We start from the raw sequence: 56,567 nt of genomic DNA on the forward strand, positions 1-56,567 counted from the left end.
ACGGCGGTCATGGCGAAAGGGAAACGCCCGGTCTCATTCCGAACCCGGAAGCTAAGCCTTTCAGCGCCGATGGTACTGCCCCGGGGACGGGGTGGGAGAGTAGGACGCCGCCGGACACAACTCCCAGGAACGGGGTCACAGCATCAGCTGTGGCCCCGTTCCTGCATTCCCGGACAGGACGGCTCGTCCGGTCATGCGCTGCGGTCAGCGAGCGGAGCAGACCGCTGGCGCGGCCGGCGCGAGGTGCTCGGGAAGTCGGTCGAACGGCGTCTCGGTCGAGCCGCACGGGCTGGCGAAAACCGAGTTGCGTCACGACGCAACTGCTCGGCTGTCCAGGCAGCGGTGACCATTCGGCTCCGGTCGGGACACGGGTCGCCGCTTCATGACGCACGCGTGGCATCGGGGGCTCGCTGCGCAACAGGACTGACACACGCAGCGGTTAGGTTGCTGGCTCTGCCGCTGACCGCTCTGTCAGGAGGACGTCGACCGTGCTGCTGTCCCCGCACGAGCAGGAACGGCTGATGCTCAGCTACGCCGCCGAGCTCGCCCGTCGCCGTCAGGCCCGAGGTCTGAAGCTCAACCTCCCGGAGGCGACGGCGATCGTCACCGACCACGTCCTCGAGGGCGCCCGGGACGGCGAGCTGGTCACCGACCTCATGCAGTCCGGCCGCACCGTGCTGACCCGGGATGACGTCATGGACGGCGTCCCCGAGCTGCTGGAGGAGGTGCAGGTGGAGGCGACCTTCCCGGACGGGACGAAGCTGGTGACCGTCCACCACCCGATCCCGTGAGCGCCGGCGAGCGGGACCAACGAGCGGAGCCCGTGATCCGGGACGGCGTCACGCCCGGGGTGGTCCCCGGCGAGGTGATCCCGGCCGAGGGCGTCATCGAGACCCTCCCCGGCGTCCCGCGGGTCGAGCTGGCGGTGCACAACGCCGGCGACCGCCCGGTGCAGGTGGGCTCCCACTACCACTTCGCGCAGGCCAACGCCGCGCTGGAGTTCGACCGGGCCGCCGCGCACGGTCACCGGCTCGACATCGCCGCCGGCACCGCCGTCCGGTTCGAGCCGGGCATCCAGCGCACCGTCTCACTCGTCCCCCTGGCCGGCGCGCGCGTCGTCCCGGGGCTGACCGCGGAAGGTGGGCTGGGCTGATGGTGCAGCTGTCCCGCGAGCGCTACGCCCAGCTCTACGGTCCCACGGTGGGCGACCGGATCCGGCTGGCCGACACCGACCTGCTCATCGAGGTCACCGAGGACCGCTGCGGCGGCCCCGGGCTGGCCGGCGAGGAGGCGGTGTTCGGCGGCGGCAAGGTGATCCGCGAGTCGATGGGCCAGGGCCGGGCCACCCGCGCCGAGGGTGCCCCCGACCTGGTGATCACCGGGGCCGTCGTGCTCGACCACTGGGGCATCGTCAAGGCCGACGTCGGCATCCGCGACGGACGCATCGTGGCGCTGGGGAAGGCCGGCAACCCCGACACCATGGACGGCGTCCACCCCGACCTGGTCATCGGTCCGGGCACCGAGGTCATGGCCAGCAACGGCAAGATCCTCACCGCCGGCGGCATCGACTGCCACGTGCACTTCATCTGCCCGCAGATCGTCCCGACGGCGCTCGGCTCGGGGATGACCACGCTCATCGGCGGCGGCACCGGCCCGGCCGAGGGCTCCAAGGCCACCACCATCACCCCCGGCGACTGGTACCTGGCCCGGATGCTCGAGGCGATGGACGGCATGCCGGTCAACGTCGCGCTGCTCGGCAAGGGCAACACCGTGTCCACCGAGTCGCTGGAGGAGCAGCTGCGGGCCGGCGCGAGCGGGTTCAAGCTGCACGAGGACTGGGGGTCCACGCCGGCGGCGATCGACGCCGCGCTCACCGTCGCCGGGCGCAACGGCGTCCCGGTGGCGCTGCACTCCGACACCCTCAACGAGGCCGGCTTCGTCGAGGACACCCTGGCCGCGATCGCCGGCCGGAGCATCCACGCGTACCACACCGAGGGCGCCGGGGGCGGGCACGCGCCCGACATCATCACCGTCGCCGGGCACCCCAACGTGCTGCCCAGCAGCACGAACCCGACCCGGCCGCACACGGTGAACACCCTCGACGAGCACCTCGACATGCTCATGGTCTGCCACCACCTGGACAGCTCCGTGCCCGAGGACCTCGCCTTCGCCGAGAGCCGGATCCGGCCCACCACGATCGCCGCCGAGGACCTGCTGCACGACCTCGGCGCCATCTCGATGATCGGCTCGGACGCCCAGGCGATGGGCCGGGTCGGCGAGGTGGTCATGCGCACCTGGCAGACGGCGCACGTGATGAAGCGCCGCCGCGGGTCGCTGGCCGGTGACGGCGCCGCCGACAACCTGCGCGCCCGCCGGTACGTCGCCAAGTACACGATCTGCCCGGCGGTGGCCCACGGCATCGACGGCGAGGTGGGCTCGGTCGAGCCGGGCAAGCTCGCCGACCTGGTGCTGTGGGACCCCAAGACCTTCGGGGTGCGGCCGCACGCCGTCCTCAAGGGCGGGATGATCGCCTGGGCGCAGATGGGCGATGCGAACGCCTCGATCCCGACCCCGCAGCCGGTGCTGCCGCGGCCGATGTTCGGCGCCTACGGCAGGGTCCCGGCGCAGACCTCGGTGCACTTCGTCGCCCCCGCGGCGCTGGAGGCGGGCCTGGGCGACCGGCTGGCCATCGACCGGCGGCTGGTCGCGGTCGCCGACACCACCCGGCTGGGCAAGGCCGACATGCCGGAGAACACCGCGCTGCCGGAGATCCGCGTCGACCCCGACACCTTCACCGTCTCCGTGGACGGTGACGTCTGGGAGCCCGAGCCGGTGCGCGAGCTGCCGATGGCCCAGCGCTACTTCCTGTTCTGATGACGGCCGCACTGCTGGCGCTGGCCGACTCCCGGCTGCCGGCCGGGGGGCACGCCCACTCCGGGGGGATCGAGCAGGCGATCACGGCCGGGGTGCTCACCGACCCGGGGTCGCTGGCGGCCTTCCTCCGCCGGCGGCTGAGCACCACCGGCGCGGTGGCGGCCGGGCTCGCCGCGGCCGCCTGCCGGTCCGCCGACGACGCGGCCACGCTCGCCGTCCTGGACGACGAGGCCGATGCCCGGACGCCGTCCCCCGCGCAGCGCGCCGCCTCGCGGCAGCAGGGGCGCGGCCTGGTGCGGGTGGCGAGCCGGGCCTGGCCGGACCCGGCCTGGGCGTCGCTGCCCGCGCAGCCGCACCACCCGCTGGCCCTCGGTGTGGCTGCGGCGACCGCCGGGCTCACCCCCCGGGACGCCGCGCACGTGGCCGCCTACCTGGCGGTGAGCGGTCCGGCCACGGCCGCCCAGCGGCTGCTGGCCATGGACCCGATCACCGTCGCCGCGGTCACCGCCCGGCTGTCGCCGGACATCGACCGGGTGGCCGACTCCGCGGCCGATGCACCGACCGACGACCTGCCTGCCGGCACCGACCCGCTGCTGGACCTGCTCACCGAGGTCCACGCCGCACGCAACGACCGGTTCTTCGCCTCATGAGAACGAAGGAGAGCTCCCATGCCGCCTGACCACAACCTGGACGACTACGTCGACCCCTACAGCCCCGGCCACCGCCACGGCGGACCGCTGCGGGTCGGGCTCGGCGGCCCGGTCGGCTCGGGCAAGACGGCGCTGGCCGCCGCCCTGTGCCGCACGCTGGGCGCCGAGTACGACCTCGCCGTCGTCACCAACGACATCTACACGACCGAGGACGCCGACTTCCTGCGCCGCAACGCCGTCCTGCCCGACGACCGGATCGAGGCGGTGCAGACCGGCTGCTGCCCGCACACCGCGATCCGCGACGACATCACCGCCAACCTCGACGCCGTCGAGCTGCTGGAGTCCCGGCACCCGGGGCTGGAGCTGGTGCTGGTCGAGTCCGGCGGCGACAACCTGACCGCGTCGTTCAGCTACGGGCTGGTCGACGTGCAGATCTTCGTGATCGACGTGGCCGGTGGGGACAAGGTGCCGCGCAAGGGTGGGCCGGGCGTCACGGCCTCGGACCTGCTGGTGGTCAACAAGACCGACCTCGCGCCGCTCGTGGGTGCCTCCCTCGACGTGATGCGCCGGGACTCCGCGACGGTCCGCGGGGAGAAGCCGACCCTGCTGATCTCGCTGCGGGAGGACCCGGCCGCGACCGAGGTGGCCGAGTGGGTGCGCCAGCAGGTGCGGACCCGGGCGCTGCAGGAGGCGTGAGGACCCTCGTCGAGGTGGTGGCACGGTGCGACGCGCGTGGTCGCACCGTGTTGCCGCTGGTCCGGGCCAGCGGCCAGCTGGCGGTCCGCCGCACCGGCCCCACCACCGTGCACCTGGTCGGCACCGCGTTCGGCCCGCTCGGCGGGGACGACGCGCGGATCCGGCTGGTCGTCGAAGAGGGGGCGCGCCTCGCCGTGCGCTCGGTGGCCGCGGCCGTCGTGCTGCCCGCGCGGGGCGAGTCGCCGCCGTCCCGGCAGGTGGTGCGGGCCGAGGTCGCCGGGGTCCTGGACCTGGCCCCGGAACCCACGGTGGTCACCGCCCGCGCCGACCACCGGGCCGAGGTGCGCGCCCAGCTGGGCGAGGGGGCGGGGCTGACCGTCACCGAGCAGGTGCTGCTCGGCCGGCGCGGCGAGGAGCCCGGCCGCTGGACCGGGACCACCCGGGTCGAGGTCGCCGGGCGCCCGGTGCTGCACACCACGGTCGGGCTGGGGCCCGGCGCACCGGCTTGGCTGCCGCCGGCCGCGCCGCGGGCCTACGTCTCCACCGTCCGGATCGGTGACCCCAGGGCCGCGGTGTGCACGGGCGTGGACGCCGTCCGGCTGCCGCTGCCCGGCGGCTGGGTGGGCACCGCGTGGGCCGGGGAGCTGCACGACGCCGTCGCCGCGCTGGCGTCGGTGACCGGGGACGCCGAGCTGGTGGAGGTGGCCCGGTGAGCGGGTCGGTGGTGGTCCGGGCGCGCCGGGTGGTGCTGCCCGAGGGTGAGCGGCCCGCGGCCGTGCACGTCACCGACGGCGTGGTCACCGCCGTCACCGGCTTCGACGACGCCGGCGGCGACCCGGTCACCCTGGCCGACGACGAGGTGCTGCTGCCCGGCCTGGTCGACAGCCACGTGCACGTCAACGAGCCCGGCCGCACCGAGTGGGAGGGCTTCGCCTCCGCGACCCGCGCCGCGGCGGCCGGCGGGGTCACCACGATCGTCGACATGCCGCTGAACTCGATCCCGCCGACGGTCAACGTCAAGGCGCTGCAGGTGAAGCGCCAGGCGGCCGAGGGTCAGGTCAGCGTGGACGTCGCGTTCTGGGGCGGTGCGGTGCCGGGCAACGCCAGCCAGCTGACCCGGCTGCTCGCCGACGGCGCGGTCGGGGTGAAGTGCTTCCTGCTCGACTCCGGGGTGCCGGAGTTCCCGCCGCTGGACGACGCCGGCCTGCGGGCCGCGCTCGCCGCGCTGGCCACCGTCGACGGGCTGCTCATCGCCCACTGCGAGGACGACGACGAGATCGCCGCGGCCCCCGACCCGGCGGGCACGAGCTACCCGGCGTTCCTGGCCTCCCGCCCGGTCGCGGCGGAGGAGACCGCGATCGGCCGGCTCATCGCCGCCGCCCGCGACACCGGCGCCCGGGTGCACGCCGTCCACCTGGCCGACGCCGGGGCGCTGCCGATGCTGCGGGCGGCGCGGGCCGAGGGCGTGCGGATCACCGTCGAGACCTGCCCGCACTACCTGACCTTCGCCGCCGAGGACGTGCCCGACGGCGACACCGCGTTCAAGTGCTGCCCGCCGATCCGGGAGGCCAGCCACCGCGAGGCGCTGTGGGCCGCGCTGGCGGCCGGCGACATCGACCTGGTGGTCAGCGACCACTCACCGTGCACCCCGGAGCTCAAGCGGCTCGACGTGGGCGACTTCGGGCTGGCCTGGGGCGGGATCGCCGGGCTGCAGGTGGCGCTGCCGGCGGTGTGGACCGGCGCGCGGGCGCGGGGACTGTCGCTCGCCGACGTCGTCCGGTGGATGGCGGAGGCGCCCGCCCGGCTCACCGGGCTGACCGGCAAGGGCGGCATCGCCGTGGGCCGGGACGCCGACCTGGTGGCCTTCGCCCCCGACGAGCAGTGGCGGGTCGGGGCGCTGCACCACCGCAACCCGGTGACGCCCTACGCCGGCCGCGAGCTGGCCGGGGTGGTGCGGGCGGCGTGGCTGCGCGGCCGACTGCTCCAGGAGGGTGGTGCGCCCCTCGGCCGTCTGCTCAGCAGAGGAGGCACCTTCCCGGCCCCCTCGTAGGGCCCCGCCGCGAGCGTGCGAGTGGTGGGGGCGAGGGGTCCTTCGACTACTGCTGGGGTTCCTCGCGGGCGGCCTCGTCGAGGACCTTCGGGTCGTCGTCCACGCCGCCGGCGGGGTCGGCGTTGCCCAGGGCGGTCTCGGCAGGGAGCTGCTCGACGTGCTGCTTCGCGCGGGCCTTCAGGTCGTCGTCAGGGCTGGTCATGCGGTGCCTCCCACGGCTCGATGGTGTGTGCCGACCGTCCCCTACCCTCGCTCCCCAGGTGAACCCATGAACTCGACGTACGGATGTGGAGAGCGATGAGACACGCTGAGGTCAGCCCCGCGTTCGTGCACCTGCCCGACCTCGCCCGCCGGGACCTCGGCGGCGCCGTGGTCGCCGCCAACGACGAGTTCTTCGCCGCCCGGGAGAACCTGGTGCTGCCGCACCCGGCCGTCGCGCGCACCGAGTTCGGCCACAAGGGCAAGGAGTACGACGGCTGGGAGACCCGCCGCCGGCGCACTCCCGGGCACGACTGGGCGTTCGTCCGGCTCGGCGCCCCGGGGATCGTGGCCGGCGTCGTCGTCGACACCGCCTTCTTCACCGGCAACTTCCCGGCCCAGGCGTCGGTCGAGGGCGCCGCGGTCGAGGGCCACCCCTCGGCCGAGGAGCTCACCCGCGCCGACTGGCAGCCGCTGGTGCCGCTGTCGGACCTGGCCGGTGACACCGCCAACACCTTCGCCGTCGACTCCGACCGGCGGGTGACGCACGTGCGGCTGACCATCCACCCCGACGGCGGGGTGGCCCGGCTGCGGGTGCACGGCACCGTCGTCCCCGACCCGCGGCTGCTCGACGCCGGCCCGTTCGACCTGGCGGCGCTGGAGAACGGCGGGCAGGTCACCGGGGTCAGCAACGCCCACTACGGCAGCCCGCTGCAGCTCATCGGCCGCGGCCTGGCCCGCTCGATGGGCGAGGGCTGGGAGAACGCCCGCCGCCGCGGCCCGGGCAACGACTGGGTCGACGTCGCGCTGGCCTGCGAGGGCGTGGTCACCCTCGCCGAGCTGGACACCTCGTACTTCCTGGGCAACGCGCCGGGCACCGCCTCGCTCACCGGCCGCACCGCCGACGGCGCCGAGGTCGAGCTGCTGCCGCGCACCCGCCTGCAGCCGGACACCCGGCACCGGTTCGTCCTCGACGGGTCGACGGGCGTGACCTCGGTGCGGCTGGACGTCTTCCCCGACGGCGGGATGGCCCGGCTGCGCCTGTGGGGCCGGCCCACCACCGCCGGCCGCGCCGCGCTGGGACGGCGCTGGTTCGACGCGCTGCCCGACGTCCAGGCGCTCGAGGTGCTGGGCACGCTCGGCGTCGACCCCTCCGAGGCCGGCCGCCTCCTCGGCGCCCGCCCGCTGGGCACCGACGTCCCCGACGCCGTCCGCACCCTCCTCGACGGCTGACCCCAGCGGCGGCGAGCCCGCGCCCCCTCGGGGGGGCCAAAGTCGCGACTTTGGCCCCCCGCACGGCCGGCCGAAGTCGAGACTTCGGCCGGCCCGGGGCCGGTCAGTCGGTAGGGGGGCGCTGCCGGTGGTGAGGTCCGTGTACAGGCCCAGGCGGTTCGCCCACGGGTCGTCGAAGTCGCACCAGGCCACCACCCCGGGCATCCGACTCGGTCGGCCGAAGTCGCGACTTCGGCCGACCGGCGGCCATGGTCGCGACTTCGGCCGCCGGGGGTCAAGGCCCGGGCGGGGCGCCTTCCTCGGCCATGGTGCCGGGCGCGTCGTGCGGCTCCTCGTCGATGACGGCGCCGCGTGTGCGACCGGGGTCGGCGGGCCGCGGCGTCGTCCAGGTGACGGTCGGAGCCGCGCCGATGCCCAGGGCGATGTGCTCGGGCTTGATCGGCACCGCCGGCAGCGGCAGCCCGGTGGCGGCCCGGACGGCGGCCGCGACCACCGGCACCGCGGTGACCAGCGGCGGCTCCCCGACGCCCTTCCAGCCGTGCGGCATGCCCGGTTCGGGGTCGGTGACGTAGGTCGAGACGATCTCGGGGGCGTCGACGATCGTCGGGATCAGGTAGTCCTGGAAGTCCGGGTTGGTGATCAGCCCGTCGGCGACCACCACCTCCTCCATGAGCGCCAGGCCCATGCCCTGCACGATGCCGCCCTCGATCTGGCCGAGCAGCTGGGTGGGGTTCACGACCGTGCCGACGTCCTGGCAGGAGGCGATCTGGACGACGCTGACCAGCCCGAGCTCGACGTCGACGTCGACCACCGCCCGTTGCGCGGAGAAGCCGAACGCCACGTACATGCCGCCCTCGGGCGAGCCGAGCGGGTGCGTTGCGGGGTGCTGGAAGTGCTCGGTGGCCCGGAACGTCTGCCCCGGTGCAGCCGTCGCGACGGGCCCGAGCGGGCGGCCCGCGGCGCAGACCACGCCGTCGGCCACCGTCAGCGTGGCGGCGTCCAGGCCGTGCGCGCGGGCCACCCGGGCGAGCAGCCGGTCGCGGACGGCGAGGCAGGCGCGGTGCACGGCCGTCCCGGAGGCCATGGTCTGCCGGGACGCGCTGGTCGAGCCCGCGGAGGCGACCAGGGTGTCGGGCTGCACGACGTCGACGGTCGTGGCGCCGAGCACCGTGCGGGCGACCTGCTCGGCGACGGTGACGAACCCCTGCCCGACCTCGGCGCAGGCGGTGTGCACGGTGGCGTGCCCGTCGCGCAGGCTCACCTCGGCGGTGGACTCGTCGACGTGGCCCTCGCTGAAGGCCAGGTTCTTCATCGTGACCGCGTACCCCACCCCGCGGCGGACGGTGCCCCCGGCGTTGCCCACCCCACCCGGGATCTTTGCCGGCCCTGTGGGCAGCGGGACGGCCTGCAGCCCCTCGATGACCTCGCGGACCGGGGTGGGGGCGTCGAACCGCTGGCCGAAGGTCGCGACGTCGCCGCGCTGCAGGGCGTTGGTCAGCCGGATCTCGACCGGGTCGAGGTCCAGGGCGGCGGCGAGCGCGTCGAGCTGCGCCTCGTGCGCGAACGCCGCCTGCGGGACGCCGAACCCGCGCATCGCGCCGCAGGACGGGTTGTTGGTGCGCACCGACCAGCCCTCGAACCGGCCGTTGTCGACGCGGTAGGGGCCCTGCAGCAGGGTGACGGTGTTGGTGATGACCACCGGCGAGGTGCTGGCGTACGCGCCGCCGTCGAGCAGCACCCGGCCCTCGACGCTGACGATCCGCCCGTCGGCGTCCGCGGAGTGCCGCAGCCAGATGCTGCCCGGGTGCCGCTGGCGGTGGGCGAGGAAGGACTCCTCGCGGGTGTACTCGATCTTCACCGGGCGGCCGGTGGCCAGCGCGAGCAGGCAGGCGTGGGTCTGGAGCGTGACGTCCTCGCGGCCGCCGAACGCGCCGCCGACCCCGGCCAGGCGCACGTGCACCTTCTCCGGCGGCAGGCCGGTGGCCCAGCCGATCTGCTTCTGGTCCGAGTGCAGCCACTGGGTGGCCACCTCGATCGCCACCCCGCCGTCCGGGGTGGGCCAGGCGAGCCCGGCCTCCGGGGCGAGGAAGGCGGGGTCCTGCATGCCGATCCGGTAGGTGTTCTCCACGGTGACGACGCCCCGGGCGTCGGGGTCGCCGCAGCTGTAGGAGACGTGCCGGTAGACGTTGCCGTCGGGGTGCACGGACGCCGCCGTCAGTGACGCCTGCGGGTCGGTGAGCGGCGGCAGCACCTCGTAGGTGACCGCGACCGCGCGGGCGGCCCGGCGCGCGGTGGCGGCGTCGACCGCGGCCACGACCGCCACCGGCTCCCCGGCGTACCGGACGACGCCGTCGGCGAGCACCGGCTCGTCGCGCAGGACCAGCCCGAAGTGGAGGTCGCCGGGGACGTCGTCGCAGGTGAGGACGGCGTGCACGCCGGGGATCGCCCGGGCGGCGGTGGTGTCGAGCCCGAGGACCCGGGCATGCGGGTGCGGTGAGCGCACGGTGACCCCGACGAGCATGCCCTCGGCGGTCAGGTCGCCGGCGTAGGAGAACTCGCCGCGCACCTTCGCCGGCCCGTCCGGCCGCCGGACCGACGTCCCGATCCCCGGAGCGGCCGACGTCGCCGCGTCCTGGGCGGCCGAAGTCGCGACTTTGGCCGCGGAGTCGGGCTCGGGAAGGGCCAAAGTCGCGACTTTGGCCGGCGGGGTGGCCGGGTGGGGGGTCACGGGGTGGCCGCCCGGCGGGTGCGGGCGGCGGTCTCGACGGCGGCGACGATCCGGCCGTAGCCGGTGCAGCGGCAGAGGTTGCCGTAGAGGGCCGCCTCGATCTCGGTGCGCGTCGGGTCGGGGTTGGTCTCCAGCAGCTCGGTGGCGGCGGTGACGAACCCGGCGGTGCAGATGCCGCACTGCACGGCGCCCTCGGCGAGGAAGGCCTCCTGGACGTCGGACAGCGCGCCGTCCGGGCCGCCGATCGAGGCGATCGTCTCCACGGTGCCGCCGGCGGCGGTCGCGGCGGGGACCAGGCAGGCGCAGAGCACGTGCCCGCCGTCGCCGAGGTCCGCGCGCACCGCGCAGGCGCCGCACCGGCCGTGCGCGCAGCCGGTCTTGGGCCCGCGGACGCCCAGCCGGTCGCGCAGCACGGTCAGCAGCGACTCGTTCCAGCGGGCGGTGACCTCGTGCGCCGTCCCGTCCACGGTGAGGGGGAAGGTGACGGACCCGTCCACCTCCTCGGCGACCGCGGGCCGCGGGTCCTCGACGGCGCTCACGAGCCCAGCCCCGCGTCGACGGCGGCGCGGGTGACCAGCCGGACGGCGAGGACACCGAGCGCGTGCCGGCGGTACTCGGCCGAGGCGACGGCGTCCTCGGGCGGGTCGACGGCGGCGGCGACGGTGGCCCGCAGGTCCTCGGGCGTCGCCTGCCCGTCGAGCAGGGCGGTCGCGGCGGTGTCGACGGCGTCCGAGCGCAGCGGGGTGGGGCCGGCGTTGCCGAAGGCCAGCCGCGCGACGCCGTCCCGGGAGACGACGGCGGCGCTGACCGTGGCCACGAACTGGGCGTTGCGCCGGCCGACCTTCGCGTAGTCGGCGAACCCGGCGTGCACCGGCAGCCGGACGGCGGTGAGCAGCTCGCCCTCGCGCAGCCCGGTGCGGCCCGGGGCGGTGACGAAGCCGTCGAACGGGACGACGCGGGTGCCGGTGGCCGAGGTGAGCTCGAGCGTGGCGCCGCCGGCCAGCAGGGTGGGCAGCAGGTTGCGGTAGGGGAGCGCGCTGACCACGTTGCCGCCGATGGTCGCCTCGGTGCGCACCAGTGGCGTGCCCAGCGACGAGGCGGCCGCACGCAGACCGCCGTCCGGCGCGGTGGTGAGCGCGGCGACCGGGGTGCCGGCGCCGATGACCAGCTCGCCGCCGTCGGTCGCCGTCCCGCGCAGGGCCGCGACCCGGCGCAGGGACAGGAAGCCGGCCGCCGTCCGGTTCCGCCAGAGCAGGTCGGGCATGACCTCGGTGCCGCCGGCGACGACGACCGCCTCCGGGCGCTCGGCGCGTGCGGCCAGCGCCTCGCCGAGGGTCTCGGGCAGGGCGAAACGGGGCGCTTCCAGCAGCACGTACGACCTCGACTTCCGACCGGGGACGGCCACGGTAGCTGCGGAGTGTCACGGGCAGATGACATCCCCGTGCGACCGTTGGACACATCCGGTCGGCAGGATGCGCCCGTGACCGCTGACCTCCTCGTGCACGATGCCGAGCTGATCGCCACCGTCGACGACGCCCGCCGGGAGATCGCCGGGGGGTGGGTCGCCGTCACCGACGGGGTGGTGAGCGCGATCGGCGGACCCGGCGACCCGCAGCCGGAGACCGCCCGGCGCATCGACGCCCGCGGCTGCCTGGTCACGCCGGGGCTGGTGAACACCCATCACCACCTGTACCAGAACCTCACCCGCGCCTACGCGCCCGCGCTGACCGGCGGGCTGTTCGAGTGGCTGGTGACGCTCTACCCGCTGTGGGCCCGGCTGGACGAGGAGGCCGCGTACGTCAGCGCCTACGTCGGGCTGGCCGAGCTGGCGCTGTCGGGCTGCACGACCTCGACCGACCACTCCTACGTGCACCCGCGTGGCGCCGGTGACCTGATCAGCGCCGAGGTGGCCGCGGCCCGCGAGCTCGGCGTCCGTTTCCACCCGACGCGGGGGTCGATGTCGCTGTCGGTCAAGGACGGCGGCTTGCCGCCGGACTCCGTCGTCCAGGACGACGACGAGATCCTGGCCGACTCGCAGTGCCTGGTCGAGCTGCACCACGACCGGACGTCGACGGCGATGACCCGGATCGCGCTGGCCCCGTGCTCGCCGTTCAGCGTCTCGACGTCGCTGATGGCCCGCACCGCCGAGCTGGCCGAGTCCCTCGACGTGCGGCTGCACACCCACCTGGCCGAGACCCAGGACGAGGACGCGTTCTGCCTGGCCACCTTCGGCCGGCGGCCGGTCGACTACCTGGCCGACGTGGGCTGGATGACCGACCGCACCTGGCTGGCGCACGTCGTCTGGCCGAACGCCGACGAGGTCGTGCGGCTGGGTGCCGCCGGGGTGGGGGCGGCGCACTGCCCGTCGTCGAACATGATCCTGGGCAGCGGGCTGGCCCCGGTCGCCGAGCTGCGCGCCGCCGGTGCCCCGGTCGGGCTGGGCGTGGACGGCTCGGCGTCCGCGGACTCCGCCTCGCTGTGGCTGGAGGCCCGGACGGCGATGCTGCAGGGCAAGCTGCGGCACGGCGCGGCCGCGATGTCGGCCCGGGACGCGCTCGAGATCGCCACCCGCGGCGGGGCGGCCTGCCTCGGGCGGGCGGGCGAGATCGGGCAGCTGTCGGTCGGGGCGTGCGGTGACCTGGCGGTGTGGTCGCTGGAGGGCGTGCGGTTCGCCGGCGCGCTCTCGGACCCGGTCGAGGCGTGGCTGCGCTGCGGGCCGGTGTCGGCGCGGGAGACCGTCGTCGGTGGGCGGGTGGTGGTCGAGGGTGGCGCCGTCACGCACCCGCGGCTCGACGAGCAGCTGGCCGTCCACCGCCGGGTGTCCCAGCGCATGCAGGCCGCGCTGGACTGACTCAGTGGGCGGTGAGCCGGTCCGCGGCTGACGTGAGGGTCGCGAGGACGGTCCGCACCGAGCTGCGCAGCGCGCGTTCCGGGCGGACGAGGACGTCGATGTGGCGGGCGAGCTCCATCCCGCGCACCGGGCGGAGCACGAGGCCGGGTGCCGCCGGCGCGGTGTGCCGGGGCATCAGCGCCAGCCCGGCACCGGCGGTGACCAGGGCGGCGGCGACCGTCAGGTCGTTGATGCGGTGGGCGATCGTCAGCGGCCGCCCTGCCGCGGCGCCGATCGCCTCGAGCGGGGCGAGCAGCGGGAAGCCCTCGTGCACGGCGATCCACGGTTCCGCGACGACCTCGGCGGCGGTCACGGTCTCCTGCTGCGCGAGGGGGTGACCGACCGGGACGGCGACGTCGAGCGGCTCGTGCAGCAGCGGCGTGACCGCGATGGTCGCCGGCCACGGGGGACTGGAGTCCAGCCGGTGTGCCAGGACGACGTCGTGGTCGGCGCACAGGGCCGGGAACCGGGACTGGGAGACGTCGTGCTCGGCGCACTCGACCACCGGCCCCCCGGCCTGCAGCAACGCCGGGAAGAAGGCCGCCGCCGCGCTGGAGAAGGCGGCCACGCGCACGGTGCCGCGCGGGTCGTCCAGGAACGCGTCGACGGCCACCTCGGCACGGGCCAGGGCGGTGGCCACGTCGGTGGCGGCGTCGGCCAGCGCCCGGCCGGCGTCGGTGAGCACGAGGCTGCGGCCGCGGCGCTGGGTGAGCGCGACCGGCACGCCTCGCTGCAGGGCGGCCAGTTGCTGGGAGACCGCCGACGGCGTGATGAACAACGCCTGGGCCACCGCGGTGACGCTGCCGCGGTCGCCGAGCTCCCGGAGGACCGACAGCTGGCGCACGTCCATGAAGCAACGCTACATCGGCAGTTGAGCGACTGGTCGTTGTTCTTCACCGATCCCGGCCGCAGGGTCGAGGCGTGCGAACGACAGGGCGGGACCGGGCGACGGATGCCGTGCTCATGGGCGTGGCCCTGGTCTGGGGCAGCAGCTACCTGGTGGCCAAGGACCTCACCGTCGTGGCGCCCGTGCTGGTGGTGCTCACGCTGCGCTACGCCCTCTCCGCGGCCGCGCTGGGGGTCGTGTGCCGACGCGCCGGTGAGCGGACACCGCGCGGGCGGGAGCTGGCCGTGGGCGTCCTGCTCGGGTGCACCCAGGCGGCCGTCCTCACGCTGGAGACCTTCGGCGTCGCCGGCACCTCAGCCACGAACGCCGGCCTGATCATCAGCCTGACCGTGGTCTTCACCCCGCTGCTCGACGGCGCGTGGAGCCGCACCCCGCTGCCGGCGCCCTTCTTCGCGGCCACCGCGGTCGCCGTGGTGGGCGTCGGGTTGCTGGTCTCCGGCGACGGCGTCCGGGCGCCCGGCTGGGGCGACGGGCTGATGCTGGCTGCCGCCGCGGTGCGTGCGGTGCACGTCAGCCTCATCGGCCGGCTCACCGCCCACCGTCCGTACAGCTCGCTGGTGCTCACGACGGTCCAGGCGACGGTCGGCGCCGTCCTGCTGTCCGCCGCCGCCGCACCGCAGCTGGGATCGGTGACGCGCCTGCCCCTGACCGCATGGGCGCAGCTCGCGTACCTGGCGCTGGCCTGCACGGTCTTCGCCTTCCTCGCCCAGACGTGGGCCATCCGGCGCACCTCGCCCAGCCGCGCGAGCCTGCTCATGGGCACCGAGCCGCTGTGGGCCGTCGCCGTCGGGATCAGCATCGGCGGCGAGCGGCTGACCGCCGTTGCAGCCGTCGGCGCCGTCCTCGTCCTCGCCGCCACCTGGTACGGCCAGCGCGTGGAGACCGCCCACCGTCAGGTCCGGCCGGGCCTACCGGTCCGAGCCGGCCGGGACGGGGTCGACGGTGGCGGCGGGCTCGACGGCCGGGCGCTCGCCCAGCCGGACGAGCACGATCCCGCCCAGGACGACGATCCCGCCGACGAGCTGCACCGGCCCCGGCCGCTGCCCGAGCGCCAGCCAGGCGGCCAGCACGGCGAACAGCACCTCGCTGAGGCCGACGAAGGAGCTGGTCCGCGAGCCCAGGCGCCGGACGGCGGCGATCCCCGTCGCGTAGGCGATCGCGGCCGCGAGCAGGCCCAGGCCGAGGATCGGCACCAGCCAGCTGGTCGACCACCCGGCGAACTCGACGTCGGTGGTCGCCGTCCGCCACGGGACGAGCCCGACGAGCGCGGCCGCTCCGAGCACCAGTGCCCCGGCCGCCAGCCCGGCCCACGCGCTGGCCAGGGGCGGGAGGCCGTCCTCGGTGGCGGCGGACAGGATGAAGTAGGAGGCCAGTCCCACGGCGGCCAGCAGGCCCCACAGCACGCCGACCGGGTCGATCCGGGCGCCGCTGACGACGTCGAGCACCAGCACCAGGCCGACGACCGCGACGACCATCCCGGCACCGGTGACCCGGCTGGGCCGCTGGCCGAGCCGCGCCCACGTCCAGAGCACGACGAGCAGGACGCCGCAGTACTCGAGCAGCAGCGCCACCCCGACCGAGAGCCGCGTGACGGCGACGAAGTACGCGAGCTGGGGCAGCGCGACCGCGAGGGCCCCGAACGCCGCGACGACGCGGAGGTTGGACCGCAGCAGGTGCCAGCGTCCGCGCAACTGCAGCACGGCGGGCACGGTCAGGGCCAGTGCGGCGACGGCCATGCGCACCGTCACGGCGGCTCCGGCGCTCCAGCCGGCGCCCAGCAGGCCGCTGGCGAAGACGCCGGCGGTGCCGAACGACGCGGCCGAGAGCACGGCCAGCAGCAGTCCGACCAGTGCGGTCCGGCGGTCGAGCACGGCAGCCACCTCCTCGTCAGGAGTCATCGGACGTACGCTCCTGATGGCGGGACGTTAACAGAGTCAGGAGTCACATGCTCTTTGCCCATGACACCGAGGTCGCGCTGGCGGCTGCGACCGCTCTGGTCAACACCGCGGCGGACGGCCAGGAGCGGCTGCCCGACCCGTCGGCGCTCGCCGACTTCCTGGACACCTGGGAGTTCACCGGCAGTCGCACCGGCACCGCCGACGAGCTGGCCGAGGTGCACCGGCTGCGCGCGGCGCTGGCCGGCATCTGGGACGCCGACGAGGACGGCGTGGTCACCGTCGTGAACCGGCTGCTCCGGGACGGGCACGCCCTGCCGCAGCTGGTCCGGCACGACGGCTGGGGCTACCACGTGCACGCCACCGAGCCGACCGCCTCGGTGGCCGACCGGATGGGCGTCGAGGCCGCGATGGCCCTCGCCGACGTCGTCCGCGCCGGTGCCCTCGACCGGCTGCACCGCTGCGCGGCCAGCGGGTGCGACGACGTCCTGGTCGACCTGACCAAGAACGCCAGCCGCCGGTTCTGCGACACCACCTGCGCCAACCGCGAGCACGCGGCCGCCTACCGCGCCCGCCGCGCCGCCGGCTGACGCCGGCGCTGGGCTCAGGCCTCGGGCGCCCGGACGGCGAGGACCGGGCAGGGGGACTCGAGCAGGATCCGCTGGGCGGTGCTGCCCAGCAGCAACTTCCCGACCGGTGAGCGCCGGTGGATGCCCACCACGATCAGCTCGGCGGAGACCTCCTGGGCCACCGCGAGGATGACCTCGGCGGCCCGCGCGGTGCCGACGTCCAGGTGCCGGATCTCGTGCTGCACGCCCTCGGCCACCAGCCGGGCGTCCAGGGCGTCGAGGTCGCGCTCGTCGGCGGCGGTGGGGCGCACGTAGCCGCTGTCGTCGATGGCGTTGACCACCACGACGTCCGTCCCGCGCCACCGCGCCTGCCGTGCGGCCTCGGTGACGGCCAGCAGGCCCGTCGCATCGGGCACGTACCCCACGACCACGCTCACGCCGGCGACCTCTTCCTGATCGGTGGACCGGCGACGGTGCCGGCGACCCGCGTCATCGTAGGGTCCAGCAGCGGTCGGCGGCGCGCCGTCCGTGCCGGTGGACGCAGGTCCGCCGGCACCTCGACGACGGCGGTGTGTCGTGACCGACCTGTTCGACATCAGCGGCTCGACCGCCCTGGTCACCGGCTCCAGCCGGGGGATCGGCCGCGCCCTGGCCACCGGTCTGCTGGAGGCCGGCTGCACCGTGGTGCTCAACGGCCGGGACGCCGACCGGCTGGAGCGCACCCGCGCCGAGCTGGCCGGGGCGGGACCGGGCCGGGTGGTCGCCGTCCCGTTCGACGTCACCGACCCGGCGGCCGTGCGCGCCGGGGTGGCCCGGATCGAGGACGAGGTCGGGCCGCTCGACGTCCTGGTCAACAACACCGGGGTGCAGTCGCGGGCGACGTTCACCGAGGTGACCGACGAGGACTGGTACCGCCTCCTCGACACCAATCTGACCAGCGCGTTCCTCGTGGGCCGCGAGGTCGCCCGGCGGATGGTGCCGCGCGGCCGGGGCCGGATCGTGAACATCGCCTCGCTGCAGAGCGAGGTCACCCGCCCGGGCATCACGCCCTACGCCGCCACCAAGGGCGCGGTCAAGATGCTCACCAAGGGCATGTGCGCCGACCTGGCCGGCAGCGGGATCGGCGTCAACGCCATCGGACCCGGCTACGTCGAGACGGAGCTGACCGCGCCGCTGGTGGCCGACGAGCAGTTCAGTGCCTGGGTGCGCGCCCACACGCCGGCCGGCCGATGGGGGCGGGTGGAGGACCTGGTCGGCGCGCTGGTGTTCCTGGTCAGCCCGGCGTCGGCCTTCGTCCACGGCCAGGTGCTCTACGTGGACGGCGGGATGTCCTCGGTGCTCTGAGCGGAGGCGCCCCGGACCACGCTGTGCGCTGGGTGCCCGTCCCGGCGCCGGAGTGGGCACCCAGCGCACCGTGCCCGGGCGTCCGCTCAGGAGAGCGAGCCGCGGGCGACCGAGACGCCGGAGTGCGAGGGGTCGCCGTCCAGCGGTTCGACCGAGACGTCGACGACCGGGTAGTCGCCCAGGTCGAGGCCGTCGGGCAGCGGTACCACGTTCGTGCCCTGGTGGACGACGCCCAGCGGCACCAGCCCGGACACGTCGGGCTTCAGCAGCCACACCTCGTAGTAGCCGTCGCCCGGCGACGGGGCGTCGAGGTCCACCTCCAGCGAGCGGACGCCGTCGCGGTCGCGCACCTCGGCCCGGCCGGAGGACTCGTCGGCGTCCAGCGGGTCCAGCGTCGTCGCGGCGACGACCTGGCCACCGCCGTCGCGGGTCAGCGCGACCGCCCCGCCGACGCCGCCCACCAGCACGGCGGCGGCGGCCGCAGCGATCCAGCGGTTCCGCCGCGGCCGCAGCGGGGTGACCGTCGCGAGCGGTCCGGCCTCCGGCTCCGGGTGGGACGCGGGCGAGGCGGAGACGCCGGTGGCCGCCGCGATCGCGTCCCACACCCGCGGCGGCGGGGTCATCTGGGTCGTCGGTGCCGCCAGCGCCGGGACGGCGAGGGCGTCCACGCTGCGCTGCAGGGCGGCGACCTCGGCGCGGCAGGCGGCGCAGCCGGCCAGGTGCGCGGCGTCGGCGGAGGGCAGCGGCTCGCGGAGCGCGGCGAGCGCGAGCTGCTCAGGGCTGCAGTGCTGCACCGTCCACCTCCAACCGGGTCCGCAGGCGCTCCAGGGTGCGCCGGATGTGGCTCTTGACCGTGCCCAGCGGGATGCCGGTCCGGGCCGCGATCTGCTGGTGCGTGAGGTCCTCGAAGAACGCGAGCTCGATGATCCCCCGTTGTGGTTGCCCGATGCGGTCCAGCTCGCCGAGGAGCAGCACCCGGTCGGCCACCCGGGCGTCGACGCCGTCCTGCTCGCCGGGTCGGGCGGCCACGTCGGCGGCCACGGCCTCGGACTGGCGGCGTTGCCGGTCCCGCTTGGCCCAGACGTCGGCGATCTTGTGCCGGCAGATGCCCACCAGCCAGGCCGGCAGGGGGCCGGAGCCGGCGCTGTACCCGCTGCGGCCGGTCCAGGCGGCGATGAAGGTCTGCTGGGTGACGTCCTCGGCGTCCGGGCCGGGCCCGAAGGCGCGCACCGCCATGCCGTACAGCTGCCCGCCCCACCGCTCGTAGGCCAGCGCGAGCGCCTGCTCGTCGCCCTCGCGGAACCGCCGGGCGACCTCGTCGTCGTCCGGTTCCGTGACCCGCCGCAGCGACGTCCGGTCGGTCTGCACGTCCTGACCGTAGAGGTCGATGCGGTCCTCCAGCGCGGTCACGGCCTCGGCTCGGCGACGACCACGACGTTGTCGCGGTAACTGCGCAGGTCCTCGTCGAACGGACCGCCGCAGGTGATGAGCACCAGGCGCGGCGCGCCGGTGCGCGCGAACAGCTCGCCCAGCGGGACGCCGGGCTTGTCGATGGTCTCCCGGCTGGCGACCGTCCAGCGGGTGGTGCTGCCGTCGGCGGCCTCGACGACGACCTCGTCGCCGGGCTCGGCCTCCCGCAGCGGGGCCAGCGCGCCCAGTCCCTGCTCGGCGTCGTCCACGTGCCCGGCCACGACGGCCGCGCCCTCGGCGGCACCGGGGACCGGGCCGAACCGGTACCAGCCGACCCGGTCGACGTCCTCGGGCAGCGTCATCTCACCCTCCGGCTCCACGCCGACCGGGTCGACCGGCGCCTCGATCCCACGGGCGGGCAGCGACAGCCGGACGGGCGGGACGACGGCCGGCGCGACGGTGGGGGCGGCCGGCCGGGCCGTGACCTCGGGCAGCCGGTCCACCGGGAGCGGGGTGGCCGACGGGGCGGGTGCCGTGGTGGGGGCGGGGAGCGCTGCGGCGACCGGCACCCCCGCCACCGGCTCGGGCCGGGTCAGCGCCCAGACGGTCGGGGTGCCGACCGCCAGGGTGAGGCCCAGCGCGAGCACGGCGACGGGGGTGCGCACGGTCGTCCTCCTCGGTCCGGGTCGGTCAGACCCGGCCGGCGACCACGCGGCGGGCGCCGAACGCAGCAGCGCCCAGGCCCAGCGCGGTCAGCGCCACGACGGGCAGGGGCAGCCCGGCGTCGTCCGTGGCCAGGCCGGCCGAGCCGCCGGGGACACCGGAGGGCGAGGAGTGCAGGCCGCTGAAGGTCTGCACGGCCAGCTGGTAGCCGGCGTCGCCCGAGCCCCAGGCGTAGACGGCGGTCGCGGTGCCCTCGGCCAGCGTCAGGTCGGCCGGGCCGATCGCGACGGTGCCGGTCCCGGCGAGGGTGACGTCGGCGGAGACGGTCCCGGCGGGGACGGTCAGCGACGCCTCCTCGGGGTTGGTCAGGCCCGGGACGACGACCTGGCCACCGGCCCGCACGTCGACCGCGGGGGCGGCGGCGGTGTGCCGGACGGTGAGCCGCGCGTCGCCGGCGGCCACCGCGGACAGGTCGTTGACGAACGGCGTCAGGGTCGGCGTGCCGTCGGCGGACAGGTGCGCGACCACCGTGGCGTTGGCGCCCGCGGGGACGGCGACGTCGTCGGCCTTGACGGCCGGGGTGGCGGTCGCCGGGTCGGCACCGGCCGGGAAGACCGCCAGGTCGTACTCGCCGGCGGGCAGGGACAGCGGGTCGGTCAGCGTGCCGGGCTGGAAGTCCGACAGCAGCTCCTCGCCGTTGGCGTAGACGTCGACCGGGGTGTCCGGCACGGCGTGCAGGACCGACACCGTGGCGTTCTCGGCGGCGGAGGCGCCGGTGGCGGAGGCGAGGACGAGTGCGAGCGCGCCGGTGGTGCCGGCGACGAGCGCGAGCGGGCGGGTGCGGTTCACGGAGGTGTCCTTCCGAGGCGGTGGCCCCCCGGCTGGGCGGCCTTCCACCCCCTCTTCCGCCGGTGTCCCGCTGCCGGATGCAGCCTCGTCCTACGGCGCCAGGACGGCGGCGAGGGCGTCGAGCTGGTCGAGGGTGGCGTCCAGGTGCGGGGAGACGCGCAGCACCGGGCCGGCCAGCTCGCGCGGCGCCCGCTCCCGCCCCGGCGCCGCGGTGAGGACGCCGTGCCCGGTGCGCAGCCGGGCCGAGACCTCCCGGGCGTCGACGCCGTCCGGTGCGACCAGGGTGGTGATCGCCGTCGGCTCGTCGAGCGGCTCGACCACCCGCCAGCCACCGCGGCCGTCCAGCCGCTCGCGGGTGGCCCGGCCCAGCGCGGCCAGCCGCCCGCGCACCCGGTCGGGGCCGGCGGCCAGGTGCTCGCCGATCGCCAGGGTCAGCCCGACCCGCCCGGCGACGTGCCCCTCGTGCGACTCGTACCAGCGGGCGTGGTCGACCCCCGCGCCGCCGTCGTCGTAGCGGGCGGGGTCGGTGGACGGGGTCAGCCGGGCGGTCACCGACGGCCGCACGACCAGGAAGCCGACGCCGCGCGGCCCGGCCAGCCACTTGCGCGAGGTGCCGTAGGCCGCGTCGGCGCCCAGGTCGCAGTCGACGTGGCCGAGGGCCTGCGCGACGTCGAGCACCAGCGGGACGCCGGCGGCCCGGCACGCCGCGGCGACCTCCCGGCCCGGCTGGACGACGCCACGGTGGCTGGCGACCACGGTCAGGTGCACCAGCGCCGGCGGGTCGGTGCGCAGCAGCCGCTCGACCCCCGCGACGTCCGCCCGCCCCAGGCCGTCGGCCGGCAGGAGCACCGGCACGCAGCCGACGGCCTCGATCGCGGCCACGTTGTGCCAGTACTCCCCGGGCAGGACGGCGACCCGGCTGCCGGCCGGCAGCCGCCACGCGGCCAGCAGGGTGCGCAGCGAGGCGGTGGCGCTCTCGGTGAACGCGACGTCGGCGGCGGCCATCCCGACCAGCCCGGCGAGCACCGACCGGCCCTGCTGCAGCAGCCCGTCGGCCGCGCCCTGGGCCACGTAGCCGCCGATCTCGGCCTCGTGCCGGGCGTGCCGGGCGACGGCGTCCAGCACCGCCTCGCTCTGCCGGCTGCAGGACGCGCTGTCGAGGTGGACGCCGGCCGCGGCGGGGCGGGCGGCCCGCCAGCGGTCGCCCAGGTCGTCGTGCGGGAGAGGGCTCACCGGCAGCACGCTAGGGCAGGTGACCGGAGCCGCACGCCTAGGTGGGCGCAGACCGGGTAGGGAGTCCTCGGCCACGGCTGCCAGCACGGCGGCTCCGCAGCGGCAGGACGGGGACAGACGCAGATGGACGGGGCAGCCGTGTCCGGCACACACCGGGCACTGATCGGCGCCTCCGACGCTGCCCTCGTCGACGGGACGGTGGCGTTCGTGCAGGCCGGCATCGAGTGCGGCCAGCCCGTCGTCGTCGCCTGCACCGAGGCCACGGCCGAGCTGCTGCAGAAGGCGCTGGCCGACCGGCCGCAGGTCGTCTGGGTGGAGTGGGCCGAGGTGTACTCCAACGGGCCGGCCGCCGCGATCACCGCCGTCCGCCGGCTGGGTGAGCGGCACCGCGCCGACGGTGTCCGCGCGGTGCGGCTGGTGCTCGAGCCCTTCGACGACCCCGACCCGGACTCCTGGCGGGAGTGGCAGCGCTACGACGCCGTCCTCGACCACCAGCTGCACGAGGCCGAGCTGCTCGGCGACGACCCGCTCGAGGTCCTGTGCCTGTGCGACACCCGCCGGGTCGCGGGGCCGCTGGTCGAGGCCGCCCGCGCCACCCACCCGCTCCTGCAGGTCGACGGCGAGCAGCGGCCCAACCCCGACCACGTCGACGCCGAGGCCTACCTGCTCGCGCTGCCGGTGCCGGCCGAGCCGCTGGAGGCCACCGAGCCGCTGGTGCGCGCCGACGAGGTGCGCGACCTGCGCGGCCTGCGCCGCGACCTGGCGCTGCGCGCGGCCGACGCGAGCCCGCCCGAGGGGTCGGGCCCGGCGCTCGAGGACTTCCTGCTGGCCGTCGACGAGATGACCACCAACGCGCTGCGCCACGGCCGGCCACCGGTCGACCTGCGGCTGTGGGCGGGGGAGAAGCGGCTGGTCTGCACCATCACCGACCACGGCGCCGGGCTGCAGGACCCCTTCATCGGCTACGGCCCGGCCCACGGCGCCGACCTGTCCCTCGGCGGCATGGGCCTGTGGCTGGCCCGCCAGCTGTGCGACCACGTCGACATCACCATGGCCGGCGACGGCGTGCGGGTGCGGCTCACCACCGACCTGCCCTGACGTGACCGACCCGACCCGCGACCGGGACGAGGCCGGCCGCGCCCGCAGCGCCCGGCCCCGCGACGCGCTCGGTCGGCCGCTGCCCTACGGCGAGCCGGGCGAGCCGCGGGCGCCGGAGGGCGTCGTCCGCACGCCGCAGGACAGCCTGCGCGAGGCGCAGGACCTGCTCGACGCCGGCCGCCCGTTCCACGCCCACGAGGTCCTCGAGGACGCCTGGAAGACCGGACCGGACGACGAGCGCGACCTGTGGCGCGGGCTGGCGCAGCTCGCCGTCGGGCTGACCCACGCCGCGCGCGGCAACCGGGCCGGTGCGGGCACGCTGCTCGCCCGCGGCGCCCGGTCGCTGGGCACCGCGGGCGAGGCCGCGGCCCGGCACGGCGTGGACGACGCCGGGCTGGTCCGCTGGGCGGCGCGGCTGGGCGCGGCGGCGGTCGGCGACACCCCGATGGACCTCACCCCGCCGCAGCTGCGCGCCGGCTGACGCCGGTCGGCCCGCAGGACCACCCGCACGGGGGACGAGAGCAGGACGGCGGAGCGGTCCTCCGTGGATCATGGGCGGGTGCCCGAGTTGCCCGAGGTGGAGGCGCTGGCGGAGTTCCTGCGGGAGAACGCCGTCGGCCGGATCGTGACGCGCGTCGACCTGGCCGCCGTCCAGGCGATCAAGACCTTCGACCCGCCGCTGTCGGCGCTGGCCGGCCTGGAGCTGTCCGGCGCCTCGCGGCACGGGAAGTTCCTCGACCTCGACGTCTCCGGGGTGCACCTGGTCGTGCACCTGGCGCGCGCGGGCTGGCTGCACTGGCGGGAGAACCTGCCCACCGCGCCGCCCAAGCCGGGCAAGGGCCCGCTGGCGCTGCGGGTGCACCTGGAGCCGCCCGAGGGCGAGCTGCCCTCGGGCTTCGACCTCACCGAGCAGGGCACGCGCAAGGGGCTGGCCGTCCACGTCGTCCGCTCGCCCTCGGAGGTGCCCGGCATCGCCCGGCTCGGCCCCGACGCGCTGGCCGTGGACGCCGAGACCCTCAGCGCGCTGCTGGCCGGCCGGCGCACCCAGCTCAAGGGCACGCTCACCGACCAGACCGTGCTCGCCGGCGTCGGCAACGCCTACTCCGACGAGATCCTGCACGCGGCGAGGCTGTCGCCGTTCAAGACCGCCGACAAGCTCACCGACGACGAGCTGCTCCGGCTGCACGCCGCGATGCGCGAGACGTTGACCGGGGCGCTCGACCGCCAGCTCGGCCAGCGGGCCGCCACGCTCAAGGGCGAGAAGCGCGCCGGGCTGCAGGTGCACGCCCGCACCGGCCTGCCCTGCCCGGTGTGCGGCGACACGGTGCGCGAGGTGTCCTTCGCCGACACGTCGCTGCAGTACTGCCCCACGTGCCAGACCGGCGGCAAGCCGCTCGCCGACCGCCGGATGTCCAAGCTGCTGCGCTGATGGAGTCCCAGGGGTGCGTCTTCCGCGCCCTGGGACTCCATCGGGTCAGGCGTCGTAGCCGACGCGGTCGACCTTGCGGTGGTAGCGGGTGCCGAGCAGGCCACCGAGGACGGCGCCGATCAGCGTGGCCAGCAGGACGGCGCCCAGGGCGATGAGCCCGGCGGTGGTGGCGGTGCCCTCGTCGATCGGGATGCGCGGCAGGTCGAGCTGGGCCAGCACGTTGTACTGCGAGCCGAACAGCAGCCCGGCCAGCGCGAGCAGGACGACGACCACCAGGCCGATCACCCAGACCGCCACGCCCTGCCGCGCGCCGTCGAAGCGGGCCATCCGCCCGGCCACGTACCCGCCGGCGAGGTAGGCGAGGAACAGCGCCACCAGCAGCGCGATGCCGGCACCCAGGCCGATGCCCGAGGTCGCGGAGTCGGCGGCCTGGTCGACCGAGGCCACCTGGTCGGCCAGGCCGAAGGCGAGCCCGCCGGCCGACAGCAGCGCGATCAGCAGCACCGCCATGCCGTTGGCCGACAGCCAGCCGAAGAACGCCGCGCCCCAGGAGATGCCGCCGAAGCGCTCCTTCTGGGCGGCCACCACCTGCTGGCGGGAGGCCTGCGGGGTCGGCGCGACGGGGACGTCGTCCGGCTCGGGGTGGCGGTGGCGGGCGTCGTCCGGCCCGTCGGGGGTACCGACGGGCGCGGCGGCGGCCGGCGCGGCCATCGCCGGCAGCGTGGAGTGCCGCGCCGTGGGGTCGGGGTCGGTCACCGGGTGCTGCGCGGTGGTGTCGTCGGTCAGCCCCGCGGCCGGCCGGCCCGGGATCGCCTGGGTGGCCTCGGCGCCGCGGTCGGCGGCCGGGATGGCGTTGGTGCGCTCGGACGGGCCGGCGTGGCCGGCGCCGGCTGCGGGCCGGTCGGTCGGGATGGCGTTGGTCGCGTCCCGGCCGGCGTCGGCCGGACCCCGGTCGGCGCCGCGGTCGAGCGGGATGGCGTTGGTGGCGTCCCGGTCGGGGGCCACGATCTGGTTGGTCGCCGCGGAGGAGCCCGCGGTGGCGCCGGTGGAGGCGGCGGGAGGGCCGGCCGGCGCGCCGGCCGCGGTGCTCCCGTGGGACTCGGCGGGAGTCGGGTCGGACGAGCGGTCGCTGTGCGCTGCCATGGCGTGCCTCCTGGTGACCCGTGCTGGATCGTCGGCGACAGGGGTGCCCGCTGGGTGACCGCCCAACCGCTCCCGGGGTGCGCAAGATCAACCACTTGCGGTCACGATGGGGCATGCCCTGGGTGACCTTCGACCTGTTCAGCGCCCTGGTCGACGCGCGGACCGGCGGCTCCGCCGCGCTGGCGGAGCTCGCCGCCGGGCACGGCTGGCCCATCTCCGGCACCGAGCTGTACGACGACTGGGACGCCCGCAACAAGGCGTCCCAGCGGGACGAGCCCACCTGGGTGCCCTTCGCCGAACACTGCCGGCGCGCGCTGGCCGCCGCCTACGCCACCCGCGGGCTGGAGGCGGACCCGGCCGCCGACACCGCCGTCCTGCTGGCGACGCTGCCCGACTGGCCGCTGTGGCCCGACGTCGAGACGGCGCTGGCCGAGGTGGCCCGCACCCACCGGGTCGGCGTGCTGTCCAACGTCGACGACGACCTGTTCGCCCGCACCCGGGTGGCGCCGCTGGTCGAGCCCGGCGCGGTGCTGACCAGCGAGCGCCTGCACGCCTACAAGCCGCACCCCGAGCTCTACCGGCGCGCGGTCGCCGCCGGCGTCGCGCTGCACGTGCCCGCCTCCGCGCGGGACACCCGCGGCGCGCTGGAGGCCGGGCTCGCCGTCGTCCGGGTGCGCCGTCCGGGCCACGCACTGGACCCGGACGGACCCCGCCCGGCGCACGAGGTCGACGACCTCGGCGCGCTCCCGGCGCTGCTGCGGGAGGTCAGCGGCGCCGGGACGTGAGCCCGCGGTAGGCCCGGCTGGCCACGGCGGTGACCAGACCGGTCTCGGGCGCCAGGTCGCCGCCCGCGGCGTCCTCGGCCGAGCCGACCTCGGTCCACCAGTCCTCCAGCGGCGGCGGGGCCAGCACGTCGACCCGCTCGCCGGGCCGGGGGACGACGACCTGCACGTCGCGGGCCGCGGCGGCGGTCAGCAGCCGCTGCACCGGCTCGGCCCAGCGGTGGAACGCCAGGTTGAACGTGGCCCAGTGGATCGGCATGAGCACCTTGCCGCCGAGGTCGCCGTGCGCGCGCACCGCCTCCTCGGGGTCCATGTGGATGGCGTGCCAGGCGTCGTTGTAGGCGCCGACCGGCTGCAGGGCCAGGTCGAAGGGGCCCAGCCGCGCGCCGATGCCGGCGAAGGCCGGGGTGTAGCCGGTGTCGCCGCCGAAGAAGACCCGGTGCCGCGGGCCGGCGACCACCCACGACGACCACAGGGTGGTGTCCCGGGTGAAGAAGCGGCCGGAGAAGTGCCGGGCCTCGGTGCAGGTCAGGGTCAGCCCGGCGACCGTCGTGGCGCCGTCCCAGTCGAGCTCGACGATGCGGTCCTCGGGCACGCCCCAGCCGCGCAGGTGCGCACCGATGCCCAGCGGGACGACGAACGGCGCCGTCTGGGTACGGGTCAGGCCGCGCACGGTGGGCAGGTCGAGGTGGTCGTAGTGGTCGTGGCTGATCAGCACGGCGTCGACCGGCGGCAGGCTCTCCAGCGGGGCCGGCGGCTCGTGCAGCCGGGTGGGGCCGAAGGTCGGCGAGGGGGAGACCCGGTGGCCCCACACCGGGTCGAGCAGCACCCGGTGGCCGTCGACCTCGAGCAGGGCGCTGGAGTGGCCGAACCAGGTGACCGCCAGCTCGCCGGCGTCGGCGGGCAGCTCGGGGCTGACCACCGGGATCGGGCCGCCGGGCAGCCCCTTGTGCCGGTCCTCGTGCCACTGGCGGAGCAGCCCGTCGCGGGCGTTGGCCGGGCTCATCGCGGGGGTGGGCATCGAGTTGTGGAACTTGCCGTCGGAGAACTGCGGCGAGCCGGCGACGGTCGGGCGCAGCTGTCTCCGGCCGGCCCCCAGCGCGACGGGCAGGCCCCAGGCGGCGCGGGCGACCCAGCTGGCGCCGCCGAGCAGGGCGGCGGTGGCGGTGACGGTGGCGGTGCGGCGGAGGAACGGCACGGCACCAGCATCCCCCGAACGGCTGTGCGACGGCGAGCGCCCCGCACCGGGAGGGGGTGTGCAGACGCTCGTGCTCTGCTGCCGGACCGGCAGCAGAGCACGAGCGTCCGTGGTGACCCCGGCGGAGGGTCGTCGTTCAGCCGGCGATGGCGGCCACCGGCGGGGTCATCGCCGCCCGGCGGGCCGGCAGCACCGACGCCAGCAGCCCGGCCACCGTGGCGACCACGACGATCGTCGCCACCTGCAGCCACGGGACGCTGATCGTCAGCTCGCCGACCTCACCGAGCGCCGAGGCGACCCCGACCAGGCCGTACGCGCCACCGACCAGCACCCCGAGCACCGCGGCGACCCCGGCGACGAGGACGGCCTCCCAGGCCAGCAGCCCGCGCAGCTGGCCGCGGGTCAGGCCCAGGGCCCGGAGCAGCCCGCTCTCCTGGCGCCGCTCGACGACCGAGAGCGCCAGGGTGTTGCCCACCCCGATCAGCGCGATGACCACGGCCACGCCGAGCAGCCCGGTCACGACGAGCAGCAGCACGTCGACGACCTGGTCGATCGCCGCCCGCTCGGTGGCCATGCCGCTGACCCAGGCGCTCGGGACCGCGGTGCCCGCGATGTCGGTGATCTCGTCGACGACGTCGTTCTGCTCGACGTCGTCACCCAGGCGCAGCCACAGCGTCCCGGGGGCGGCGTCGGGGGCCAGTGCGGTGAGGTCGGCGGCGGCCAGCAGCGGGTCGCCGGTGTCGCCGCTGACCGCGGTGAACGTGCGGGGACCGCCGGCACCGGTGAAGGTGACCTCCTGGCCGGGCGTCACGCCCCACGACTGCTCCGCCCAGCCGGGCAGGACGACCGTGCCCGGCTCGGGCAGCTCCACCTGGGTGGTCGAGCGCAGGACCGGCAGCGCCTGCGCGGCGTCGACGCCCTTGACGGTCGTCTCGACCTGGTCCGGGCCGACGAGCTGGGCGCTGGTGAGCGCCGTCCCGGCGACGACGCCGTCCACGGCGGTCAGCTGGTCGAGCACCGTGGCCGGGAGCGCCTCGCCGTTGCCCTCGACGATGACGTCGGTCGGGTACGCGGCGAGCAGGCCGGCCTGGGCGGTGGCCCGGGTGGAGCTGGCGCCCACGACCATGGCGGTGGTCAGGGTGACGCCGATCAGCAGCGCGGTGGCGGTGGCCGCCGTCCGGCGGGGATTGCGGGTGGCGTTGCCCGCGGCCAGGCGGGCCGGCAGCCCGCCGACCCGGCCGAGGAGCCGCCCGGCGCCGGCGACGACCGGCGGCACCGCGCGCTGGGCCAGCAGCAGGCCGCCGAGGGAGCTGAGGACGACGCCGGCGAAGGCGAGGAAGACCTCCTGGGTGACCACGCCGAGGGCCATCAGGCCGATGCCCGGGAGGACGAGCAGCAGCCCGGCGACCAGCCGGGCCACGCCGCCACGGGAGCGGAGGGGCGCCGGGTCGGCCGGCCGCAGGGCGGCGAGCGGGGCGACCCGGGTGGCGGCGCGGGCCGGGGCCAGCGCGGCCAGCAGCGTGGTCAGCGTCCCGACAGCGAGGCCGATCGCCACGACGTGGAGCGGCACGGTGACCCCCGACAGCGGGATCGGCGAGTCGGTCCCGACGATCGCGGAGACGCCGGCGGCCAGCCCGATGCCGGCCAGCACCCCGAGGACCGAGGCGGTCAGGCCGGTGAGCAGGGCCTCGCCGAGGACGCTGCGGCGGACCTGCTGGGCGGTGGCGCCGACGCAGCGCAGCAGCGCCAGGTCGCGAGTGCGCTGGGCCAGCAGGACGGCGAAGGTGTTGGCGATCACCAGCCCGGCGACGAGCACCGCGATCGCGGCGAACAGCAGCAGGCCGGTGGTCAGGAAGTCGGCGTCGCCGGTCAGGGCCGCCACCGACTCCTGCGCCTGCTCGGCGCCGGTGCGCACGGTGAGCGCCGTCCCGGCCAGCGCGGTCGTCACCGTGTCGGCCACGGTGGCGGGGTCGGCGCCGGCGATCCGCAGCTCCAGGGGCTGCAGCGCACCCCAGGCCACGGCCTGGTCGCCGGTGGCGTACAGCCGGCCGTAGAGGTCGGCGGTGGGGTCGCCGCGCAGGTCGACGATGCCGACGACGGTGACCTCGGTGGTCGCGGCCGTGTCCGTGGCGTCGTAGTAGGTGAGCGAGAGGACGTCACCGAGGGCGGCGCCGGCGCGCTCGCTGACCGCCACCTCGCCCGGCCCGGTCGGCAGCGCGCCGGCGGTGAGGTGCTGCCAGCGCAGCTGCGGGTCGGCGGCGACCGACTCCACGCCCAGGTACTGGCTCCCGGTGCGCCCGGGGAGGACGGCCGAGACCGACGTCTCGTAGCCCGGGTCGACGGACCGGACGCCGGGCAGGGCGGAGAGCGGGGCGATCTGGTCGGTGAGGTCGGCGCCGTCCTCGGAGGTGACCACGGCGTCGGCGCCGACGTAGCGGGCGCCGGCGGCCTCGGCGACGGTGCCCTTCATCGTCTCGTTGAGCACGAGGGTGGCCACGACGAAGCCGACGGCGATGACGATGGCCAGGGTGGAGGCGACCAGCCGGGGCAGGTGCGCCCGGATGCTGGCGAGGGTGACTGCGCGCACGTCGGTCAGCCCCCGAGCCCGCGGAGCGCGTCGATGATCGAGTCGGTCGTGGGCTGGTGGACCTCGCCGGCGAGGCGGCCGTCGGCCAGCAGGACGACGCGGTCGGCGTAGGCGGCGGCGACCGGGTCGTGGGTGACCATGACGACGGTCTGGCCGGTCTCCCGGACGCTGGAGCGCAGCAGGCCGAGCACCTCGGCGCCGGCGGAGGAGTCGAGGTTGCCGGTGGGCTCGTCGGCGAAGACGACGTCGGGGCGGGGGAGCAGCGCCCGGGCGACGGCCACGCGCTGCTGCTGGCCACCGGAGAGCTCGTAGGGGCGGTGCTGGAGGCGCTCGCGCAGGCCCAGACGGGCGATCACGGAGTCCATCCACGCGCGGTCGGGGCGCTGCCCGGCCAGCTGCATCGGCAGCAGCATGTTCTCCTGCGCGTTGAGGACCGGCAGCAGGTTGAAGGACTGGAAGACGAAGCCGATGCGCTCGCGGCGCAGCTTGGTCAGCTGCTCGTCGCGGAGGCTGGTCAGCTCGGTCTCGCCGAGGAACACCTGCCCGGAGGTGGCGGCGTCGAGGCCGGCCAGGCAGTGCATGAGGGTCGACTTGCCCGAGCCCGAGGGGCCCATGATGGCGGTGAAGGCGCCGCGCTCGAAGGACACGTCGACACCCGCCAGTGCGTGGACGGCGGTCTCGCCGGAGCCGTAGGTCTTGCGCAGGTCGGTGGCGCGGACGGCGGTCGACAGCGACGCCGTGGGCTCACCCGGGACGGTCATGACGGGGACGGACACTTCGGCCTCCAGAGGCGGTGATCAGGTCGTGATCACGTTCTCGCCCGGATGCCTCCTCCCGCGTCGGCGCACAGGTGGGTCTTGGCCGGTGCCCGTCTGGGGCCGGGGGATGACCCGGCGTCATCCCGTGGGCTGATCCTCAGGCGTTGCGGAGCAGGTCGGCGGGGGCGACCAGGCCGGTGCGGTAGGCCAGGACGACGGCCTGCACCCGGTCCCGCGAGCCGGTCTTGGCCAGCACCCGGCCGACGTGGGTCTTCACCGTGGCCTCGCTGACGAACAGCTGCGTGGCGATCTCGGTGTTGGAGGCGCCGTAGGCCATCTGCACCAGCACCTCCTTCTCCCGCGGCGTCAGCTCGACCAGCGCCGACGGGTCGGCCGGTGCGCTGTCCGACGGCCCGCTCGCGCCGCGCAGGATCGGCGCGACGTGCTGCAGCAGCCGCCGGGTGGAGCTGGCGGCGATCACCGAGTCGCCGGAGTGCACGGTGCGCACCGCGGCCAGCATCTCCTCGGGCGGGGCGTCCTTGAGCAGGAAGCCGCTGGCCCCGGCGCCGATCGCGGCGACCACGTACTCGTCGAGGTCGAAGGTGGTCAGCACCACGACCCGCGGCGGCTCGGGCAGCGCGGTGACCTGCTCGGTGGCGGCGATGCCGTCGGTCCCGGGCATCCGCACGTCCATCAGCACGACGTCGGCCGGCGTCCGGCGGAGCAGCTCGACCGCCGCGGCGCCGTCCCCGGCCTCGCCGACGACGGTGAGGTCGGGCTGGGAGTCGATCACCATCCGGAAGCCGGCTCGCACCAGCTGCTGGTCGTCGACGAGGACCACGCGGATCGGGCTGTCTGTCATCGGGCCGAACGGTAGGGCAGGACCGCCCGGACGCCGAACCCCCCGCCGTCCCGCGGCCCGGCGGTCAGCCGCCCGCCGTGCAGCTGCGCCCGCTCGCGCATCCCCAGCAGGCCCTGCCCCTGCCCGTCGGACTCCACGATCGCGGCGGCCGCGCCCCGGCCGTCGTCGGTCACCGAGAGCTCGAGGGCGTCCGGGCGCCACTGCAGGCGCACCTCCGCACGGCCGGCGGGCCCGGCGTGCTTGAGCACGTTGGTCAGCGACTCCTGGACGATCCGGTAGGCGGCCAGCTGCGGGCCCGCGGGCATCGGCTGCGGCCGGCCCTCGACGACGAGCTCGACGTCCAGGCCGCTGGACCGGACGTCGGCCACCAGCCGGTCGATCGCGGCGACGTCGGGCTGCGGGGCGAACTCCTGCCCGTCGCCCTCGCGCAGCACCCCGAGCAGCTTGCGCATCTCGGCCAGCGCCTGCCGGCCGGTGCTGGAGATCTGCTCGAGCGCGGAGGTGGCCGCCGCCGGGTCGGCCTGCCCGGCGTAGCGGCCGCCGTCGGCCTGGGCGATGACCACCGACAGGGAGTGGGCGACGACGTCGTGCATCTCCCGGGCGATCCGGGCCCGCTCGGTCGAGGCGGCCAGCTGCATCTCCTGCTCCCGTTCCAGCTCCAGCAGCCGGGCCCGCTCTTCCAGTCCGGCGACCTGCTCCAGCCGGGCCCGGCGCAGGTCGCCCAGCGCCCAGGCGGCGATCACCAGGACGCCGATGGCACCGGCGGTGGCGACGTAGGAGAAGAGCCCGGCGCCGCCGAAGTAGGTCACGGAGGCCAGCACGGCGCCCACCAGGCCGGTCGCCAGCCCGGCGCGGCCGGCCCACCGGGGGGCGTAGGCGGCCAGCGCGTAGACCATCGCCGGCGCGGCGACGTTGGCGGGGAGGAACTGGCCCGGCAGCAGCACCAGCTCGGCCAGGCAGCCCACGACGACGACGGCGGCGGCGCGGACCGGCCGCCGCCGGCGCCAGGCCAGCGGCACCAGCAGCGCCAGCCCCACGACGGCGGAGAGCTCGCCGTCGGGCTGGTCGCCGGAGGACACGACGACGAGCACGAGGACTGCGAGCCCGGCGAGCGTCGCGTCGACGCCGAAGGGGTGCCGCCGCAGCCACCCCTCCATGCGCTGGAGCAGCGGCCGGCGCGGGGCGTCGGTCACCCCCGCACGCTCGGCGTGCAGCCGGGCGCGGCGTTGGACGCCCAGCGCCCAGGAGGCGACCACGACGCCGCCGACCGTGGCCGACGCGGTCGCGAAGCCGTCCACCTGGCCGCTGTCGTAGTAGACGCCGCTGAACAGCAGCGCGCCGACGAGGCCCGTCAGCAGCCCGGCGCGGCCGGCCCAGCGGGGCCCGTACGCCGCCAGCGCGTGGACCGTCATCGGCGCGGCCACGTTGGCCAGCAGGAAGTCGTAGGGCAGGACGACGAGCTCGACCAGGCAGGCGGCGGCCACGATCCCCGCGGTGAGCAGCGGACGGCTGCGCCGCCAGACGAGCGCCAGGCACAGCACGAGGCCCAGCAGGAGGGCGAACGGGCTGCGGTCGGAGTACAGCCCCGCCGCGGCCTGCAGGCCGGTGGTCACGACGGCGAGGAGGCAGGCGAGGGCGAGGTCGACGCGGACGGGGTGCTGCCTCAGCCGCGTCGCCGCGGGTTCGAGCAGCCGACGGTCCACGTCAGCGAGCGTAGGGACGGCGGGACGCGCGGTCGTCGTCCTGCGGGGTGAACCGCGTGTCCACCCGCGGGATGAGGCGGGCGGGGCCTCGGCCCCCCGCGCCCGGTCCTCGGTCGTGTCAGGATCCCCCGGGGGGTGGGTGTGTCCGAACCGTACGAGTTGGGCATCGAGCAGCGCCTGGCGCAGATGGTCGAGGAGCTGGTGGTGTCCCGGCAGGAGACCCGGGTCTCGCGGGCCGAGACCGCGGCGTCGCGCGCCGAGACGGCCGTCTCCCGGGAGGAGACGGTCCTCTCCCGGGCGGAGACGTCGGCGGCGCTGGTCCAGGTGGGCAACCTGGAGACCGCGCTGAAGACCTCGCGGGTCATCGGCATGGCGATGCGGATCCTGATGGTGCGCCGCAACCTCACCGAGGCCGCCGCGTTCGAGGCGTTGACGCAGGCCAGCCAGCACCGGAACCGGAAGCTGCGCGACATCGCCGACGAGGTCGTGCACACCGGTGACCTGGAGGACCTGCAGCGTCGCGGACGGCGGCCCCCGGCCTGAGCGGTCGGGTCGGTGGGCGCTCGCCCGTCCCGTCGGCCCCGCCTGGCAGGGTCGGGGCCGTGTCCACGCCCCTCGGCCCGGCCTTCTGGCGGCTGTACGCCGCCAGCGCGGCCTCCAACCTCGCCGACGGGGTCAACCGGGTGGCGCTGCCGCTGCTGGCCGCCACGCTCACCCGCGACCCGGTGCAGGTCGCCGCGCTCTCGTCGCTGGCCTTCCTGCCCTGGCTGCTGTTCGCGCTGCCGGCCGGCGCCGTCGTCGACCGGGTCGACCGCAAGCGGGCGATGGCCGTCGCCAACGTCGTCCGCGCGCTGGCCCTGGGCGGCCTGGCGGTCACCGCGCTGACCGGGACGGCGTCCCTGCCGGTGCTCTACGCCGTCGCCTTCACCATCGGGGTGGCCGAGACCTTCTACGACAGCGCCGCCCGCGCTATGCTGCCGCAGGTCGTGGCCCGCGGGCAGCTGGACCGGGGCAACGGGCTGCTGACCACCGCCGAGGAGGCCAGCCAGGGGTTCCTCGGCGCGCCGCTGGGGTCGCTGCTGTTCGCCCTCGCGGTCGCGGCACCGCTGCTGGGCACCGCCGGCGGCTTCCTGCTGGCCGCGGTCCTCGTGGTGGGCATCGCCGGCCGGCACCGGCCGGCCCGCCCCGACGGGCCGCGCACCACGATCCGCCGCGACGTCGCCGAGGGCGTCGGCTGGCTGTGGCGGCACCGGTTCCTGCGCGGGCTCACCCTGGTGTCGGCGAGCACGTCGCTGGTGCAGTCGACGACCACCGGCGTCCTGGTGCTCTTCGCCCTCGACGACCTCGGGGTCAGCGAGGCCGGCTACGGGCTGCTGCTCACCGCGTCGGGCGTCGGCGCCGTCCTCGGGGGGTTCGCGGCCGCGCCGCTGGCCGGGGTGATCGGCCGCACCGCCACCCTCGTCGTCGGCTCGGTGGTCTCCGCGCTGGCCACCGGCGCCCTCGCGGCCACGGACCACCCCGTCGTGGCCGGCGTGCTGTTCGGCGCCTCGACGGCCGGCGTCATGTTCTGGAACGTGCTCACCATGTCGTTGCGCCAGGCGCTCGTCCCCGAGGTGCTCTTCGGCCGCGTGCAGGGCGGCTACCGCACGCTCGTCTGGGGCGGCATCCCGCTCGGGGCGCTGGCCGGTGGCCTGCTCGCCGACGCCACCAGCGTGCCGATGGTCTTCGCCGTCTCCGGCGCCGGGCTGCTCCTGCTCTCGCTGGTGCTGTGGCGGCTGCTCGTCGTCCACCGGGACCTGGTCGCCACCGCCTTCGCGGCGGACCCGACGCCCACCGCGGCCTGAGGCCTACGGGACGACGGTCACCGGCCAGCGGCCCACCCGCACCAGCCGCACCGCCACCGACCCGACCACCCGGTGCCCGGCCTGCTCGGAGGCGCCCACCAGGACGGCGTCGGCGAGCACCTCGTCCGCGATGCGGGAGATCTCCGCGACCGGGTCCCCGTGCACGATGCGGAAGTCGGCCTCGACGCCGAGCTCCTCGGCCACGGGCAGGAGCTCCTCGCGCAGCCGGGTGCCGACCTCGGTGTTGGCCTCCCGGACGACGGCACCGGCGCCGGGCACCAGCCCGGCCATCGCCGGGCCTCCCTCGGCCACGAAGACGACCACCAGCCGTGAGCGCTGCCGGCGCGCGAGCCCGGCGGCGTAGGACACGGCGTGCAGCGAGGTGGGCGACCCGTCGACGCCGGCCAGGATCACCCGCGGGCCGTCGGTACCCCGCTCGAAGGGCCCGGGCCCGGGTCGTGCGTCTCCGTCGGGTCGAGGCGTGCTCACGCGCTGGATCGTCCCCTGCCCGCCCCGGCCGGGTTCAGCCGGGCACCGTCACGCGGTCCGGCGCAGCGGGCCGGCCGCGGCGAAGTCGGCCAGCGTCCGCCGCAGCGCCACACCCGGGGAGTCCGCCGGCACGTGCAGCTCGTCGCGGGGGAGCAGCGGCAGCCCGGTGCTCCCCAGCCCCGCCGCCAGCTCCAGGTCCGCGGCGAGCACCGCGTCGGCCTCGGCCACCGCGGCCGCCACGTCGTCGGGGGTGAGCGCGGTCCCGTCCGGCGGGGTGAGGAACAGGCAGGAGTAGACCCGGGTCGAGTCCTCGTCCTCCGGTTGCAGCAGGTGGAGCGTGGTGCGGGCGGCCCCGGTGCCGAGCTCGTCGGTGCGCACCCGCAGCTGGAACGGCGCCCGGTGGACGGCGGTGGTGCGCCGGAGCCCGCCGCCGGCGGACCGCTCCACCCGCACGCTCGTCGACCCGCCCGCCTCCGGCGTCACCTCCGCGACCGGCTCGTGCGTCGCGTCGGCGCCCGGGTGGACGACGGGGACGTGCGCGGCGTCGAGGAACAGGTCGGCCAGCGGCCCGGCCGGCGCTGGGCTGCGGGCGGGTGGCAGCCAGGCGTGGACCGCCCGCGGGTCGGTGGACTCGGGGACCGCCAGCGGGGAGTCCCGTGGCTCGGCCGGGGCGATCCACACCAGGCCGTGCCGCTCGACGACGCCCCAGGCGGGCGGGTCGGCGTCCAGCGCGCCGTCGTGGCGGTGCACCGTCCACGTGCGGCCGAGCAGCCGGGCCTGCACCCAGCCGCCCTCGTGCAGCTCACCGGCCAGCGCCACCGGGTGCCAGGCGTGCGCGAGCGAGGGGTCGAGGTTGCCCAGCACCGGCCCCGCCGGGGTGGGCAGTGCGGGCACCGGCTCCGGCGTGGGGACGGCGTCCCCCGACCGCGGTGGCCGCACCGCCGGCGTCCGCTCGGGGGCCAGCCACACCCAGCCGTCGCGCTCCTCGACCGCCCAGGGGCCCGTGAGGTCGGCGCGGGGCGGTGGCGTGCCGGCCGGGCCCAGCGACGGGATGTCGACGCAGCGGCCCTCGGCGTCGAACTGCCAGCCGTGGTACGGGCACTGCACCCGGCCGTCGACCACCGTCGCGTGCGCCAGCGGCACCAGCCGGTGCGGGCAGCGGGCCGACAGCGCGGTCACCTCCGCGCCCGGCCGCAGCCGCAGCACGACGTAGGCCTGCCCGCCGGCGCCCACCGGCAGCGGCGTCGTCCCGACCTGGGCGGAGCGGGCCACCGGGTACCAGCCGGTGGCGGCCCGGCCGGCCGGAGGCGTGGCGGTCCGGGCGCTCGCGGTCCACGGGGAGGCCATGCACCTCATGGCACCAGGCCGCGGTTTCCCCGGGATTGCGGCCGGGTGCACTCTCGGGATCTTCCGGTGCGCTTCCGTAACCAATGGGACACGAAGTCTGTCCACGTGGGCGGGGACACCCTAGGGTGACCGCGATCACCCTCAGGCCACGCACAGTGAGGTGCCACCGTGACCCCACCGAACGAACGCAAGCTCTTGACCCCCCAGGAGTACCGGCAGGCGCAGGACTCCCCGGAGTTCGCAGAGCTGCGTCGCCGGTTCCGTCGCTTCGCCGTCCCCATGACCGTGGCCTTCCTGGCCTGGTACCTGCTCTACGTGCTGCTCAGCACGTACGCGAACGACTTCATGTCCACCGAGGTCTTCGGCAACGTCAACCTGGGCCTGCTCCTGGGCCTGGGCCAGTTCGTGTCGACCTTCGCGATCACCACGCTCTACGTCCGGTACTCCGGCCGCACCACCGACCCGATCGCCGACGAGATGCGCGAGCGTCTCGAGAACCACGACTTCGGCTCCGCTCCCCGCAGCGGCCGCAAGGGGGCCACCCGTGCATGACGTGATCGCCGCCGACGCCGCCACCATCGGCGAGCCGGCCGTCAACATCTCGATCTTCGGCGTGTTCGTGCTGATCACCCTGGTGATCACCTTCCGCGCCAGCCGCAGCAACAAGAGCGCCGCCGACTTCTACGCCGCCGGGCGCAACATCGGCGGCACCCAGAACGGCCTGGCCATCGCCGGTGACTACCTGTCGGCCGCCTCGTTCCTCGGGATCGCCGGCGCCATCGCCGTCTACGGCTACGACGGCTTCCTGTACTCGATCGGCTTCCTCGTCGCCTGGCTGGTGGCGCTGCTGCTGGTCGCCGAGCTGCTGCGCAACACCGCCCGCTTCACCATGGCCGACGTCCTGGCCTTCCGGATGCGGCAGGGGCCGGTGCGCACTGCGGCCGCGCTGTCCACCCTGGTGGTCAGCCTCTTCTACCTGCTGGCCCAGATGGCCGGTGCCGGTGGCCTGGTCACCCTGCTGCTCGGCGTCACCGGGGAGGCCGCGCAGGCCGCCACGGTCGTCGTCGTCGGCGCGCTGATGATCTTCTACGTGCTCGTCGGCGGCATGCGCGGCACCACGTACGTGCAGGTCATCAAGGCGACGCTGCTCATCGCCGGCGCCTTCGTGATGACCGTGTGGGTGCTGGGCAAGTACGGGTTCAACCTCTCCGCGCTGCTCGGTGCCGCGCAGGACAGCTCGGACGCCGCGAAGACCCCGCGTCAGGTGCTCAGCCCCGGCGCCCAGTACGGCGCCACCGGGACCTCGAAGCTCGACTTCATCTCCCTGGGCCTGGCCCTGGTGCTCGGCACCGCCGGCCTGCCGCACGTGCTGATGCGCTTCTACACGGTGCCCACGGCCAAGGACGCCCGGAAGTCGGTCGTCTGGGCCATCTGGCTGATCGGCGTCTTCTACCTGTTCAGCCTGGTCATCGGCTACGGGTCCGGCGCCCTCGTCGGTGCCGACCGGATCCTGGCCGCCCCGGGCGGGGTCAACGCCGCGGCCCCGCTGCTGGCCTTCGAGCTGGGCGGCACCGCGCTGCTGGGCATCATCGCCGGCGTCGCGTTCGCGACCATCCTGGCCGTCGTCGCGGGTCTGACGATCACCGCGTCGGCGTCCTTCGCGCACGACGTCTACGCCTCGGTGATCAAGAAGGGCCAGAGCTCGGCGGACGCCGAGGTCCGGGTCGCCCGGATCGCCGCGATCGTGATCGGCGCGGTGGCGATCGGCCTGGGCATCCTGGCGCTGCAGGCCGGCCTGAACATCGCGTTCCTGGTCGCCCTGGCGTTCGCCGTGGCCGCGTCGGCGAACCTGCCGACCATCCTCTACACGCTGTTCTGGAAGGGCTTCACCACCCGGGGCGCGCTGTGGTCGATCTACGGCGGGCTCATCGCCTGCGTCACGCTGATCATCTTCTCCCCGGTCGTCTCCGGGGCCCCGGTCAACGCGACCACCGGCAAGAGCACCTCGCTGATCCAGGGCGTGGACTTCTCCTGGTTCCCGCTCAACAACCCGGCGATCGTCTCCATCCCGCTGTCGTTCTTCCTCGGCTGGCTGGGCACCAAGCTCTCCAAGGAGCGCCCGGACGTCGACAAGTACGCCGAGCTCGAGGTCCGGTCGCTGACCGGCATCGGTGCGGAGAAGGCCGTCCAGCACTGAGGCAGGACCCCGGCTCCCGCAACGACGCGGGAGCCGGGCGGCAACGCCCCGCGAGGCGCGTCCCCCGGCTGGGGACGCGCCTCGCGTCGTGTGTGGGCCGTTGCGCCGGGATCAGGTCACCTGATCGTGCGTGCTCCGGGCTCACGGTGGGAGGTGAGCCAGGAGCACGCACGGTGAGCCAGGACGGTCGCTGTGGACGGCGGTAGCGGATGCGGCCCCGCCGGCCGGCTCAGGCGGCGGTCGCGGCGACCGGGACGGTGGCGGAGGCGGTCTCGTGAGCCGGGACGACGGCGGGGCGGCGGCGCCGGGCGACGGAACGGGCGACCAGCCCGAGGAGCACCACGCTGCCGGCGACGGCGTGCTGACCGGGGGCGGTCAGCGCCACGACGATCGCGGCGACGTAGAGCAGGGAGAGCAGCGCGGCCGAGGGCGTCAGGCCGCGGGGCAGGCGCAGGGCGGGGGCGTGCAGCGCGGGGAGGCGCGGCGTGGACGCGGTGGGGACGGACAGGTGCACGGCAGGGCCTCCAGCGAGCGGGCGGATGAGCGGGCGAACGCCCGCCGGGCCGGCGTCCCAGGTCCGCAGCGGGGCGGGACCGGGACGCCGGCACGGCGACGGCGCAGGGGCGTCTCTCCGGTCAGGAGAGACGGGACCTCACTTGAGGGCGTCCTTGGCCTTCTGGAGCAGACCGGTCATCGGGGCCGGCGGGGTGCCGTACAGACGCGGGTCACCCGGGGGCAGGATCGGGGCGTCGGCGGTCGCGGCGATGGGGGCGGCGCGGAACACGTTGTCGGTGCCGTCCAGCGCCGGGCCGTTGGCCCAGCGGCCGTTGGCGGCGTCGGGGCCGTCCGAGGCGTCGATGAACGTGTAGGCGAACTCGGGGAGCTCCTCGCTCAGCGGGAAGGCCTCGGGCACCGGGATGCCGTCCAGGCCGTCGGCCTTGAGCTCCTCCATCGCGGCGAGCCACTGCTGCTGGTGCATGTGGTCGCGGGTGAGCAGGAAGCGCAGCAGGTCCTTGACGCCCGGGTCGTCGGTCATGTTCCACAGGCGGGCGACCTGCAGGCGGCCCTGCATCTCGGCGGTGGCGTTGTAGGAGAAGTCCGCCATCAGGTTGCCGCTGGCGGTCACGTACGCGCCGGTCCACGGGTTGCCCATGGAGTCCATGTAGGAGGCGCCGCCGCCGTTGACGATCGGGTGCTGCGGGTTGTGCTGGCCGTAGCCGGCGGCGGCCTCCTTGGTGCGGTCCGCGGCGTCGGGCTTGAGCGGCATGTGGTCGAGCAGCCGGTCGATCATCGTCACGATCATCTCGACGTGGGCCAGCTCCTCGGTGCCGATGGCCAGGAGCATGTCCTTGTACTTGCCGGGCAGGCGACAGTTCCAACCCTGGAGCAGGTACTGGGTGGCGACGGTCATCTCGCCCCACTGACCGCCCAGGACCTCCTGCATCTTGCGGGCGAAGTCGGCGTCGGGACCGTCGGGCTTGGCCTCGAACTGGAGTGCGTGGGTGTGCGTGAACACGGGCGTTCTCCCTCTGCGTCGTCGGTGCCGCCGCTCTCGCGTCGACAACAGACAGATGCCCCCGGCCGCTGTCACCCCGGTGCCGTCCGGTGGCCCGCAGGGGCCGACCTGTTCAGGCCCCTGCCGCGACCCCCGCCGGACGCCGCGGCCAGACCGTGCAGCTGACCGCCCACAGCAGCTCCAGCCCCAGGATCAGTGCCAGCAGCGGGAACTCCGCCCGCAGCGCCTCGCTGCGCTCGGGCACGTCGACCCAGGCGATGAGCCCGAGCAGGACGACGCCGGCGATCGACACCGCGAGCAGCGTCCGGCCGACGTCGGCCCAGCAGGCGCGGGTGTACGCCGCACCGGTCGGCTTCACCGGGGCCGGCCCGCCGGCGAAGCGGTGGGCGAACCGGACGTCGGCCCAGTGCACGAGCCGGTGCCCGTAGGCGACCGAGAAGCCGAGGTACAGCGCGGCCAGCCCGTGCTCCAGGGAGGCCGTCGCCCCCGACCGCAGGTCCACCGCCGTGGCCACCAGCAGGACGACGTCCAGCAGCGGCGCCGCCAGCAGGAGGACGACGCTCAGTCGCCGGGCGTGCAGGAGGTACCGGGCCGCCAGCCCGCCCAGCACGGCGATCCAGAAGCCGATCTCGCAGGCGATGATCACGGTCAGGACCACGGGTCCCCCTTTGCTGACACAGTTGTGCTCACAACGGCAAGTTAGCACGCCTGTGTACATTCCGGGCGTGCCCCGCCTCATCGACCACGCCGCCCGTGAGGTCGAGGTCGCCGAGGCGGCCTGGCGGGTGCTGTCGACCCGGGGCGTGGGCGCGTTGTCGGTGCGCACGGTGGCCGCCGAGGCCGGGCTGGCCACCGGCTCGCTGCGCCGGGCGTTCCCCACCCAGGACGCGCTGCTCGTCTTCTCCCTGGAGCTGGTGGCCCGGCGGGTGCAGGAGCGCGTCCAGCAGCTCGACCTCACCGCCCCGGCGCCGGAGCCCCAGACGGCCGTGCTGCGGGAGCTGCTCCCGCTCGACGCCGGGCGCCGGCTGGAGATGGAGGTCTTCCTGCACCTGGGCTCCCTGGCCCCGGGCGGCGGTCCGCTCCGCGAGGTCCACGACACCGCGCACCGGGAGCTGGCCGCGGTCGCCGAGCGGGTGCTGAGGTCCTTGGTGCAAGCCGGCTGGGCGCGCGCCGACCTCGACGTCCCGCTCGAGGCACGCCGCCTGCACGCCCTCGTCGACGGGCTGGCCCTGCACCTGGTCCGCCAGGACGCCGGCGCCCCGACCGACTGGGCCACCGACGTCCTCACCGCCCACCTGCGCGCCCTGCGCGCCTGACGACCCCGGCCTCCTGCAGGAGGCCGGCGGTCCGTCGTTCAGCGGTCGGGCAGGCGGACGACGAGGGTGAAGTCGCCGTCCTCGCCCTGGCTCCAGGCCAGCCGGCCGCCCAGCTCGCGGGTCTGCCGCTGCACCGACCACAGGCCCAGTCCGGTGAGGTCGACCGGTGGCGTGGTGCGGCTCAGGTGGCCGAGCACGCGGTCGGCCGGCACCCCGGGCTGGGTGAGCGAGAGGTCGACCCAGTCGCCGCGGCGGTCGGCCCGCAGCCGCACCCGGCGTCCCCCGCCGTGCCGGTGGGCGTTCTCCAGCAGGTTGGTGAGGATCCGCTGCACCCGCGCGTCACCGACCTCGACGTCGGCCGCGCCGTCGTCCAGCCGAAGGTCCAGCTGCTGGGCCGGCAGCCCGGAGGCGGCGACGGAGGCGCGCACCACGTCGGCCAGCGTGCGGACGCCCCGCCGTTCGGAGGCGCCGCCGGTGGCGTCCGCGGTGCGCAGCATGGAGGCCAGGTGGTGGGCCTGGGCGCGGGCCAGCTCCAGCAGCTCCGGGCCCCGGGGGTCGTCGGGGTCGAGCCGGTCCAGCACCGACTCGAGCGCGGCCAGCGGGCTGCGCATGTCGTGGCACATGGCGCGCACCAGCGCGTCGCCGGTGCTCACCGCCGGCGGGGTGGCGTGGGGGAGCCGGCTGCGCACCACGCGCAGCAGGTCGGTGAACAGTCCGGGCAGGGTGGCGGGTCGTGTGTCGGCAGCGAGGGTCACGGGCACCTCCGGGGGAGCGGTCGGTCAGCCACGCCGAGCGCAGCCGATCCTGGGAGTGACGTGGAGGGCTTCGACGCCGGGTCTGGGCACCGTCCCCCCGTGGACGTGGTGGTCGTGGACGACCACCCGTTGTTCAGCCGGGGCCTGGAACTGCTCCTGCCCCCCGAGAGCGACGGGCGGGTGCGGGTCGTGGGAACGACCGATGACGCCTCGGCGGCGGCCGCGCTGGTGCGCCGGCACAACGCCGACGTCGCGATCGTCGACCTGCACATGCCCCCGCCCGGCGGGACCAGGGCCATCGCGGCGATCCGCCGGACCCAGCCGATGGTGCGGGTGGTCGCGTTGTCCGGGCTGGCCGAGGCCGACGCGGCACTCGAGGCGCTGCGGGCCGGGGCCAGCGCGTTCCTGCCCAAGACCACCAGCCCCGAGGCGCTGGTGCGCCCGTTGCTCGCGGTGCTCGACGGCTGGTCGGTCATCCCGGAGTCGCTGCTGCGGCAGTTGCTCGACGACGCGGCCCCCACCGACGACCAGGGCATCGCCGCGAAGCTCTCCGCCGACGACCGGCGGCTGTGGAAGCTGGTCGCGGCCGGCACCAGCACCGTCGACATCGCCACGACGCTGCACGTCTCCGACCGCACGGTGAAGCGGCTGGTGGCCAACCTGCTCCGGCAGCTGCGGGTGTCCACGCGCGTGGAGGCCGCGGCGCTGGCCGGGCGCGTGGGCCTGGTCGCGGACGTCGCGGACACGGGGCGCTGAGCAGGGGGCATCGACGTCCGGTTACCCGCCGGTACGGCGGGCACGCGCGGACCGGACGGTCTCGGTCGTGCCCCAGGGGTGTCGGCGACCGGGCGTGACCGCGGTGGTCCTGCCCGCCGTCGCCGGCGGGGCTACCGGGCCGCGACCCGGATGCCCAGCTCGGCGGCCATCGCCGGCGCCCAGCCGGCGAGCTGGGCGTCGCTGATCGTGCAGCCGCGCAGGCCGGTCACGCCGTCCAGCGCGGTCACCGCGGCACCGCGCAGGTCGACCGAGCGGCTGCGGGAGCCGTTCAGCACCAGCGAGTCGACGGCGCAGTCGACCAGCCGGACGTCGCGCAGGTCGGCGCCGGAGAGGTCGAGCTCACCGATCGTGCAGCCGGTCAGCGTCACGTCGACCAGGGTCGCCCCGCGGGCGTTCAGGAAGTCGACCTTCACGTCCTGCAGGGCCACCCGGGTCAGCCGCGCGCCGGAGGCGGTCACCGCGCCGAACCGGCCGCCGGTCACGACGACGTCCAGCAGGGTGGCGTCGACCAGCGACCAGGCCGGCGTCCGCAGGTCGGCGAACAGGTCGGTGGACAGCCGGGCGCGGTCGAAGCCGACCCCCGCGAGGTCGCACCCGCTCACCTCGCACTCCAGGAGGTGGGCGCCGGCCGCGTCGCCGGCCAGCTCCAGCCCGGCGAAGCGCAGGCCGTCGTACGTGGCGCCCGGGGTCAGCGAGGGGCCGGGTGCGTCCTCGGTCGGCGGGAGCAGGGCGCGCAGGCTGTCGGCGTCGATCGGCACGTGCGGATCCTGCCGCCCTCAGGCCGTCGGGGCGAGAGTGTCGGCCCATGCACCGGACGCGGCGCGGGCGAAGTCGGCGGCCTCGTCGGCGGCCATGTCCCGCGCCGCGTAGCCGCCGCTGCCGGCGCCCACGCAGGCCAGCACGGTGACCAGACCGGCCCGCCGCTGGAACGGCGACTGGCGCACCTGCCAGCCCACCACCGCCCGGCGCTGCAGCACCGCGTGCTCGCGCACCAGCCACCCCGAGCGCACCGCGAACGACCGGGGGCCGGCGGCATGACCGGTCGCGGCGTACCGCGCCAGCCCCAGCGGGACGCCGAGCCCGGTGAGCACCGCCCCGGCCACCAGCAGCGGCCACCAGCCCGAGGTGGCGGTCAGCACGAGGCCGGCGAGCAGGACCAGGGCGCCGGGCACGACGCCGCGCACCACCGACCGCCGCCGGGCCGCGGCCGGGTGGCGCCGCAGCGGGCCGGTGGGCTCGACCAGCCGGTCGGCCAGCGCCCACGCCTGCTCCTGCGGCCCCAGCGGCAGCAGCTGCCCGCGGCGGGCGGCGTCCCCGAGGCCGGTGACCAGCGCGCTGGCGCGGGCCGCGCCGACCAGCCGCATGCCGACGCCCTGGCTGACGGTGCAGCCGCGGATCCGGTCGACCTCAAGCTCGGTGTGCCGCCGGGTGACCAGCCCGCGGGTGGCGATCAGCGACCCGCCGCGACGCACGAGCCGGAAGCGCCAGTTCACGACCGCGCTGCCGGCGATCGAGCCGACCACCAGCACCACCAGCCCACCACCCAGCACCACGGCGGCGAGCACCCCGTCGGACACCCCCGGCCGGGCCACCTCCGGCACGAACCGGTCGGGCACCTCGTCCAGCAGCCGGAACAGCGCACCGAACGCCGCCATGGGCACCGCGAGGTAGCTGCCGACCAGCGGCGAGTACAGCAGCCAGCGCGGGTCGAACCGGGTGACGACCTCCTCGTCCTCCTCCACCACCGGCGCGGCGACGTCCCCGGGTTCGACGCCGGCGGGCACGCCCCGGCGGACCAGCAGCCGGGCGCGCAGCCGGTCGCCCTCGGCGCGGGACACCCCGTCGACCACGAGCTCCTCGCCGGTGGCGCCCACCGACCCCGCCGCGGCGTCCACCTTCAGCCGCACCAGCCCGAACAGCCGGTGCAGCACGGGCGCCTCGACCTCCACGCCCCGGACCCGGTCCAGCGGCACGGTGCGCACCGAGCGGGACACCAGCCCGCGGGTCACGACCATCGAGGTGTCGCTGACCGCGTAGCTGAACCGCCACCACGACAGCGCCGCCCACAGCAGCGACAGCAGCGTCACCCCGACGACCAGGGCGACGACGGTGAGGGTGCCGCCCTCGAAGCCGCGGGCGGCGCCCAGCCCCAGGGCCGCGGGCACGAGCGCCCGCGCCTGCCGGAAGGTGATCGTGTGCAGCAGCAGGACCCAGCGCGACGTGCGCTGCCCGGCCGCCGCGGCCGGTCCGGTCACGTGGCCTCGTCCCGCACCTGCTCCGCCCGCCGGGCGAGGTCCTCGGCGACGCGGCGGGCCACCTCCACCTCGAGGTGGGGGATGCGGACGGTGCCCTGCGACGAGGCGGTCAGCACCGCGACGGTGGCCAGGCCGAACAGCTGCTGCACCAGGCCGCGGTTGACGTCGACGGTCTGGATCCGGCTGATCGGCACCAGCGTCCACGTCCGGTCCAGCCAGCCGGTGAGGGTGTAGACGGCGTCGCCGGTGACCTCCCACCGGTGCACCCGGTAGCGCAGCCGGGGCCGCACCCCGATGGTCACGACACCGATCAGGACGACGAGCGCGGGGCCGACCCAGCGGACGATCGTGGCGGGCGCGCCCGAGTCGCCCGGCACGACGATGATCGCGACGGCGACGAGCACCGCGTAGAACAGGGTGCCGATCACGCCCTGGACGGTCCACAGCCCGATCGCCGAGCGGGACAGTGACCAGGCGGGTTCCCGGGCGGGGGCCGGCAGGGCAGTGGACATCGCCGCCATCCTGGCAGGGGAGGGTGTGAGCCGGGCCGCATCGCCGCGGTGGCGCGCGCCTGCGTGCCACGATGGATCGCGTGATGATGCCCCAGCAGGTGCCGACCGTCCCCGCCTCCGAGGTCCCCGCGGACGCCGTCGTCCTCGACGTGCGCGAGGACGACGAGTGGGCCGCCGGGCACGTCGAGGGCGCCACGCACATCCCGATGGGCCAGGTCCCGGCCCGGCTCGACGAGCTGCCCGAGGGCGACCCGCTCTACGTCACCTGCCGCGGCGGCGGCCGCTCCGCCCGGGTGGCGGCGTGGCTCAACCAGAACGGCTACGACGCGGTGAACGTCGGCGGCGGCATGGGCGAGTGGGACGCAGCCGGCCGCCCCATGGTCAGCGAGACCGGCCGCCCGCCCTACGTCGTGTAGCCGTCATGGAGTCCCAGGGCGCCGGAAACGCACCCTGGGGACTCCATCAGCGGCCGGCGAAGCGGGCGCGCAGGTCCTTCTTGGAGAACTTGCCGACGCTGGTCTTGGGCACCTCGTCGATGAACTCCACGTTCTCCGGCAGCCACCAGGAGGCGACCAGCGGCCGCAGGTGGTCCAGCACCTGCGCCTCGGTCAGCGTCTCGCCGGGCTTGACGACGACGCAGGCCAGCGGGCGCTCGCCCCACGTCGGGTGCGGCACCGCCACGACCGCGGCCTCGGCCACCGCGGGGTGGCTCATGATCGCGTTCTCCAGGTCGACCGAGGAGATCCACTCGCCGCCGGACTTGATCAGGTCCTTGGTGCGGTCGGCGATCCGGATGCTGCCGAACTCGTCCATGGCGGCGATGTCGCCGGTCTTCATCCAGCCGTCCTCGGTGGTCAGCTCGCCGGGGGAGTCGGGCCGGTGGTACTCGGCGGCGCACCAGGGCCCGCGCACCTGCAGCTCGCCGGTCGCGACGTCGTCCCAGGGGAGCTCGTCCGTGGTCCCGGCGGTGACGACCCGCGCCTGGACGCCGAACAGCGGCACGCCCTGCCGGGCCCGGCGCGCGGCCTTCATGGCGTCGTCGGCGTCCGCGTAGCGGGGGGCGAGCGTGCCGCCGGAGGCGACCGGGTGGGTCTCGGTCATGCCCCAGGCCTGGTAGATGGGCAGCCCGACCTGCTCGCGGTAGGCCTCCGACAGCGCCGCGGGCACCGCCGAGCCGCCGCAGCCGATCTTGCGCAGCCGGTGCTCGCGGCCGGCCAGGTGCGGCAGCATGCCCTGCCAGATCGTCGGCACCCCGGCGGTGAAGGTGACCCCCTCGGCGACGATCAGGTCGGCCAGCGCCTGCGGCTGCATCATCGCGCCGGGGAACACCATCGCGGCACCCGCGGCCGGGGCGGCCTGGGCCAGCCCCCACGCGTTGGCGTGGAACATCGGCACGACCGGCATGGCGACGTCCTCCACCCCGATGCCGAAGCCGTTGGGCGCGATCACCGCCATCGCGTGCAGCACCGTCGAGCGGTGCGAGTAGAGGACGCCCTTCGGGTTGCCGGTGGTGCCGGACGTGTAGCACATCGACGCGGCGGTGTTCTCGTCCCGGACGACGCCGAACGCGGCCGGCTCGGCGGCGGCCAGCAGCGTCTCGTAGTCGGCCACCCGCGGGTCGTCGGGCACCTCGTTGGTCCCGCCGTCGTCCATCACCACCACGTGCCGGACGGTCGGCATGGTGTCGATCAGCGGCCACAGCAGCGGCAGCACGGTGCGGTCGACGAAGACGACCTCGTCCTCGCCGTGGTTGACGATGTAGGTCAGCTGCTCGGGGAACAGCCGGATGTTGAGCGTGTGCAGCACCCGCCCGGAGCACGGGACGGCGTAGTACAGCTCCAGGTGCCGCTGGCTGTTCCAGGCGAACGTGCCGACCCGGCCGTCGGCGCTGACGCCCAGGGTGTCCAGCACGCCGCCCAGCCGCCGGGTGCGGTCGGCCCACGCGGCGTAGGTGCTGCGGACCAGGCCACCGGGCCCGTTGGTGACGATCGGGACGTCGCCGTGGTGCTGTTCGACGTGCCGGAAGATCATGTCGACGGTCAGGGGGACGTCCTGCATCAGCCCGAGCATGGGCCGCATGCTGCCAGTGACGCGGCTCACGATCTACTGGTGGCGTGAGCAGAGCACCGAGAGTGGACGACGGCATCATCCAGGTCGACGGCGACCGGCTGGTGCTGCCCGACGGCAGCCCGATCGTGCTGCGCGGGGTCGGGCTGGGCGGCTGGATGAACATGGAGAACTTCATCACCGGCTACCCGGGGACGGAGTCCCAGCAGCGCAGCGCACTGCGGAAGGCCCTGGGCGACGAGGGTTACCAGCGGTTCTTCGACCGCTTCCTGACCGACTTCTTCACCGACGCCGACGCCGAGCACCTGGCCTCGCTCGGCCTCAACTGCGTGCGCATCCCCTTCAACTACAAGCACTTCGAGGACGACGACCGGCCCGGTGAGCTGAAGGAGGAGGGCTTCCGCCGGCTGGACCAGGCGGTGGAGGCCTGCGCGCGGGCGGGGATCTACTCGATCCTGGACCTGCACGCCGTCCCGGGCGCCCAGAACCAGCACTGGCACAGCGACAACCCCACCCACTGGGCGCACTTCTGGACCCACCGGCACTTCCAGGACCGTGTCGTCGGGCTGTGGGAGGCCCTCGCCGACCACTACCAGGACAACCCGTGGGTGGCCGGCTACAACCCGGTCAACGAGCCCGGGGACGCCGTCGGTGAGGCGATCGGCCCGTTCTACCGGCGGCTGGAGGAGGCGATCCGGGCGGTCGACCCCCGGCACGTGCTCTTCCTCGACGGCAACCGGTACTCGACCCAGTTCGACCAGCTCGGCGACCCGCTGCCCAACACCGTCTACACCGCACACGACTACGCGCTGCCCGGCTTCGTCGACGGCGGGCCGTACCCCGGCGTCAGCCGCGGGAAGTTCGTCGACCGGGACGTCGTCGAGCAGACATTCCTGGAGCGGACGGCGTACATGCGCCAGACCGGGACGCCGATCTGGGTCGGCGAGTTCGGCCCGGTCTACACCGGCGACCCCGAGCGCGACGCCATGCGCTACCAGCTGCTGACCGACCAGCTCGACATCTACCGCGAGCACGGGGCCAGCTGGGCGCTGTGGACCTACAAGGACATCGGCCTGCAGGGCCTGGTCACGGTGCCGCCGTCCGCGCCCTACCTGCAGCGGATCGCGCCGGTGCTGGAGAAGAAGGCCCGGCTCGGCGTCGACTCGTGGGGGTCGACCGACGCCGGCGTCCGCGACGTCCTGGGGCCGATCGAGGAGCTGGTCGCCCGCGAGTTCCCCGACTTCCAGCCCTACCCGTGGGGCCAGCACCGGTGGCTGCACGGGATCGTGCGGCACGTGCTGCTGGCCGAGGCGATGGTCGGCGACTTCGGGGCGGTGTTCGAGGGCGTCACCCCCGACGAGGCCGCCGAGCTCGCCGGCGACTTCGCCTTCGAGCGCTGCGTCCAGCGCGAGCCGCTGGCCCGGCTGCTGCGGGAGTCCTCGGCGTCCTGAGCAGGGCGTCCTCCTCCTGCAGGCCGCACGTCCCGGGGTCGGGCCAGCCCGACCCCGGGACACCTGCTGGCGGCATCGTCACCGCGCCCGGTCCGGCGCAGGCTCGGTGCATGAGGACCTGGCGACGGACACGCGACGTGACGACAGCGGGAGGTGGGGACCCGACGTCCGACGTCGTCTCGCTGACCGGGGTGAGCCACACCTACGGCACCGGCGACTCCACGGTGCACGCGCTGCGGGAGGTGACGGTCGGGATGCCCCGCGGGTCGTTCACCGCCGTGATGGGCCCCTCCGGCTCGGGCAAGAGCACGTTCCTGCAGACCGCCGCCGGGCTGGACCGGCCGACCTCGGGCTCGGTGCGGATCGGGGGCACCGAGCTGACCGGGCTGACGGAGGACGAGCTGACCCGGCTGCGCCGGGAGCGGGTCGGGTTCGTCTTCCAGTCGTTCAACCTGCTGCCCTCGCTGACCGCGGCGGAGAACGTGCTGCTCCCGCTGCGGCTGGCCGGCCGTCCCGCCGGCCGCCGGGAGGCGCAGGCGGTGCTCGACCGGGTCGGCCTGGGCGCCCACGGGCACCGCCGCCCGGCGGAGCTGTCCGGCGGCCAGCAGCAGCGGGTGGCGATCGCCCGGGCGCTGGTCAGCGCCCCCGACGTCGTCTTCGGCGACGAGCCGACCGGTGCGCTCGACAGCGGGACGGCGGCCGAGGTGCTCGGGCTGCTGCGCGGCATCGTCGACGCCGAGGGGGCGACGGTGGTGATGGTGACCCACGACCCGCTGGCGGCCTCGGTCGCCGACCGCGTGGTCTTCCTCGCCGACGGCGGGCTCGTCGCTGACCTGGAGCGCCCCTCGGTGCACGAGATCGCCGACCGCATGATCACGCTGACCCGGGGCGCCGGTGCGCTGGTCGCGCCGGGGGTGCGGTGATGGGCAACGGCCTGGCCCGGGCCTCGATCCGCTTCCGGCCGACGGCGTTCGCCGGTGCCTTCGTGGCGCTGCTGTTCGCCTCGGTCGTCGTCGTCGCCAGCGCGCTGTTCCTGCAGAGCGGGGTCGCCCTCTCCGCGCAGCCGGTGCGCTACGCCGACGCGGCGGTCGTGGTGGCCGCCGACGACCAGGTGCGCCACGGCGAGGGCGACTGGGAGACCACCCTCCCGCTGGCCGAGCGCCCGCTCGTCGACGCCGCCCTGGCCGACCGGCTCGCCGGCGTCCCCGGCGTCGCCGCGGTCGTGCCGGACGTGTCGGCCACGGTCACCGCCGGGACGGCGACCTGGTCGGCCGCCGGCTGGTCGCGCACCGCGCTGGAGCCCGGCGCCACGGCGGTCGCCGACGGGGCACCCGGTACCGGTCAGGTCGTGCTCACCGACGCGGCCGCGGGTGCGGCCGGCGTGGGGGTGGGCGACACGCTCGAGCTGGCCACGCCCGGTGGCACCCGGCCGGTCACCGTCGCAGGCCTGCGCACGGTCGCCGGCGGGCCGGACGTCTGGCTCGCCGACGTCGACGCGGCGGCGCTGGCCGGACACCCCGGCCGGGTCGAGGCGATCGCGGTGCGCGCCGCCGAGGGCGTCTCGGCGTCCGAGCTGCGCGGTGCCGTCCACCAGGCCCTGGCCGGCGTGCCCGGACCGCCGACCGGCCTGGTCGTCGTGACCGGGGACGAGCGCGGGGAGGTCGAGACCGCCGGGTTCGGCGCCTCGAAGGAGACGCTGACGGCGATCGGCGGGTCGCTGGGCGGGGTGCTGCTCGTGGTGGCGCTGTTCGTGGTCGTCTCGACCACCTCCCTCGCCGTCGAGCAGCGCTCCCGCGAGCTCGCCCTGCTCCGCGCGATCGGTGCGACGCCCCGGCAGCTGCGGCGCACCGTGGCGACCGAGACGGCGCTGGTCGCGCTGCTCGCCGCCCCGCTCGGCCTGGTCCCCGGGCTGTTCCTGGCCCGCTGGCTGCTCGGCGCGATGACCGAGCGCGGCTACCTGCTCCCCGGGCTCGCGCTGTCCACCGGGCCGGTCGCCTTCCTGGTCACGGTGCTCGTCGTGGCCGGTGCCGCGATGGCGGCCGGGCTGCTGGCCGCCCGCCGTCCGGCGCGCATCCGGCCCGCCGAGGCCCTCCGGGAGGCCAGCCTGGCCGGCAGCCGGCTGGGCCCGCTGCGCTGGGTGCTCGGGCTGACCGCGCTGGCCGGCAGCGTGCCGCTGGCGATCGTGTCGGCCACCGTCCCCGGTGAGCTGGGCATGGGCCTGGCCGCCACGGTCGTGCTCACCCTGCTGCTGGCCATCGGCCTGCTCGGCCCGGTCGTGGCCGGTGCGGTGTCCCGGGTGGCGCGGCCGGTGCTCGACCGGTTCGGGGCGCCGGGCCGCCTCGCCGCCGCCAACGGCCGCACCAACGCCCGTCGGCTCGCCTCGGCGATCACGCCGCTGGTCATGGCCGTCGCCTTCGCCGGCACGATGTTCCTGCTCCAGGGCAGCGTCGACCGGGCCACCACGCACCAGCGCGAGGCGGCCGTGGTGGCCGACACCGTGGTCTCGGCCGGCCCCGCGGGGCTGCCGGTCGACCTCCCCGCGCAGGTCGCGGCGCTGCCCGGCGTCGGCGCGGCGGTGGGGGTGCTGCCCGGCTCGGTGGCGACCCCGTCGGTGGGGGAGCTGCTGCCGCACAGCGCGGCCGGGGTCACCGGCGACCCGGCGCTGCTGACGCAGGCCCTCGACGTCGGCCTCCGCAGCGGGGACCTGACCGCCCTGCGCCCCGGCGGTGAGGGGACGGTCGCGCTCGACGTGCTGCTGGCCGACTCGCTGGACGCCCGCGTGGGCGAGCCGGTGGAGCTGGTCGCCCCCGACGGGGCCACGATCCGCCCGAGCGTGGTCGCGCTCTACGACCGGGGACTCGGGGTGGCCGCCGCCCTGCTGCCGGCGGAGACGCTGCGTCGGCACCTGACGACGCCGGTGCTGCGGGAGCTGCTGGTGCGGCACGACGGACCGGTGCAGGCCGGTGACCTGGCCGCGCTGCAGACCGTGGCCGGCCCGGCGACGCAGGTCGCCGGCCCCGGCCCGGACGGCGCCCCCGCGGTGGTCGGCGGGGCGTCGGACAGCTGGCTGGACATCGTGTTCGCGGCGGGCCTGGCCGGCTTCGCGGCGATCGCGGCGGCCAACACCCTGGTCATGATCACCCTGGCCCGCCGCCGCGAGGTGGGGCTGCTCGGCATGGTCGGGGCGACCCGCCGTCAGGTGCTGCGCACCGCGCGCCTGGAGGCCCTGGTGGTGGCCGGCGCCGCGATCGGGCTGGGCTCGCTGATCGCCTGGGGCACGCTGCTGCCCTCGGTGGTGGGCGCGACCGGGTCCGGGCCGTACGTGCCGCCGGTGCTGACCGCGGGGGTGCTCGGCGGGGTCGTCGTCCTGGCGCTGTCCTGCACCGTCGTACCCACCCGCGTGCTGCTGCGTGGGGCCCGCGCGGGGGCGGTCGGTACGCGAGAGTGACCGCCTCGTACTCGTCAGTGACCAGGGCTGCCCGGCGGTCGTCACCCGTCCGGATGACGGCCGCCGGGCATCGTCGCAGGCGGGGCGGCGGATGAACGCGCCGTTACGCGAACGTGACGGTGGACTTGGTCCCGGAGACTTGACGGACCAGGGTTGTTAGCGCTCACACTGTGTCGGCTCGCACAGCGGCGAGCCTGCGGGCCCTTCGGGTCGCAGATGTCTCGAAGGAGAGATGTGGCAGTGAACAAGAAGCTCGGGCTGACCGCCCTGGGCGCAGCGATGGCGATCGGCCTGACGGCCTGCGGCGGCGAGGGTGCCGGCGCTGCCAGCGGCGAGGCGCCCGCTGCGACTGCGGCCCCCGAGGAGCTGACCATCGGCGTCTCGATGCCGACGCAGACCTCCGAGCGCTGGATCGCCGACGGCAACGCCGTCAAGTCCCAGCTCGAGGAGGCCGGCTACAAGGTCGAGCTCCAGTACGCCAACGACGACATCCCCACCCAGGGCCAGCAGATCGACCAGATGCTGACCCAGGGCGCCGACCTGCTCATCGTCGCCGCCATCGACGGCACCGCGCTGAGCAGCCAGCTGCAGGCCGCGGCCGACGCCAACGTCAAGGTCATCAGCTACGACCGGCTGATCCGCGAGACCGAGAACGTCGACTTCTACGTGAGCTTCGACAACTTCAAGGTCGGCGTCGCGCAGGGCACCGCGCTCCTCACCGGCCTCGGCGTCCTGAACGCCGACGGCTCCGCCGGCACCGCGACCGGGCCGTTCAACGTCGAGCTGTTCGCCGGCTCGCTGGACGACAACAACGCCGGGTTCTTCTTCGACGGCGCGATGTCGGTCCTGCAGCCCAAGATCGACGACGGCACCCTCGTGGTGAAGTCGGGCCAGACGAGCATCGAGCAGGCCGCCACCCTGCGCTGGGCCCAGGAGACGGCCCAGAAGCGCATGGAGGACCTCCTCACCGGCAGCTACGCCGACGGCACCAAGGTCGACGGCGTCCTGTCGCCCTACGACGGCATCTCGCGCGGCATCATCACCGCCCTGCAGGGCAACGGCTACACCACGCCCCTGCCGGTCGTGACCGGTCAGGACGCCGAGATCGCCTCGGTCAAGCTGATCAACGACGGTGTCCAGAGCTCGACGATCTTCAAGGACACCCGCGAGCTCGCCGCGCAGGCCGTCACGGCCGCCGAGGCCTTCCTCGAGGGCAACGAGCCGGAGGCCAACGACACCGAGACCTACAACAACGGTGTCAAGGTCGTCCCCTCCTACCTGCTCCCGGTGGAGACGGTCTACAAGGCCGACATCCAGTCCAAGCTGATCGACTCCGGCTACTGGACGGCCGACGAGGTCGCCAAGGGCCAGTCGGACTGACGTAGGCGCGCCACTCGACCGGGCCCGGCAGCACGTCTGCCGGGCCCGGTCGCACCACCTCCCCCGGCCTCCGGCCGGGGCCACCCGGGCTGCCGGGCAATCGTGCTTCCAGGGCCGGGTGTCAGTTCCCCGGCCCACCCATCGGAGAGGTTGAGGACTACGGAGTCCATGAGCGACAACATCCTGGAGATGCGCTCCATCACCAAGACCTTCCCCGGCGTCAAGGCGCTGAGCGAGGTCACGCTGCAGGTGCGGCGCGGTGAGGTCCACGCGATCTGTGGCGAGAACGGCGCCGGCAAGTCGACGCTGATGAAGGTGCTCTCCGGCGTCTACGGCGCGGGGACCTACGAGGGCGAGATCGTCTTCGACGGCGAGGTGCAGCGGTTCTCCGGCATCCGCGACAGCGAGGACAAGGGGATCGTGATCATCCACCAGGAGCTCGCGCTGGTCCCGTACCTGTCCATCGCGGAGAACATGTTCCTGGGCAACGAGCGCAAGGGCCGCGGCGGCCTCATCGACTGGAACAAGGCCAACGCCGACGCCGCCGCGCTGCTCGAGGAGGTCGGCCTGGCGGAGAACGCCGTGACCCCGGTCGGCTCCCTGGGCGTGGGCAAGCAGCAGTTGGTCGAGATCGCCAAGGCGCTGTCGAAGGACGTGAAGCTGCTCATCCTCGACGAGCCGACCGCTGCGCTCAACGACGACGACTCCGCGCACCTGCTGGACCTGCTCCGGCGGCTGCGCGACCGCGGCATCACCTCGATCATCATCTCGCACAAGCTCAACGAGATCGTGGCGATCGCGCAGAGCACCACGATCATCCGCGACGGCCGCACGGTGGAGACGCTGGACATGAGCGCCCCCGACGTGGACACCGACCGGATCATCCGCGGCATGGTCGGCCGCGACCTGGAGTCCTACTACCCCGATCGCGTGTCGCACCCCGGTGAGGAGGTGCTCCGGCTGGAGGGCTGGACGGTCCGGCACCCCAGCCAGGACCGCCTCGTCGTCGACCACGCCGACCTCAACGTCCGCGCCGGTGAGGTCATCGGCATCGCCGGGCTCATGGGCGCCGGCCGCACCGAGCTGGCGATGAGCGTCTTCGGCCGCTCTTACGGTCGGTACGAGTCCGGCAAGATCTTCGTGCACGGCCGCGAGGTCAAGGCGCGCAGCGTCTCCGAGGCCATCGACGCCGGCATCGCCTACGCCACCGAGGACCGCAAGAAGTACGGCCTCAACCTCATCGAGGACATCCGGCGCAACGTCTCGGCCGCCGGGCTGGCCAAGTTGGCCAAGGGCGGCTGGGTCAACGGCAACGAGGAGACCAAGGTCGCCGAGGACAGCCGGCGCGACATGAACATCAAGGCACCCAGCGTGTCCTCGATCGTCGGCAAGCTCTCCGGTGGCAACCAGCAGAAGGTCGTGCTGTCCAAGTGGCTGTTCACCGACCCTGACGTGCTGATCCTC

55 protein-coding genes, 1 rRNA gene and 1 pseudogene (1 of these 57 running past the window's edge) are annotated in these 56,567 nt (G+C 75.4%); 29 read left to right on the forward strand and 28 right to left on the reverse strand.

Annotation, left to right across the window (positions count from 1 at the left end):
• From rrf to allB, 8 genes are all read left to right on the forward strand, one after another.
• Positions 1–116, forward strand: a 5S ribosomal RNA gene (rrf, locus tag ACGBYP_RS14320).
• Between the two features lie 405 nt (positions 117–521).
• Positions 522–791, forward strand: a complete 270-nt coding sequence (locus tag ACGBYP_RS14325; RefSeq protein ID WP_237496670.1) for an urease subunit gamma — start codon at positions 522–524, stop codon at positions 789–791.
• 59 nt (positions 792–850) lie between these two features.
• On the forward strand, positions 851–1,153 hold the full coding sequence (locus tag ACGBYP_RS14330) for an urease subunit beta (protein WP_411586053.1): 303 nt from the start codon (positions 851–853) through the stop codon (positions 1,151–1,153).
• Entirely contained in the window at positions 1,153–2,874 is a 1,722-nt protein-coding gene (locus ACGBYP_RS14335; RefSeq protein ID WP_411585236.1) for an urease subunit alpha, read from the forward strand. The genes ACGBYP_RS14330 and ACGBYP_RS14335 overlap by 1 nt, the downstream gene beginning before the upstream one ends.
• Positions 2,874–3,524: an urease accessory protein UreF gene (locus ACGBYP_RS14340; protein WP_411585237.1), complete on the forward strand. Its 651-nt coding sequence runs from the start codon at positions 2,874–2,876 to the stop codon at positions 3,522–3,524. Before ACGBYP_RS14335 ends, ACGBYP_RS14340 begins: the two co-directional genes overlap by 1 nt.
• Before the next feature lie 18 nt (positions 3,525–3,542).
• Positions 3,543–4,220, forward strand: a complete 678-nt coding sequence (gene ureG / locus ACGBYP_RS14345; RefSeq protein ID WP_411585239.1) for an urease accessory protein UreG — start codon at positions 3,543–3,545, stop codon at positions 4,218–4,220.
• Positions 4,221–4,267: 47 nt separating this feature from the next.
• Positions 4,268–4,933, forward strand: coding sequence for an urease accessory protein UreD (locus ACGBYP_RS14350; protein WP_411585241.1), 666 nt, complete (start codon positions 4,268–4,270; stop codon positions 4,931–4,933).
• The gene (gene allB / locus ACGBYP_RS14355; protein WP_411585243.1) at positions 4,930–6,270 is read left to right on the forward strand and encodes an allantoinase AllB; all 1,341 of its coding nucleotides are present in this window, start codon (positions 4,930–4,932) and stop codon (positions 6,268–6,270) included. Before ACGBYP_RS14350 ends, allB begins: the two co-directional genes overlap by 4 nt.
• Positions 6,271–6,316: 46 nt before the next feature.
• Here allB and ACGBYP_RS14360 read toward each other — a convergent pair whose 3' ends face one another.
• Positions 6,317–6,472, reverse strand: a complete 156-nt coding sequence (locus ACGBYP_RS14360; RefSeq protein ID WP_411585244.1) for a hypothetical protein — start codon at positions 6,470–6,472, stop codon at positions 6,317–6,319.
• A gap of 95 nt (positions 6,473–6,567) precedes the next feature.
• On the opposite strand from ACGBYP_RS14360, the gene alc reads away from it, so the two are divergent.
• A complete protein-coding gene (gene alc / locus ACGBYP_RS14365; RefSeq protein WP_411585245.1) occupies positions 6,568–7,701 on the forward strand; it encodes an allantoicase in 1,134 nt (377 codons plus the stop codon).
• Positions 7,702–7,975: 274 nt separating this feature from the next.
• Here the strand turns inward: alc and pucD are convergent, their stop codons facing one another.
• From pucD to ACGBYP_RS14380, 3 genes are read right to left on the reverse strand one after another with little or no spacing between them, the layout of a single operon-like run.
• Positions 7,976–10,387, reverse strand: coding sequence for a xanthine dehydrogenase subunit D (gene pucD / locus ACGBYP_RS14370; RefSeq protein WP_411585247.1), 2,412 nt, complete (start codon positions 10,385–10,387; stop codon positions 7,976–7,978).
• Between the two features lie 38 nt (positions 10,388–10,425).
• A complete protein-coding gene (locus tag ACGBYP_RS14375; protein WP_411585249.1) occupies positions 10,426–10,968 on the reverse strand; it encodes a (2Fe-2S)-binding protein in 543 nt (180 codons plus the stop codon).
• Positions 10,965–11,801, reverse strand: coding sequence for an FAD binding domain-containing protein (locus ACGBYP_RS14380; protein WP_411585250.1), 837 nt, complete (start codon positions 11,799–11,801; stop codon positions 10,965–10,967). Before ACGBYP_RS14380 ends, ACGBYP_RS14375 begins: the two co-directional genes overlap by 4 nt.
• Before the next feature lie 108 nt (positions 11,802–11,909).
• Here ACGBYP_RS14380 and ACGBYP_RS14385 point away from each other — a divergent pair, with 108 nt between their 5' ends.
• A complete protein-coding gene (locus ACGBYP_RS14385; RefSeq protein WP_411585251.1) occupies positions 11,910–13,280 on the forward strand; it encodes an 8-oxoguanine deaminase in 1,371 nt (456 codons plus the stop codon).
• A gap of 1 nt (position 13,281) precedes the next feature.
• On the opposite strand, the gene ACGBYP_RS14390 is transcribed toward ACGBYP_RS14385, so the two are convergent.
• Complete coding sequence (locus ACGBYP_RS14390; protein WP_411585253.1) at positions 13,282–14,169, reverse strand: LysR family transcriptional regulator; 888 nt, start codon at positions 14,167–14,169, stop codon at positions 13,282–13,284.
• 113 nt (positions 14,170–14,282) lie between these two features.
• Here ACGBYP_RS14390 and ACGBYP_RS14395 point away from each other — a divergent pair.
• A pseudogene (locus ACGBYP_RS14395) lies at positions 14,283–15,029 on the forward strand (DMT family transporter); the annotation flags it as partial.
• A gap of 105 nt (positions 15,030–15,134) precedes the next feature.
• Here the strand turns inward: ACGBYP_RS14395 and ACGBYP_RS14400 are convergent.
• Positions 15,135–16,124, reverse strand: a complete 990-nt coding sequence (locus tag ACGBYP_RS14400) for an EamA family transporter (protein ID WP_411585255.1) — start codon at positions 16,122–16,124, stop codon at positions 15,135–15,137.
• Positions 16,125–16,171: 47 nt separating this feature from the next.
• Here ACGBYP_RS14400 and ACGBYP_RS14405 point away from each other — a divergent pair, with 47 nt between their 5' ends.
• Positions 16,172–16,711, forward strand: a complete 540-nt coding sequence (locus ACGBYP_RS14405; protein WP_411585256.1) for a CGNR zinc finger domain-containing protein — start codon at positions 16,172–16,174, stop codon at positions 16,709–16,711.
• A 14-nt stretch (positions 16,712–16,725) separates the two neighbouring features.
• Here the strand turns inward: ACGBYP_RS14405 and ACGBYP_RS14410 are convergent, their stop codons facing one another.
• Positions 16,726–17,127: a universal stress protein gene (locus ACGBYP_RS14410; RefSeq protein WP_411585257.1), complete on the reverse strand. Its 402-nt coding sequence runs from the start codon at positions 17,125–17,127 to the stop codon at positions 16,726–16,728.
• A 139-nt stretch (positions 17,128–17,266) separates the two neighbouring features.
• Here ACGBYP_RS14410 and ACGBYP_RS14415 point away from each other — a divergent pair, with 139 nt between their 5' ends.
• A complete protein-coding gene (locus ACGBYP_RS14415) occupies positions 17,267–18,034 on the forward strand; it encodes an SDR family oxidoreductase (protein WP_411585258.1) in 768 nt (255 codons plus the stop codon).
• An 86-nt stretch (positions 18,035–18,120) separates the two neighbouring features.
• Here ACGBYP_RS14415 and ACGBYP_RS14420 read toward each other — a convergent pair whose 3' ends face one another.
• From ACGBYP_RS14420 to egtE, 5 genes are all read right to left on the reverse strand, one after another.
• Positions 18,121–18,828, reverse strand: coding sequence for an anti-sigma factor (locus ACGBYP_RS14420; protein ID WP_411585259.1), 708 nt, complete (start codon positions 18,826–18,828; stop codon positions 18,121–18,123).
• Entirely contained in the window at positions 18,809–19,444 is a 636-nt protein-coding gene (locus ACGBYP_RS14425; RefSeq protein ID WP_411585260.1) for an RNA polymerase sigma factor, read from the reverse strand. Before ACGBYP_RS14425 ends, ACGBYP_RS14420 begins: the two co-directional genes overlap by 20 nt.
• A complete protein-coding gene (locus tag ACGBYP_RS14430) occupies positions 19,441–20,109 on the reverse strand; it encodes a class F sortase (RefSeq protein ID WP_411585261.1) in 669 nt (222 codons plus the stop codon). The genes ACGBYP_RS14425 and ACGBYP_RS14430 overlap by 4 nt, the downstream gene beginning before the upstream one ends.
• 25 nt (positions 20,110–20,134) lie before the next feature.
• Positions 20,135–20,956, reverse strand: coding sequence for a DUF4397 domain-containing protein (locus tag ACGBYP_RS14435; RefSeq protein WP_411585262.1), 822 nt, complete (start codon positions 20,954–20,956; stop codon positions 20,135–20,137).
• A 90-nt stretch (positions 20,957–21,046) separates the two neighbouring features.
• On the reverse strand, positions 21,047–22,189 hold the full coding sequence (egtE, locus tag ACGBYP_RS14440; RefSeq protein ID WP_411585263.1) for an ergothioneine biosynthesis PLP-dependent enzyme EgtE: 1,143 nt from the start codon (positions 22,187–22,189) through the stop codon (positions 21,047–21,049).
• 138 nt (positions 22,190–22,327) lie between these two features.
• Here egtE and ACGBYP_RS14445 point away from each other — a divergent pair, with 138 nt between their 5' ends.
• From ACGBYP_RS14445 to ACGBYP_RS14455, 3 genes are all read left to right on the forward strand, one after another.
• On the forward strand, positions 22,328–23,287 hold the full coding sequence (locus ACGBYP_RS14445; RefSeq protein ID WP_411585264.1) for an anti-sigma factor RsbA family regulatory protein: 960 nt from the start codon (positions 22,328–22,330) through the stop codon (positions 23,285–23,287).
• 1 nt (position 23,288) lies between these two features.
• Positions 23,289–23,768 (forward strand): DUF309 domain-containing protein, encoded by a 480-nt coding sequence (locus tag ACGBYP_RS14450; protein ID WP_411585265.1) that lies wholly within the window; start codon positions 23,289–23,291, stop codon positions 23,766–23,768.
• A gap of 78 nt (positions 23,769–23,846) precedes the next feature.
• On the forward strand, positions 23,847–24,716 hold the full coding sequence (locus tag ACGBYP_RS14455; protein ID WP_411585266.1) for an Fpg/Nei family DNA glycosylase: 870 nt from the start codon (positions 23,847–23,849) through the stop codon (positions 24,714–24,716).
• Positions 24,717–24,761: 45 nt separating this feature from the next.
• Here ACGBYP_RS14455 and ACGBYP_RS14460 read toward each other — a convergent pair whose 3' ends face one another.
• Positions 24,762–25,859 (reverse strand): hypothetical protein, encoded by a 1,098-nt coding sequence (locus ACGBYP_RS14460; protein ID WP_411585267.1) that lies wholly within the window; start codon positions 25,857–25,859, stop codon positions 24,762–24,764.
• Positions 25,860–25,972: 113 nt separating this feature from the next.
• Here ACGBYP_RS14460 and ACGBYP_RS14465 point away from each other — a divergent pair, with 113 nt between their 5' ends.
• Complete coding sequence (locus ACGBYP_RS14465; RefSeq protein WP_411585268.1) at positions 25,973–26,644, forward strand: haloacid dehalogenase; 672 nt, start codon at positions 25,973–25,975, stop codon at positions 26,642–26,644.
• Here the strand turns inward: ACGBYP_RS14465 and ACGBYP_RS14470 are convergent.
• The 5 genes from ACGBYP_RS14470 to ACGBYP_RS14490 form a co-directional block, all read right to left on the reverse strand.
• Positions 26,625–27,839 (reverse strand): MBL fold metallo-hydrolase, encoded by a 1,215-nt coding sequence (locus ACGBYP_RS14470; protein ID WP_411585269.1) that lies wholly within the window; start codon positions 27,837–27,839, stop codon positions 26,625–26,627. The two genes, ACGBYP_RS14465 and ACGBYP_RS14470, sit on opposite strands and share 20 nt — an antisense overlap.
• A gap of 136 nt (positions 27,840–27,975) precedes the next feature.
• Positions 27,976–30,426 carry an ABC transporter permease gene (locus ACGBYP_RS14475; protein WP_411585270.1) on the reverse strand — a complete coding sequence of 817 codons (2,451 nt, stop codon included), beginning with the start codon at positions 30,424–30,426 and terminating at the stop codon, positions 27,976–27,978.
• A 5-nt stretch (positions 30,427–30,431) separates the two neighbouring features.
• Positions 30,432–31,187 carry an ABC transporter ATP-binding protein gene (locus ACGBYP_RS14480; RefSeq protein ID WP_411586055.1) on the reverse strand — a complete coding sequence of 252 codons (756 nt, stop codon included), beginning with the start codon at positions 31,185–31,187 and terminating at the stop codon, positions 30,432–30,434.
• 154 nt (positions 31,188–31,341) lie between these two features.
• Complete coding sequence (locus tag ACGBYP_RS14485; protein ID WP_411585272.1) at positions 31,342–32,046, reverse strand: response regulator; 705 nt, start codon at positions 32,044–32,046, stop codon at positions 31,342–31,344.
• Positions 32,043–33,749, reverse strand: a complete 1,707-nt coding sequence (locus tag ACGBYP_RS14490; RefSeq protein WP_411585274.1) for a sensor histidine kinase — start codon at positions 33,747–33,749, stop codon at positions 32,043–32,045. Before ACGBYP_RS14490 ends, ACGBYP_RS14485 begins: the two co-directional genes overlap by 4 nt.
• 141 nt (positions 33,750–33,890) lie before the next feature.
• On the opposite strand from ACGBYP_RS14490, the gene ACGBYP_RS14495 reads away from it, so the two are divergent.
• Together ACGBYP_RS14495 and ACGBYP_RS14500 are read left to right on the forward strand one after the other, a co-directional pair.
• Complete coding sequence (locus tag ACGBYP_RS14495; protein WP_411585275.1) at positions 33,891–34,292, forward strand: ANTAR domain-containing protein; 402 nt, start codon at positions 33,891–33,893, stop codon at positions 34,290–34,292.
• A gap of 59 nt (positions 34,293–34,351) precedes the next feature.
• Positions 34,352–35,593: an MFS transporter gene (locus tag ACGBYP_RS14500; RefSeq protein WP_411585277.1), complete on the forward strand. Its 1,242-nt coding sequence runs from the start codon at positions 34,352–34,354 to the stop codon at positions 35,591–35,593.
• 3 nt (positions 35,594–35,596) lie between these two features.
• On the opposite strand, the gene ACGBYP_RS14505 is transcribed toward ACGBYP_RS14500, so the two are convergent.
• Complete coding sequence (locus ACGBYP_RS14505; RefSeq protein ID WP_411585278.1) at positions 35,597–36,082, reverse strand: universal stress protein; 486 nt, start codon at positions 36,080–36,082, stop codon at positions 35,597–35,599.
• A 48-nt stretch (positions 36,083–36,130) separates the two neighbouring features.
• On the reverse strand, positions 36,131–37,429 hold the full coding sequence (locus ACGBYP_RS14510; RefSeq protein ID WP_411585279.1) for a Rieske 2Fe-2S domain-containing protein: 1,299 nt from the start codon (positions 37,427–37,429) through the stop codon (positions 36,131–36,133).
• 168 nt (positions 37,430–37,597) lie between these two features.
• Between ACGBYP_RS14510 and ACGBYP_RS14515 the strand changes: the two genes are divergently transcribed.
• Both ACGBYP_RS14515 and ACGBYP_RS14520 read left to right on the forward strand, forming a co-directional pair.
• On the forward strand, positions 37,598–37,981 hold the full coding sequence (locus tag ACGBYP_RS14515) for a DUF485 domain-containing protein (protein WP_411585280.1): 384 nt from the start codon (positions 37,598–37,600) through the stop codon (positions 37,979–37,981).
• Positions 37,974–39,626 (forward strand): cation acetate symporter, encoded by a 1,653-nt coding sequence (locus tag ACGBYP_RS14520; RefSeq protein ID WP_411585281.1) that lies wholly within the window; start codon positions 37,974–37,976, stop codon positions 39,624–39,626. The genes ACGBYP_RS14515 and ACGBYP_RS14520 overlap by 8 nt, the downstream gene beginning before the upstream one ends.
• Before the next feature lie 229 nt (positions 39,627–39,855).
• On the opposite strand, the gene ACGBYP_RS14525 is transcribed toward ACGBYP_RS14520, so the two are convergent.
• The 3 genes from ACGBYP_RS14525 to ACGBYP_RS14535 form a co-directional block, all read right to left on the reverse strand.
• On the reverse strand, positions 39,856–40,140 hold the full coding sequence (locus tag ACGBYP_RS14525; RefSeq protein ID WP_411585282.1) for a hypothetical protein: 285 nt from the start codon (positions 40,138–40,140) through the stop codon (positions 39,856–39,858).
• Positions 40,141–40,278: 138 nt separating this feature from the next.
• Complete coding sequence (locus tag ACGBYP_RS14530) at positions 40,279–41,142, reverse strand: manganese catalase family protein (protein ID WP_411585284.1); 864 nt, start codon at positions 41,140–41,142, stop codon at positions 40,279–40,281.
• Positions 41,143–41,254: 112 nt separating this feature from the next.
• Positions 41,255–41,800: a hypothetical protein gene (locus ACGBYP_RS14535; protein ID WP_411585285.1), complete on the reverse strand. Its 546-nt coding sequence runs from the start codon at positions 41,798–41,800 to the stop codon at positions 41,255–41,257.
• 67 nt (positions 41,801–41,867) lie between these two features.
• Here ACGBYP_RS14535 and ACGBYP_RS14540 point away from each other — a divergent pair, with 67 nt between their 5' ends.
• Entirely contained in the window at positions 41,868–42,458 is a 591-nt protein-coding gene (locus ACGBYP_RS14540; protein ID WP_411585286.1) for a TetR/AcrR family transcriptional regulator, read from the forward strand.
• Between the two features lie 38 nt (positions 42,459–42,496).
• On the opposite strand, the gene ACGBYP_RS14545 is transcribed toward ACGBYP_RS14540, so the two are convergent.
• Positions 42,497–43,213, reverse strand: coding sequence for a sensor histidine kinase (locus ACGBYP_RS14545; protein WP_411585287.1), 717 nt, complete (start codon positions 43,211–43,213; stop codon positions 42,497–42,499).
• A 99-nt stretch (positions 43,214–43,312) separates the two neighbouring features.
• Here ACGBYP_RS14545 and ACGBYP_RS14550 point away from each other — a divergent pair, with 99 nt between their 5' ends.
• Positions 43,313–43,969, forward strand: a complete 657-nt coding sequence (locus tag ACGBYP_RS14550) for a response regulator (RefSeq protein WP_411585288.1) — start codon at positions 43,313–43,315, stop codon at positions 43,967–43,969.
• Between the two features lie 131 nt (positions 43,970–44,100).
• Here ACGBYP_RS14550 and ACGBYP_RS14555 read toward each other — a convergent pair whose 3' ends face one another.
• Genes ACGBYP_RS14555 through ACGBYP_RS14565 form a run of 3 tightly spaced genes read right to left on the reverse strand, consistent with a single transcriptional unit; the run spans position 44,101 to position 46,757 of the window.
• The gene (locus ACGBYP_RS14555) at positions 44,101–44,748 is read right to left on the reverse strand and encodes a pentapeptide repeat-containing protein (protein WP_411585290.1); all 648 of its coding nucleotides are present in this window, start codon (positions 44,746–44,748) and stop codon (positions 44,101–44,103) included.
• Positions 44,749–44,766: 18 nt separating this feature from the next.
• Positions 44,767–46,245, reverse strand: coding sequence for a PH domain-containing protein (locus ACGBYP_RS14560; protein ID WP_411585292.1), 1,479 nt, complete (start codon positions 46,243–46,245; stop codon positions 44,767–44,769).
• The gene (locus ACGBYP_RS14565) at positions 46,242–46,757 is read right to left on the reverse strand and encodes a PH domain-containing protein (RefSeq protein ID WP_411585294.1); all 516 of its coding nucleotides are present in this window, start codon (positions 46,755–46,757) and stop codon (positions 46,242–46,244) included. Before ACGBYP_RS14565 ends, ACGBYP_RS14560 begins: the two co-directional genes overlap by 4 nt.
• Positions 46,758–46,840: 83 nt before the next feature.
• Between ACGBYP_RS14565 and ACGBYP_RS14570 the strand changes: the two genes are divergently transcribed.
• Positions 46,841–47,173 (forward strand): rhodanese-like domain-containing protein, encoded by a 333-nt coding sequence (locus ACGBYP_RS14570; protein WP_411586056.1) that lies wholly within the window; start codon positions 46,841–46,843, stop codon positions 47,171–47,173.
• A 46-nt stretch (positions 47,174–47,219) separates the two neighbouring features.
• Here ACGBYP_RS14570 and ACGBYP_RS14575 read toward each other — a convergent pair whose 3' ends face one another.
• Positions 47,220–48,827, reverse strand: a complete 1,608-nt coding sequence (locus ACGBYP_RS14575) for a long-chain fatty acid--CoA ligase (protein ID WP_411585295.1) — start codon at positions 48,825–48,827, stop codon at positions 47,220–47,222.
• Positions 48,828–48,889: 62 nt separating this feature from the next.
• Between ACGBYP_RS14575 and ACGBYP_RS14580 the strand changes: the two genes are divergently transcribed.
• From ACGBYP_RS14580 to mmsA, 5 genes are all read left to right on the forward strand, one after another.
• Positions 48,890–50,275: a glycoside hydrolase family 5 protein gene (locus tag ACGBYP_RS14580; RefSeq protein ID WP_411585297.1), complete on the forward strand. Its 1,386-nt coding sequence runs from the start codon at positions 48,890–48,892 to the stop codon at positions 50,273–50,275.
• 137 nt (positions 50,276–50,412) lie between these two features.
• Positions 50,413–51,198 (forward strand): ABC transporter ATP-binding protein, encoded by a 786-nt coding sequence (locus ACGBYP_RS14585; protein WP_411585299.1) that lies wholly within the window; start codon positions 50,413–50,415, stop codon positions 51,196–51,198.
• Positions 51,198–53,723, forward strand: a complete 2,526-nt coding sequence (locus ACGBYP_RS14590; protein WP_411585300.1) for an FtsX-like permease family protein — start codon at positions 51,198–51,200, stop codon at positions 53,721–53,723. Before ACGBYP_RS14585 ends, ACGBYP_RS14590 begins: the two co-directional genes overlap by 1 nt.
• Before the next feature lie 240 nt (positions 53,724–53,963).
• Positions 53,964–55,103, forward strand: coding sequence for a multiple monosaccharide ABC transporter substrate-binding protein (gene chvE / locus ACGBYP_RS14595; protein ID WP_411585301.1), 1,140 nt, complete (start codon positions 53,964–53,966; stop codon positions 55,101–55,103).
• Between the two features lie 168 nt (positions 55,104–55,271).
• Positions 55,272–56,567 carry the 5' portion of a multiple monosaccharide ABC transporter ATP-binding protein gene (gene mmsA / locus ACGBYP_RS14600; protein WP_411585302.1) on the forward strand. The gene runs 243 nt beyond the window's last position, so 1,296 of the gene's 1,539 nt are visible here — the first part of the coding sequence; it begins with the start codon at positions 55,272–55,274; its stop codon lies beyond the right edge, outside the window.

Source organism: Modestobacter sp. SSW1-42, from assembly GCF_046635825.1.
GTDB lineage: Bacteria > Actinomycetota > Actinomycetes > Mycobacteriales > Geodermatophilaceae > Modestobacter.

What these genes read in the sequence shown, in the direction of transcription:
- ACGBYP_RS14405 (WP_411585256.1), top strand. Translation starts at nt 16,172, where the DNA reads ATGCTCTTTGCCCATGACACCGAGGTCGCGCTGGCGGCTGCGACCGCT.
- ACGBYP_RS14460 (WP_411585267.1), bottom strand. Translation starts at nt 25,859, where the DNA reads ATGGCAGCGCACAGCGACCGCTCGTCCGACCCGACTCCCGCCGAGTCC.
- ACGBYP_RS14400 (WP_411585255.1), bottom strand. Translation starts at nt 16,124, where the DNA reads ATGACTCCTGACGAGGAGGTGGCTGCCGTGCTCGACCGCCGGACCGCA.
- ACGBYP_RS14335 (WP_411585236.1), top strand. Translation starts at nt 1,153, where the DNA reads ATGGTGCAGCTGTCCCGCGAGCGCTACGCCCAGCTCTACGGTCCCACG.
- ACGBYP_RS14485 (WP_411585272.1), bottom strand. Translation starts at nt 32,046, where the DNA reads ATGACAGACAGCCCGATCCGCGTGGTCCTCGTCGACGACCAGCAGCTG.
- ureG (WP_411585239.1), top strand. Translation starts at nt 3,543, where the DNA reads ATGCCGCCTGACCACAACCTGGACGACTACGTCGACCCCTACAGCCCC.
- ACGBYP_RS14565 (WP_411585294.1), bottom strand. Translation starts at nt 46,757, where the DNA reads ATGTCCACTGCCCTGCCGGCCCCCGCCCGGGAACCCGCCTGGTCACTG.
- ACGBYP_RS14465 (WP_411585268.1), top strand. Translation starts at nt 25,973, where the DNA reads ATGCCCTGGGTGACCTTCGACCTGTTCAGCGCCCTGGTCGACGCGCGG.
- ACGBYP_RS14390 (WP_411585253.1), bottom strand. Translation starts at nt 14,169, where the DNA reads ATGGACGTGCGCCAGCTGTCGGTCCTCCGGGAGCTCGGCGACCGCGGC.
- ACGBYP_RS14325 (WP_237496670.1), top strand. Translation starts at nt 522, where the DNA reads ATGCTCAGCTACGCCGCCGAGCTCGCCCGTCGCCGTCAGGCCCGAGGT.
- ACGBYP_RS14590 (WP_411585300.1), top strand. Translation starts at nt 51,198, where the DNA reads ATGGGCAACGGCCTGGCCCGGGCCTCGATCCGCTTCCGGCCGACGGCG.
- ACGBYP_RS14340 (WP_411585237.1), top strand. Translation starts at nt 2,874, where the DNA reads ATGACGGCCGCACTGCTGGCGCTGGCCGACTCCCGGCTGCCGGCCGGG.
- ACGBYP_RS14360 (WP_411585244.1), bottom strand. Translation starts at nt 6,472, where the DNA reads ATGACCAGCCCTGACGACGACCTGAAGGCCCGCGCGAAGCAGCACGTC.
- ACGBYP_RS14480 (WP_411586055.1), bottom strand. Translation starts at nt 31,187, where the DNA reads ATGACCGTCCCGGGTGAGCCCACGGCGTCGCTGTCGACCGCCGTCCGC.
- ACGBYP_RS14570 (WP_411586056.1), top strand. Translation starts at nt 46,841, where the DNA reads ATGATGCCCCAGCAGGTGCCGACCGTCCCCGCCTCCGAGGTCCCCGCG.
- alc (WP_411585245.1), top strand. Translation starts at nt 6,568, where the DNA reads ATGAGACACGCTGAGGTCAGCCCCGCGTTCGTGCACCTGCCCGACCTC.
- ACGBYP_RS14510 (WP_411585279.1), bottom strand. Translation starts at nt 37,429, where the DNA reads ATGGCCTCCCCGTGGACCGCGAGCGCCCGGACCGCCACGCCTCCGGCC.
- ACGBYP_RS14575 (WP_411585295.1), bottom strand. Translation starts at nt 48,827, where the DNA reads ATGCTCGGGCTGATGCAGGACGTCCCCCTGACCGTCGACATGATCTTC.